The sequence below is a fragment of the Gordonia tangerina genome (assembly GCF_021556435.1).
Taxonomy (GTDB): Bacteria; Actinomycetota; Actinomycetes; order Mycobacteriales; family Mycobacteriaceae; genus Gordonia; species Gordonia tangerina.
Window position 1 is genome coordinate 1 of sequence record NZ_JAKGCU010000028.1, and the last position, 56153, is coordinate 56153.

Sequence of the window (56153 nt, forward strand, 5' to 3'; positions counted from 1 at the left end):
GGGCGGGCAAGGGTGTGCGTCCGGGGTCGACGGCGGCGGGTGGGATGAGCCAGGGGTGGCGGTCGGTGCCGAGGAACACGTCCCAGCCGTTGTGGTGGATGTCGGTGTGGCAGGCGGGGCAGAGTAGGCAGCTGTTGTCGAGGCTGGTGTCGCCGCCGTCGATCCAGTGGGTCAGGTGGTGGGCTTGGGTGCGGTTGGCGGGTGCGCCGCATTTGATGCAGCATTCGTCTCGGACGTGCAACGCTTTTCGGATGTGTGGTGGGACGAATCGTTTCTCGCGGCTGATGTCGAGGGGGACGCGTTCGTCGTCGACGAGCAGGGTGGTGGTGGCCGCGTCGCAGGACAGTCGGCGCAGGGTCGCTTGGGTGACCGACCCCAGGAGGTCGAGTTCGGCCAGGGTGGGGGTGTCGGCGGGGATGGTGAGGAGGAGTTGGGTTTTGGGTGCGGCGCTGGCGATGTCGCTGGGCATGCGGGCGGCGATGTCGAGGATGGTGTCGAGGGCGTCGGCGTGGCGGCGGGCGATGGTGCGGGGGTCGCGGGAGCCGTCGGGTTGGGGACGGGGTGCGCTGAGGGCGTTGAGGGCGGCGCAGAGTTTTTCGCCGACTTCGAGGTCGAGGCTGGCCTCGAGGTGGAGGCGGCCGTCGGTGTCGCGGTGGTGGGTGAGTTCGTTGAGTTGGCGGTCTTCGGCGGCGGGTGGGCCGTTGGTGCCGGCGGCGAGTTGGTTGCCCAGGGTGCGGGCGCGTGTGTCGATGTCGGCGGGGGTGGCGCCGGAAAAGTATTGTCCGAGAAGATCGGTCACATGGGTTAGACGCAGTGCGTCGTCGATTGGTTCCGCCGATCTGCCGGCGATATGGCTGACTCCGCGCACGATGGCGTCGAGGTGTTCGGCGGGGATCGCGGCGTCGGCGGCGTGTGCGTGCAGGGTGGGCAGTGTGTCGAGCGAGGAGGCGATACGCAGCAGGCGTTGGGCCACCGATGGTGCGAATCCCATCACGATGAGCAGTTCACGGGTACTGCGGCCGTGGTCGCGGGCCACACCGAGTCGGTCGAGTTGTGCGGCCAGGCGGGCGGCGTGATGATCGATGAGGTTGCGTAGCGCCAGGATCTGACCCATGGCGTCGAAGGTGGCACGCCCCGACAGGTCATCGCAGCGCAGCTCGCGCAATACCGAGACCAGCGCAGACAACTCGGTAGATGGAGGTAGCTCCGCAGATACAGACACTTCAGCGATGACAGACATGACGACTCCCCAGCAGATACGACAACGGCACCGGTGTAACCGGTGATGCAGGCGGCCGTTCTGGGTTTCCTACCGTGCCGAGCAACGCATTCGCTCCTGTGCGTGCTTATCCGGTCCGGTATATCGTCATCATCTCGGCCTGCTGGCAACCAAGGTATTCGAACTCGCGTTCGAAGTCAAGCGAACGGCTTGACTCACGTAATCTGCCCGCGAAACGCCCTCGGTGCCTCACATAGGTTTGCCCGCGAAATGGTGATCGTCGGGGGATGGGAAGTGGGTTGTCGATGCGGTCTCGGGCCGAGGTGACCAGCAGGTTCGCGCGGGAGTATGTGAAGGCGTCGAAGAAGGACCGGGGCCGGATCCTCGATCAGGTGGTGGAGGTGACCGGTTGGTCGCGCGACAACGCGCGGCGGCGGTTGACTGCTGCCGCGCGGCTGTCGCCGGGCACGGGGCACGCGGTGGCGGTGCGTGAGCGCACCCCGCGCTCGCCGAAGTACTCCTACGACGCGTTGAAGGTGTTGCAGAAGGTGTGGGCGGCCTCGGGTGGGCAGTGCGGCAAGTACCTCGTGGTATCGATGCGCGTGCAGCTCGATGCGCTGGAGCGGCACGGCGAACTTGTTGCCGGAGTGGACCGTTACAGCGCGAGTGTGCGTGCGGAGTTGTTGTCGATGTCGGCGGCGACCATCGACCGCTACCTGCGAACCGCCAAGGCCAAAGACCAGATATCGGGTGTGTCCACGACCAAACCGTCTGTGTTGCTGCGCAATTCGATCACCGTCCGCAAGGCTGGTGATGAGGTGGAGGCCGAGGCCGGGTTCTTCGAGGGCGACACGGTCGCCCATTGCGGCCCGACCCTCAAAGGCGAGTTCGTGCGGACGTTGAACCTGACCGATGTGCACACCGGGTGGGTGTTCACCCGCAGCATCCGCAACAACGCGCACACCCATATCCTCACCGGACTCAAGACTGCTGTTGAGGAAATCCCTTTTGGGGTAACAGGTTTGGACTTCGACAACGGTAGCGAGTTCCTCAACCATCCGGTGATCGAGTGGGCCGGCGGCCAAGGCATCTACTTCACCCGGTCACGGCCGTACAAGAAGAACGATCAGGCCACCATTGAATCCAAGAACAACCACCTCGTGCGCAAGTACGCGTTCTACTGGCGCTATGACACCGACACTGAACGGGCCGCGCTCAACCGGCTGTGGCGGCTGGTCAACGACCGGCTCAACTACCTGACCCCGACCATCAAACCCGTCGGATTCGCCTCCACCGCCAACGGCCGCCGCCGCCGGGTCTATGACGCCCCGGCTACCCCGTTCGACCGCCTCCTGGCTGCTGACGTGCTCAGCGCGGCCCAGCGCGCCGAGCTGTGCGCCTACCGCGACTCGCTCAACCCCGCCCAGATCGGTCGCGACATCGCCGCACTTCAAGACCAACTTCTCCTGCTGGCCAAAGACAAAACCGAGCAGCTCCACCTCGCGCAGTTCCCCTCCGCACTACCCGATGTTCGCAAGGGTGTTCGAGTACCAGCCGGCTGACAGCTTTCGCGGGCATTCCTATCTGAGGCATGAGTCGGATTTCGCGGGCAGTTTGACGTGAGGCACTACGGCGAACGGCTTGACTCACGTAATCTGCCCGCGAAACGCCCTCGGTGCCTCACATAGGTTTGCCCGCGAAATGGTGATCGTCGGGGGATGGGAAGTGGGTTGTCGATGCGGTCTCGGGCCGAGGTGACCAGCAGGTTCGCGCGGGAGTATGTGAAGGCGTCGAAGAAGGACCGGGGCCGGATCCTCGATCAGGTGGTGGAGGTGACCGGTTGGTCGCGCGACAACGCGCGGCGGCGGTTGACTGCTGCCGCGCGGCTGTCGCCGGGCACGGGGCACGCGGTGGCGGTGCGTGAGCGCACCCCGCGCTCGCCGAAGTACTCCTACGACGCGTTGAAGGTGTTGCAGAAGGTGTGGGCGGCCTCGGGTGGGCAGTGCGGCAAGTACCTCGTGGTATCGATGCGCGTGCAGCTCGATGCGCTGGAGCGGCACGGCGAACTTGTTGCCGGAGTGGACCGTTACAGCGCGAGTGTGCGTGCGGAGTTGTTGTCGATGTCGGCGGCGACCATCGACCGCTACCTGCGAACCGCCAAGGCCAAAGACCAGATATCGGGTGTGTCCACGACCAAACCGTCTGTGTTGCTGCGCAATTCGATCACCGTCCGCAAGGCTGGTGATGAGGTGGAGGCCGAGGCCGGGTTCTTCGAGGGCGACACGGTCGCCCATTGCGGCCCGACCCTCAAAGGCGAGTTCGTGCGGACGTTGAACCTGACCGATGTGCACACCGGGTGGGTGTTCACCCGCAGCATCCGCAACAACGCGCACACCCATATCCTCACCGGACTCAAGACTGCTGTTGAGGAAATCCCTTTTGGGGTAACAGGTTTGGACTTCGACAACGGTAGCGAGTTCCTCAACCATCCGGTGATCGAGTGGGCCGGCGGCCAAGGCATCTACTTCACCCGGTCACGGCCGTACAAGAAGAACGATCAGGCCACCATTGAATCCAAGAACAACCACCTCGTGCGCAAGTACGCGTTCTACTGGCGCTATGACACCGACACTGAACGGGCCGCGCTCAACCGGCTGTGGCGGCTGGTCAACGACCGGCTCAACTACCTGACCCCGACCATCAAACCCGTCGGATTCGCCTCCACCGCCAACGGCCGCCGCCGCCGGGTCTATGACGCCCCGGCTACCCCGTTCGACCGCCTCCTGGCTGCTGACGTGCTCAGCGCGGCCCAGCGCGCCGAGCTGTGCGCCTACCGCGACTCGCTCAACCCCGCCCAGATCGGTCGCGACATCGCCGCACTTCAAGACCAACTTCTCCTGCTGGCCAAAGACAAAACCGAGCAGCTCCACCTCGCGCAGTTCCCCTCCGCACTACCCGATGTTCGCAAGGGTGTTCGAGTACCAGCCGGCTGACAGCTTTCGCGGGCATTCCTATCTGAGGCATGAGTCGGATTTCGCGGGCAGTTTGACGTGAGGCACTACGGCGAACTGTCGAAAATTGTTGAGTCTGCCGGCGACGGCCAGGTCAGCGCGATTTCTGTGCCTGTTTGACCAGATTTGCACCGACGATCAAGCGCTGGATCTCGCTGGTGCCCTCGTAGAGCCGCAACAGCCGGACATCCCGGTAGATCCGCTCCACCGGAACCTCGCGCATGTAGCCGCTGCCGCCGTGGATCTGGACCGCGAGGTCGGCGACCTTGCCGACCATCTCGGTGCAGAACAGCTTCGCGGCCGACGGCGCGATTCGGCGGTCCGTGTTGTCCACCCAGGCGCGGGCTGCCTCGCGCACCATGGCGCGGCCCGCCATCACACCCGTCTGCTGATCGGCGAGCATCGCCTGCACGAGCTGGAACTCGCCGATGGGTGTGCCACCCTGGGTCGCCGTCGCAGCCCAGGCGACCGACTCGTCGAGCGCCCGCTGGGCGGTCCCCACCGACAACGCGGCGATATGTACGCGGCCACGCGCCAACGAGGTCATCGCTGCCCGGTAACCGACATCTTCGTTCCCTCCGACCAGGGCGGTAGCCGGCACCCTGACATCGTCGAAATGGACATCGGAGGTCCAAGCGCCTTCCTGGCCCATCTTGCGGTCTTTGGCGCCCACGCTCACGCCCGGCGTGTCGGCGGGAACCAAGAACACCGCGATGCCGGTTCCGTTCTCGTCCTTGGAGCGGGTTCGCGCAAAGACCACGAACAGGTCGGCGATCGGGGCATTGGTGATGAAGCGTTTCTCGCCGCTGATGACCCAATCCGATCCGTCGCGAACCGCTCTGGTGCGTAGTCCGGCGGGATCGGAGCCGGCGCCTGGCTCGGTCAGTGCGAACGATGCGACGACCTCTCCAGAGGCGATCCTCTCCAGCCACATGGATTTCTGTTCGTCGGTACCGAACCCGACCAGGACCTGGCCGGCGATCCCGTTGTTGGTTCCGAACATCGATCGCAGCGCCAGCGAGGTGTATCCGAACTCCATCGCGAGTTCGACATCCTGGGTCAGATCGAGTCCTAGCCCTCCCCATTGCTGGGGAATCGCATAGCCAAACAGTCCCATTTCCTTGGCGGTGGCGCGGATGTCCTCGGGGATCGCATCGAGGTCGAGAATCTCCTGTTCCCGCGGGACGACCTTCGCTCGGATGAATTCGCGTGTCGCCGCGAGTATGTCGGCGAAGTCGTCATCGCTGACCTCGCGCTGGGCGGTGGTGTTCACGACACTGGTCATCCTCCCACTCTGACGGGTTCTGCGGTGCCGGTCCACATCGAACTCCCTCTCGCACCCTTAGCTGCTTTGTATGGATCGACGGGGCCGCCGGTGGCCGGTCGGCGGTAGATTCCGACCCATGGCTTCCTCTACACCTCAGAATCTGCTCGATGGACGAACCGCGGTGATCACCGGCGCCGCTCAGGGCATCGGCTTCGAGATCGCCCGGTGTTTCGTGGACGCGGGGGCGCGCGTCGTCCTCGGGGATCTGAACTTCGACGCCGCGACGGCCGCGGCGGGCGAACTCGGTGGCGCCGAGGTCGCGCGTGCGGTGCGATGCGACGTCACCGACGCGGGAGAGATGGACACCCTGCTCGCCGACGCCGTCGACAGCTTCGGTTCGTTGGACGTGATGGTCAACAACGCCGGAATCACTCGCGACGCGACGATGCGGACGATGAGCGAGGAGGATTTCGATCTCGTCGTCTCGGTTCACCTGAAGGGCACGTGGAACGGCACCCGCAAGGCGGCCGCGATCATGCGCGAGGCCAAACGTGGTGCGATCGTGAACATCTCGTCGCTGTCCGGCAAGGTCGGCATGGTCGGTCAGACCAACTACTCGGCCGCCAAGGCAGGGATCGTCGGCATGTCGAAGGCCGCGGCAAAGGAGATGGCACATCACGGTGTCCGGGTCAATGCCATTCAACCCGGGCTGATTCGCTCGGCGATGACCGAGGCGATGCCGCAGAAGGCCTGGGATCAGAAGATGGCGGAGATCCCGATGCAACGCGCCGGTGAGGTCGACGAGGTGGCCTCCGTGGCACTCTTCCTCGCCTCGGATATGTCGTCCTACATGACCGGAACCGTGCTGGAGGTGACCGGCGGACGGTTCATGTGACAACCATCAGATCCGATTATCGATCACCGAAAGGCGCACCATGAGAGACGTTGTCATCTGTGAACCCGTACGCACACCGATCGGTAGGTACGGCGGGATGTTCAAGAATCTCACCGCCGTCGACCTCGGGGTGACGGCGGTGCGGGGGATGCTCGATCGGTCGGGACTTGCTCCGGAGGCCGTCGAGGATGTGATTCTCGGACACTGCAACGGCAACAGTGAGGCACCGGCGATCGGGAGGGTGGTGGCGCTCGACGCCGGGTTGCCGGTCACGGTGGGCGGTATGCACATCGACCGACGATGCGGGTCGGGTCTGCAGGCCGTCATCCAGGCGGGTTTCCAGGTCGCGGGCGGTGACCACGATGTCGTCGTGGCAGGTGGCACCGAGTCGATGAGCAATGCGTCGTTCTACTCCGTCGATATGCGATGGGGTGGCGCCCGGTCGGGTATCGCCATGCACGACAGCCTGGTTCGCGCCAGGTCCACCGCCGGCGGCAAGAACTATCCGGTGCCAGGCGGCATGATCGAGACGGCCGAGAACCTGCGGGAAGAATACGAGATCAGCCGCACCGAACAGGATGAGTTGGCCGTCGAATCCCATCTCCGTGCGGTCCGCGCCCAGAAGGACGGCATCTTCGCGGAGGAGATCATCCCTGTGACCGTCGCAGGGAAAGGCGGCGAGCGAGTGATCGACACCGACGAGCACCCGCGACCGGATGTTTCTGCCGCCGTGCTGGCAAAGCTGAAACCCATCATGGCCAAGCAGGATCCCGACGCCACGGTGACTGCGGGCAACGCCAGCGGTCAGAACGATGCGGCCGCGATGTGTATCGTGACCACTCCCGAGGTCGCCGAGCGGCACGGGCTACGCCCGCTGGCGCGGCTGGTGTCGTGGGCGGCGGCCGGCGTCGCTCCGCGCACAATGGGTATCGGTCCTGTTCCCGCTACCGCGAAGGCGCTGGACAAGGCCGGCCTGTCGCTCGCCGACATCGACCTCATCGAACTGAACGAGGCCTTCGCCGCGCAAGCGTTGGCGGTCACCAGGGAGTGGGGATTCGGCCGCTTCGGTGCCGGCGGCGACTTCGACCGCACCAATGTGCACGGCTCTGGTATCTCACTGGGACATCCGGTGGGCGCCACCGGTGTTCGCATGCTGGCGACGCTGGCTCGGGAGATGGATCGCCGGCAGGTGCGCTACGGCCTGGAGACGATGTGCATCGGTGGCGGGCAGGGACTAGCGGCAGTCTTCGAGCGGGTGGCATAGCGCACCTTCGCAATCAGCGCCCATTCGACTCGAGGACCGTGCCGATCAGGTCCACGAAGGCCTGGCCGACCGGGGAGACAGTGGTGGGGTCGTAAGCAATCGCGAACGGACGGACGAATCGGGGCTGCACCGTCCGTACGACGGCGCGGTCGGCGGCGGCCTCGGCCATCGACTTCTCCAGCATCGTCCCACCGATGCCGGCGAGCACCATCGGGAGTCGTTCCTCCCGATGCTCGGAGAGGACGGCCAGCGGCGGTCGGGCCCCGGCGACGCGGATCGCCTCCTCGATCTCGTCGGCGACCGACTGGCCCCGCGGCACGAATACCATGGGTACCGACGGCAACTCCTCGAGGGGGATCGGGCCGTCGGGTACCTGGGTCCCGGGTGGATAGATGAGCAGGTACTCCTGTTCACCCACCACGACGACCTCGAGGTCGTCGCCGGCGATCGGCAGGTGGGCGACAGCGAACTCACAGTGACCGTCCTCGATCGCCGACGCGGCCTGGGTCTCGTCTCGGAGTTCGCCGAAACGTACCGTGACACCTGGGTATTCGGATCGGAAGCGGACCAGGAGGTCGACGAGTGGACCCGACGCCACCGACGGTACCGCGAGGATGTCGAGTCGCCCGGTCAACTCGTCGGAGGGGGCCGCCAGCAGATCTCCGACGGCATCGACGTCACGCACGATCTGGCGTGCCGGGCCCACCATGGACCGTCCGGCGGAGCTGAGTACCATGCCGCGTCCGATCCGGTGAAAGAGCTGTACCCCCAACTCCCGTTCCAGCGCTCGCAGCGCCTGCGAGACGGTGGGTTGGGCGACCCCGAGCGCGCCTGCCGCGCCCCCGATGCCCTGGTGCTCGACGACGGCGAGGAAGTACTCGATCTGACGTAGCTCCACAGAATCACCAATCACCGACGTCGGTCAGTTCGGCGGACGGCTGTGCGGGTTGGGTGCCGAAGAGGCCGCGTGCGACCGAGATGAAAGCCATCGCTGCCGGTGACGGCCGGCCCGAGCGCAACACCAGCCCGAATCCGCGGGTGAGCGGTGGTTCGATCCGAAACCGGAGTGCGCCGGGCATCTGTTGCCGCGCAACGATATCGGGGGCAACGGTGGCGCCGGTACCGCGAGTGACCAGGTCCCAGGTCGCGGTGGGGTGGGCGCAGTCGACGACTACATTGCGGCCGTTGTCGGCGATCACGTCGGCGAGCACCTCGGCAGTGCCCGGATCGGCCATGTCAAGCACCAGCGGGATGTCGCGAACATCGGTTCGGGACAGCGGATCCGGCAGGTCGAAGGCACGCTCCGGCGGGACCGCGAGGACGAGTTCCTGTGTGCCGAGCGGGATGGCCGTGAACGAGGCGTGGTCGGCCGAGGCGTCCATCAGACCGATCTCCGCATCCCCTCGGCGGAGCGTCGCGAGAACTCCACTCGGGCCATCGGCGGCCACGATGCGCGCGGCGAGGTGGCCGAAGCGTTCGCGGAAGACGCGAACGATCTCCACCATCGGATCGATGCTGAACGCGCTGTGGGTGACCACGTCGACGCGACCCGAGCGAAGCTCACGGACGGCGGCGACCCGTGCCTTGGCGCGGTCCACGTCGTCGAGGATGCGGCGTGCCGCGACCTCGACTTTGCGACCCGCTTCGGTCAGTTCGAGTCGTCGTCCGGAGCGGTCGAACAGGGTGACTCCGAGTCGGCGCTCCAAGGTTCGGATCGCCTGTGACAACGACGGTTGCGAGATGTAGAGCGACTGGGCTGCCTTCGTGATCCCGCCATGATCGACCACCGCGACGAAGTAGGTGACGAGGTGCAGGTCCACGGACTCATCGTACGGAGGTCTCGGTGACCGGTGTGCGCTCGGTCACCGGCGAGCGTTCACTTCCCGGTCCACCGGGGAGCGCGCTTCTCGGCGAAGGCGAGCGCGCCCTCCTGGGCGTCCTGTGAGGCGAAGACCGGGTCGATGTGGCGGCGCTGCTCGGTGATCAGGTCCGCGTCGGTGTAGCCGATCGCCATCGACAGGACCTGTTTGGTGGCGCGGACGGCCATCGGCCCGTTCGCGGCGACCGTCGCCGCGAGCTGTCGTGCTCCAGCGAGGGCATCGTCCGGCTCGGTCAGCCGGTTCACCAGCCCGAACTCGTGTGCGCGTGCCGCGCTGAGAGGTTCGCCGGTCAATGCGATCTCCATAGCGAGCTGGTACGGCAGGATCTTGGGCAGCCGCAACAAGCCGCCGGCAGCGGCGACCAGACCGCGCTTGACCTCGGGCAGGCCGAACCGCGCGTCGCGAGCGGCCACGATCAGGTCGGCGGACAGCGCAAGTTCGCACCCTCCGGCCAGTGCCCAGCCCTCGACGGCGGCGATGAGTGGTTTGCTCGGTGGGGCCTCCACGAGTCCGCCGAAGCCGCGGCCCGATACAAATGGACGCTCACCGCGGGTGAAGCCCTTGAGGTCCATGCCGGCGCAGAAGGTCCCGCCCGCGCCGGTCAGGATGCCGACCGTCAGGTCGTCGCGGGCGTCGAGTTCCTCGACGGCCGCCGCGATACCCTCGGCGACGTCGAGGTTGACCGCGTTCTTGGCCTCGGGACGGTTGATGGTGATGACGGCGACGCCGTCGGCGAACTCGGTGGTCACCGAACTCATCGGACACTCCTGTCAGCGGTGGGGGCGGCGGCAGATTGAGTCCGATTCCAGCGGACGGGCGAGCCTTCGGTCGGAGTGAGGACGCCGCGTTGTTCCAGGACGACGAGGTGCGCATGGGTCTCGCGCATGGCCATCCGCGCCAGGTCCGTGCCGAGCTGTTCGAACGGCCGCGACCATGTGACCGACCGGGTGATCTCCCACGCGGTGCTCTCCGGATTGTCGACGACCGCCGTGGTGATTTCCCGGAGTCGCTGTTCGTGGTGGTCGAGGAGGTCGGTGACACGGTCGGCGAGTCCGCGGAACCGGTACTCGTGGGAGGGGAGCGCCTCGAGGTCGGGGAGTTTTTCGGTGTGTGCCAGCGAAACGAGGTACTGGTCGAGCGGATTGTGGGCCTGGAACGCATTGGTCGAGACGTTCGGGCTGATCCGTGGCAGCAGGTGGTCGCCGGTGAAGATGACGCCGGCGTCGTCGTCGGCAAAGCACAGATGTCCGGCGGTATGACCGGGTGTCCACAATGCGCGGACGTTCCAGTCGGGCAGGTCGAGTGGATCGTCATGGTCGAGCTCGACGTCGATCGTGCGGCCCTTGGGCAGGCGGGCGATGTGTCGGAAGCCGTTGTCGACGACATCGGGTGCGCCCAGCGCCTCGAGCTCGTGTCGGGCCGTCGCGATCTGGCGCTCGAGTTCGGCCTCGGTGACGTGGTGCAGGTGGCGGGCATCATTGTGATGCATCGCCAGGACGGGATCGACGTGTTCGAGCAGCCGTGGCACCAGACCGAAATGGTCGGGATGCAGATGGGTGATCGAGACGTGTCGGACCTCGGTGATGTCGTGCCCGGTCGCATGGATTCCGTCGACCAACGCCTGCCAGGCGTCGTCGGATGGCCAACCGGTGTCGATCAGGGCGATGCCGTCGGGCAGCACCAGAGCGTAGATCAGGACGTACCGCAGAGGGTTGGGAGCCATCGGTACGGGGATGGACCAGAGTCCCGGGCGGACCTCCTCGACCGGCGGCAGGACCTTCTCTGCCCACGCCTCACGTTGACGATGTCCGGTGACCTCGATCGTGGTCATCTGCACCTCCAGATCGTCGCCCGCAGCTTCAGACAGTTGCGCGCATCAACTTCCATCCGACCACGTGCCCCGGATCGCGTTCAAAGTGGGTCCGGCTCACGCTCGATGAGGAACTGCCTATGCGCAATCACCTGCGTCAGGGAACGTACCGGTTGACGCGGTGGTCGTGGCCGGGCGATTGTTGCCCGGTGATCGACAACTCTGCGGGCCCGCCACTGGCCGGGATCACCGTCATCGCCCTGGAACAGGCGGTGGCCGCACCGCTGGCCACCCGCCACCTCGCCGATCTAGGAGCGCGGGTGATCAAGATCGAGCGGGTCGGCGAGGGCGACTTCGCCCGGGACTACGACGACGCCGTGCACGGTCTGGCGTCGCACTTCGTATGGCTGAACCGCGGCAAGGAGTCGATGGAGCTGGATCTGAAGACCGATGCCGGACGTGATGTGCTCCGACGGTTGATCGCGCGCGCCGACGTGTTCCTGCAGAATCTCGCGCCCGGGGCGGCGGCGCGGCTCGGATTCGGTGCGGAGGACTTACGTCGGAACAATCCCGGTCTGGTGGTGGTCGACATGTCCGGGTACGGCGACGCCGGACCGTACCGCGAGCGCAAGGCCTACGACATGCTCGTACAGGCCGAGACCGGGTTGATCTCGGTGACCGGTTCTGCCGACGAGGCCGCGAAGACCGGGGTCCCGACCTCCGACATCGCGGCCGGTATGTACGCGCTGACCTCGGTGCTCAGCGCCCTGCTCCGGCGTGCGACCACCGGCGCGGGCGCCGCGGTGGCGGTGTCGATGTTCGACGCGACGGTCGAATGGATGGGTCATCCGCTGTACATGCGGCTCTACGGTGACCGTCAGATCCCGCGTTCGGGGGTCGGCCATGCCGCGATCGTGCCGTATGACCGCTACCCGACACGTGACGGGGAGATCCTCATCGGCGTGCAGAACGACCGTGGTTGGCGGGTGCTGATCGACGACGTCTTGGGCCGCCCGGAGTTGGCCGACGATCCGCGTTATGCCACCAACATCGAGCGGGTCCGGCGGCGCGGCGAGGTCGACGACCTCGTCGCCGCCGAAACCAAGAGATTCACCACGGCCGAGCTCGACGAGGCCCTCGCGTCGGCCGGGGTACCGGCCGCCGAGATCCGCGAGCTCGACGGCGTCGTCGCGCATCCGCAGCTCGCCGAACGCGACCGATGGCGCGAGGTCGGTACCGAGGCCGGCCCGATACGTGCGGTACTGCCGCCGATGACCTTCGCCGACGTCGAGCTCCCGATGGGTGATGTGCCCGCGCTGGGCCAACACACCCAAGCCATCCTCGCGGAGCTCGAGGAGAACCACCGGTAACCCGACCGGACATCGCGGCCGGCACGGAGGCCGACGGAACGCAGTTTCGCGGCCTCCGTGGGTCGAGTGGCTTGGGTTACTTGCGAGGGGTGTCGGCGCCGAGGGCGCGGGCGGGGCCGGTGGTGTAGTGCTCGCCGTCGAAGGCGGCGGGCAGGCCGGCGGCGAGGAAGGTGCCGATGCCGGGTTGATCCAGTGCGCTGAACATCGGATTGGTGCTCAGGTCGCCGTCGGCGACCACCTCGTCGAAGGTGCGGTAGCGCTGTGACAGCACCGACGACTTCTCCAGCGCCGCTGCCACGTCCGCTGTCGACCGGGCGGCAAACCAGGGGGCGATCAGCCCGTTGAGCACGGTGCGGTGCGTGAACCGGTCGTCCTCGCGGCCGAAGTCGGCGCCGAGTGCCTTCTCCACGGCGGCCACCGCATCACCGACTCCGGTGAGCTCCAGCAGGTCGCGGAAGTGTCGAGGTGTCAGCGCGACGATCATGAATCGGCCACCGTCTGCGGTGGCGAAATCGGTTCCGTACGTGCCGTACACGTCGTTTCCGGTGCCGGAGCGGCCGTGGCCGTTGACCTGCGGCTCGGTCAGATATCCCAGCGCGCTCGCGATCGACAGCGCGGTGTCCTCGAGCGGCAGCGTGATCTCTGCCCCGACGCCGGACTGTTCGCGACGCCGCACCGCGGACGAGATGGCCAGCGCCGCATACAGTCCGCAGGCCACATCCCAGGCCGGGAGCGCATGGTTGACCGGATCCGCAAGGGAGGTAGGGCCGGTGATGTGCGGGAATCCGAGGCCCGCGTTGACCGTATAGTCGACGCCCGGGGTGCCGTCGGTGCGGCCGAGGATCTCCACGGTGATGACATCGGGCCGCAGCGCCGAGAGGGTCTCGTGACTCATCCAGGATCGTCCGGCCTGATTGGTCAGCAGGATGCCGCCGCCGGGTCCCGAGTCGGTGACCATCCGCCGCACCATTCTCTGTCCGTCGTCGCTGCGCAGATCGGCGGTCACCGATCGTTTGCCCTTGTTGAGGCCGGTCCAGTAGATCGACTCGCCGTCTGCCGTCACCGGCCGCCGATGGACGTCGGCCGCACCGCCGATCGGGTCGACCCGGGTCACCTCGGCACCCAACTGCGACAACGTGAGTCCGGCCAGCGGGGAGGCGACGAAACTCGACACCTCGACGACGTGCAGACCGGCGAGGGGAGGGGCGGGGTTGGTCATGTGTGGGCTCCTCTGATCAGGCCATCAAGGCGCGAAAGCGCCAGTCGAGTACGGGACGTCGGGTTCCGTCGGGTTCCTCGGCCACCACCGTCGAGCGCAGTCCGAGGATGCCGCCGCCGGTGTCGAGTGTGGTGGCGGTCTCGACGTGTAGGTCGCTTGTGAGGGTGTCGCCCTCGTGCACCGGGCCGGTGTGATCGCACCCTTCCCAGTCCAGCACGGTCAGGAGGTTGGGTAGGGCTCGAGTGGCTTGGGCCAGCGCGAGGCCGATCGTGTGGCCGCCGTACACCAGTCGCCCCTGCTGCCCGACGCGGGCGTCATGGTGGGTGGCCGCGATGTTGAGGGTGAGTCGCGCGAGTTCGGGGGCGCTGGACACCACGTCCCCGCTCGAGGTGAAGACGGTGTCGCGCAGGTCTGGGGAGAAGTGCTGTCCGGGCAGAGAGTTTCGGTACTCGGACAGATCCCAGTCGGGCAGCACGGGTTCCGACGACGTGTCGCCGATGTCGGCGAGGTCGTCGGCGGCGGGTGTGCGGTCGGGTTTCGGGCCGGCGCTCAGCGGCAACATCGCGCATCGGTGGAAGTCCAGCACGCGTCGACCTTGTTGATCGGTGGTGACGATGTGCAGTGCGGCCAGCCCGGTCGGTGCCCGCCCCGGCTTGGCCGAGTTCTCCCGCAGTCCGACGACCTCGGTCGTGGTGGCGAGTGTGTCGCCGACGTGCGGGTACCGGAGAAATCGGAGTCCGCGATAGAACAGGTTGGCCTTGACGTGATGGGTGGCGAGAGTGGACTGGCCGATGGCCAGGTCGCAGACCAGCCCGGGGTGGGCGACCGGTGCTGCCACGCCCGTCACACGCCGGGCCAACTCCGTGTCGAGCGACAACCGCATTCGATCGCCCAGGATGGCCTGATGTGCGGCGGCCATTCCGTCGGTGATGGTGACCGAGGGCGCGTCGTCGAACCGTCGGCCGACGGCGAGGTCGTCGAAGTACGGCCCGCCCACGGCGACGACCCGGGTCATGCCGGACCCGCCTTGGCCAGCACACGCCGCGCCGAGACGGCCAGTGCCTCGTCGAGCATCCGGCCGTCGAGTTTCGCGGCTCCGTCGCCACGGTCGGCTGCCTCCTCGAGTGCCGCGAGTACGCGCCGTGCATCCTCGACGGACTCCGGATCGGGAGTGAAAATTTCTGTTGCCGAATCGATTTGGGAGGGATGGATGACCCATGTGCCGTCGAAGCCGAGGTCCCGGACCCAGGTCTTGGCGTTTCGGAATGCGTCGTCGTCGGCGATGGTCAGATGCGGCCCGTCGACCACGGACACGCCTGCCGCCCTGGCCGCGACGAGGACGCTCTCCTGGATCGGATGCCACACCGATGGTGGTGCCGACGGCCAGCGACCCAGTGCCGCACCGAGATCGGCGTAGCCGATGATGATCGCGGCCAGTCGGTCGGTGGCCGCGCACAGGTGCGCGACATCGCGGATGCCGGTGGGGGTCTCGACGAGGATCTGGAGCGCGGCGGGGGAGTCGCCGAGTAGTCGGTCTGCCTCCGTGAGGTGCTCGGGCGACTCGGCTTTCGGTACCACGGCGGCACTCAGGCCCCCGCCCATCGCCGCGCACGCCGCGAGGTCGTCGGTGAACCACTCGGTGTCGAAGGCGTTGACCCGGATGGACACCGGTCGCTGCGCTCCGAATTCGGCGACCAGGGCGGCGGCGGCCGTTCGGGCTGATTCCTTGTTCTCCGGGGTGACGGCGTCCTCGAGGTCCAGTACGACCTCATCGGCGGTTGACGCGAGCGCCTTGCGGGCCTTTCGGTCGTCGGAGGCGGGTGCGACGAGCACTGCTCGTCGTCGAACGGTCTGCATCGGCGAGCCTCGATCCGTTGGTCTCGATCGGCCGGGGTGCCATTGCGATGGCAAAATGTGCGGCCAAATATGGTCCTCTGACATTTACCAGATGCGCACTTCACTTGGAAAGTACTGCTCGAGTCTTGACAGAGTCGTACCCGGCGGTGAATATGGCCGTACAAATCGAATTGTCGAACACGCGGATATGGCGAGGTGGGTTATGGGTGGCTTGAACGCCGAGGAGTCGTTCCTGGTCGATACGGTGCGCGCGTTCATCGACCGCGACGTCAAGCCGACCGTGCAGGACGTGGAGCACGCGAACGAGTATCCGGAGCGCTGGATCGAGCAGATGAAGCAGATCGGCATCTACGGTCTGGCGGTGCCTGAGGAGTACGGCGGTTCGCCGGTGTCGATGCCGTGTTATGCGCAGGTCACTCAGGAATTGGCGCGCGGCTGGATGAGTCTGGCCGGGGCGATGGGCGGGCACACCGTGGTGGCCAAGTTGCTGACGCTGTTCGGTACCGAGGAACAGAAGCAGAACTACCTGCCCCGTCTGGCCACCGGCGAGATGCGGGCGACGATGGCGTTGACCGAACCGGGCGGGGGCTCGGATCTGCAAAACATGTCGACCGTGGCCAAGGCCGAAGGTGACGATCTGGTGATCTCCGGGTCGAAGACGTGGATCTCCAACGCCCGCCGTTCTGGACTGATCGCGTTGCTGTGCAAGACCGATCCGGCCGCCGAGCCCCGCCACCGCGGGATCTCGATCGTGTTGTGCGAGCACGGCCCCGGGCTGACGGTCTCGCGTGACCTACCGAAGCTCGGATACAAGGGCGTGGAGACCTGCGAGCTGTCCTTCGACGGCTACCGTGTGCCCGCCTCGGCAATCCTCGGCACGACGCCGGGCAAGGGCTTCGGGCAGATGATGAAGGGCTTGGAGACCGGACGCATCCAGGTCGCGTGTCGCGCCCTGGGTGTGGCGACCGCGGCGCTCGAGGACTCGTTGACCTATGCGCAGCAGCGGGAGTCGTTCGGTCGGCCGATCTGGAAACACCAGTCCATCGGCAACTATCTGGCCGACATGGCGACCAAACTGACCGCTGCGCGGCAACTGACCTGGCATGCCGCCGAACAGTACGACAAGGGTGAACGCTGCGACATGGAGGCGGGGATGGCCAAGCTCTACGCCTCCGAGATGGCCATGGAGATCGCCCTCAACGCGGTTCGGATTCACGGTGGCTACGGCTATTCCACCGAGTTCGACGTCGAACGGTACTTCCGGGACGCACCGCTGATGATCGTCGGTGAGGGCACCAACGAGATCCAGCGCAACGTGATCGCCGCCCAACTCGTTTCCCGGGGCGGCATCTGAGGGCCGATAGGATCAGCTCGATGAGCTCACGTGGTCTCGCCGAACCGGCCTACCGGGCGCTCGCCGCGACGTTGCGCGCGCAGATCGCCGAGGGACGCTATCGCGGCGGGGTGCGTCTGCCCACCGAGTCCGAACTCTCCGACGAATTCGGGTTGAGCCGGCAGACCGTCCGGCGCGCGTTCCAGGACCTGGTGGCCGAGGGGTCGGTGTATCGGGTGCCCGGCCGGGGCACCTTCGCCACCGAGGGGGCCGGGCGTTATCTTCGCCAACTCGGTTCCATCGAGGATCTGATGAACCTGTCGGCCGACACCACGATGGAAGTGGTGTCGGCGCCGCGTCGTCAGGTGGATCTGGACGCGGCCGGGCGGCTGCGTCTCGACACCGATCTGGTCCACCGGTTGACGTTTCGGCGATTTCACGACGGTGTGCCATTCGTGTCGACCACCGTGTGGTGGCCGGAATCGGTGGGACGGTTGGTGGCCGATCGCGACGAACTCGCCCACGGTGCCACCAGTACTCACACCATGATCGGGCTGTTGGAGCCGCATTTGCCGCATCCGATCACCGAGGCGGCGCAGTCGATCACGGTGGCGTCGGCCGATGCTGCGGTGGCCGAACAGGTGCAGTGCGCCGAGGGGCATGCGATGTTGCGGGTCGATCGGCTCTACACCGACGCGGCCGGCAACGCGGTAGAACTCGCGATCAGCCATTTCCTCCCCGAGCACTACACGTATCGGGTCACCCTCCGCCGCGGGGCCCGGTGACGCGCGACTCGAACCTCCCGTGCCACGGTCGGCCGGTGCCGTGAGCATTCCAGGCGAATCTGCCCGCAGAACCGCCATGCGACCTCATTAGGATGAGGCCTCATGAGCAGGACGCCATCGGACCGGGGCCGTGACACGCTGACGCGCGTCGCCGCCGGTGTCGTGGTGCCGGTGGTCGCGGTGGCCGCCCACGGGCTCGGTGCCGGCGCGCTCCCCTCGACCGGAGGCATGCTGCTCACCGCTGCCATCGGTGTCCTCACCACGCTGGCCATGGGCGATCTGCGACGTCGATCGACGCTGATGGCGACGCTGTCGGCGGTCATCGCGCTCACCGCGGCGCAGTTAGCTGCGCACGTGGCGATGTCGGTCGGGCATCCGGCGATGCACATCGACCAGCACGCCCTGCTCCCGATGACGGTGACGCACGCAATCGCCATCCCGGTCAGTGCGCTGCTCATCGTCGTGGCGGCCGGCCTACTCGCCGCGCTGACCTCGACAATTCGCGCGATCACCGTCATATCGGTCATCGCATCCCACACTGTTGCGGCGATCAGTCGCGAGATGTTCCGGTCGGGTGGCGCGCTGGTCATCGGTGGCTGCGGCGTACGAGCCCCGCCCGGTAGGTCCTGATTCCTCGACATCGATGCCTGGCAGCGTTTCGGCTCGCCGGGCATACCCCTTCGCCGGCATCGGCCGGCGCGAGCACCGGGGCGCTGAGGTGCCCGCACAGACAGGACTTCTCACCATGAACAACCGCATGATCCGATGCCTCGCGGCACCCGCCGCAGCCTTGTCCATCGCCGCCGCCGGCACGCTGGCCGGTGCCGGCGCGGCCGCAGCCCACGTGTCGGCCACCGCGCCCACCCTCACCCAGGGCGGCTACGGCGTGGTGACACTCGTGGTTCCCAACGAATCCGAGACCGCCGCCACCACCACACTCACCGTTACCCTGCCGAACCTGAAGTCCGCCCGACCCGAGGTGATGTCGGGCTGGCGGTCCACGGTGACCAAGGACCCGTCCACCGAGGAGGTCACCTCGATCACCTGGTCCGCGCTGCCGGGCACCCCCGGGGTCCCCGTCGGAGAGTTCGCGCAGTTCCGTATCTCGGGCGGACCGTTCCCGGAGGAGGACAGCATCGCCCTGCCCGCAACCCAGACCTACGGCGACGGCGAGGAGGTCTCGTGGTCGGAGCCGATGGGCGCCGATGGTGCGGAACCCGACCACCCCGCGCCGGTGCTGACGTTGCCGGTCGCCGATGGCGACGGTGGCCACCACGGCACGGGTTCGGCGTCCGACGAGACCACTGCCGAGGCCGCCGACTCGTCCACCGATGACACCGCACGGTGGCTCGGCGGCATCGGACTGATCGTCGGTGCGCTCGGTGCGGTCTTCGGCGTGGCCGCCTTGACCCGCGCCGGCCGCGCTGCCAAGTCGTCCGGCACCGGTGAGAGCGGCTCCGATGATGCGTAGCAGTCGGATGATCACCACTGCCGTCGCAGTCGTGGCGGGGGTGTTGTGCTCCGCCCTGTTCGGCGTCGTCACCGCGCCCGAGGCGCACGCCCATTCGCAGGTGGTCTCATCGGACCCCGACGACGGAGCCCGGGTGGAGTCGAGTCCGGCGCGGGCCACCGTAACCTTCAACGAGCCGCTCCAGGAAGCCTTTGCGGTGCTGACCGTGGTGGGCCCGGACGGCAATTACTGGCAGGACGGCGACGCCGTCGTCGACGGCCCACGGCTCAGTGTCGGCTTGCGTGAACCGGGGCCAACCGGTACCTACACGCTCAACTATCGGGTGACCTCGGCCGACGGACATCCCGTCGACGGACAGCGCAGCTTCGAGCTGACCGTCGCCGGGTCCGGGACGCCTGGACCGGTCGCCGACACCGCGGCCGACTCCGGCGACGACGGTCCACCGCTGTGGCCGTTCATCGTCGTGGCAGTGCTGGTGCTCGTCGGTGGACTCGGCGTGGTCGTCGTACTGTCGCGGCGGTCGGGCCGGTCGGTATGACGGTGCGATGAACACGACGGCGGGACGCCGCGGGCCTGTGCATCAGCGGCAGCGGGCGGCGGCCATCGCCGCGGCGTCGGCCGCGATGTTCGTCGGTCTCGGCGGATGCTGGCTGCTTGCGGCTCCCGCCGGCCCGGCCGCGACGTCATTGCCCAACACGGTCGCGCTGGCGGCCGCGGTGCTCCTCGTGGGTCTCGGTTCGCTCCCGGTTCTCGGGCTCGTGCCGTCGCCGGTGGCGGTGGGTGTGGCCGGTGCGGCCTGGTTCGTCGGGGTCGCGGTGGCGGCCTGGCTGCGAACCGCCGATCAGTCGGGTCGGGCACCGACCGCCGTGGGGCTAGGTCAGTTCGTCGACACGCTGCGGGCCGGGGCCCCCGAGATGGTCACTCTGGTCGCCTCGTGTCTGGTGGTCGGGCTGGTGTGTGTGGAGCTCACCGGCCGCGCGGCACCACCTGCAGCTTCCTATGCGCTGCTGGCCGGCGTCGGAGTGCTCGCGACGTCGATCACCGGCCACCCTGGCCAACACGCGATCGGGCCGATCCTGGTCGGTGCGCATGCGCTTGCCGCCGCCTGGTGGTGCGGCACCCTGGCCGCGATGGTGCTCGTCGTCCGCGGGCGCCGGGGCTGGGCCTCGGCGTTGCCGGAGTTCTCTTCCCGCGCACTGTGGGCGGTCGCGGGGATCGCGACGACGGGGCTGATCAGCGCTGCGCTGCAGATCGGCCTCGGCGACCTGCTCGACACCGGTTATGGTCGCGTCCTGCTGGCCAAGGCGGTAGGCCTGGTGATCCTCATCGGGCTGGGCGTGTACGCGCGGCGCCGTTGGGTTCCCGGCGTCGACCGGCATCAGCTCAGCGAGGCCACCTCGTTGCGTTTGGCGACAGTGGAACTCGCGGTGATGGGTGTGGTGCTCGGGCTGGCCGTGGGCCTCGCGGGCACCGCACCCTGAGCGGGTTGCCGTATCTGTCGATGCGCTCGGTGTTCGACGGTTCAGCGCGGCTGGTCCCACACGGTCAGCAGTTCGGTGATGATCTCCACGGAGAGGCCGAGAGCGCCGAGGTGGCTCTCGCCGTGCATGGTGAACAACTTGGCATCGGGGAGCATGGCCACCATGTGTTCGCCGTGTGCGTGGGGGATGATGTGGTCGCGGTCGCCGTGCCACCAACGCACCGGCACGGTCACCTCGGACACGCGGAAGCCCCAGTCCCGGGAGAACACCACGATGTCGGCAAACGGCGCCTCCATCCGACGGGAGCCGCCGTGCAATAGGTCGTCGAGGAACATCGCGCGGAATTCCGGCCGCGACAACAACTCTCGATCCCCTTCCGGGGACAATCGGCCATAGATCGCGATCGCCGGGTCGGCGATCGGACGGGCGACGCCGAGTACCGAGCTGACCACCTTGCCGATCGGCGCGCCGGCAACACCGAGCACCGGCGCCGCCGCGCGCCCGAGTCGCATGGCGCCGCCGGGCGCGGAATCGGGACCGACGGTGGGGGCGACCCCACCGAGGACACCTGCGGCGACGACCCGGTCGGGGAAGGTGTGCGCGACACCGAGGGCATACGGGCCACCGCCGGACAGACCGATGACCGCGAACTCCTCGATACCGAGTGCGTCGGCGACGATCTCGAGGTCCAACGCGAACTCGGCCACGTTGCGGTACCGGTACGGCGTGGACGAACCGACCCCGGGCCGGTCGAGGCCGACGATGCGCAGTCCGTGCTGCGCGGCGAACGCCCTCGCCTCGGTCGGGATCTGTCGTCGTGCGCCCGGAGTGCCGTGTAGCCAGAACAGTGCGCGTCCGGTGGCCGAACCGAACTCGGCGAACCCGATACGACGCTGTCCGTCGTCTCCGACGGTCACTGACCCCTCGATCTTGGGGCGGTCGATGTCCATCATGTCCTCGAGCATCCCACGTTCGCGTGTGTTGTGGATCACGCGGCCTTCTCTCCGCTGCCGATTCGAGAGCCGCCGAGGTTCCGCCTGAACCGATTGTTCACCCGAAACCGCGCCCGCCGCGGCTCGGATCGCGAAGACTGGAAGCGTCCGGGGGATCCGTTGAGACGACAGGTGGTGTGAGATGTCAGATCAGAAGTTCACAGCGGCGGTGGTCACCGCGTTCGGCGATCCGCTCGAAGTCACCGAACTCGACCTCCCCGAACCGGGCCCCGGCCAGGCGCTGGTGAAACTGGAGACCTCAGGGGTCTGCCACACCGACCTGCACGCCGCACACGGCGACTGGCCGGTCAAGCCGTCACCACCGTTCGTGCCCGGGCACGAGGGTTACGGGACGGTGGTTGCCCTCGGCCCCGGCGTCACCGAATTGATGGTGGGCGACAAGGTCGGCAACGCGTGGCTGTGGTCGGCATGCGGGAGCTGCGAGTATTGCCGGACAGGCTGGGAGACGCTGTGCGAGAAGCAGAGCAACGGTGGTTACTCGGTGAACGGGTCCTTCGGGACGCACATGCTCGTCGACGAGCGATTCGCCGCGCGGATCCCGGATGGGGTCGACCCGGTGGAGGTCGCCCCGATCCTGTGCGCCGGGGTCACCGTCTACAAGGGGCTCAAGGTGTCCGACACCAAACCCGGGCAGTGGGTGGTGATCTCCGGAATCGGCGGACTCGGTCACGTTGCCGTGCAGTACGCGAAGGCGATGGGCATGCGGGTGGCGGCCGTGGACATCGCCGACGACAAGCTGGACCTCGCCCGCCACCTCGGCGCCGAGGTGACCGTGAACGCCGCGAAGACCACTGATGTGGCGGTCGCGGTGCAAGAACAGACCGGTGGCGCCCACGGCGTGCTCGTCACCGCAGTCCATCCGCAGGCATTCGGTCAGGCCATCGGCATGGCCCGGCGCGGCGGAACCATCGTGTTCGTCGGCCTGCCGCCGGGCGATTTCCCCGCGCCGATCTTCGACGTGGTGCTCAAAGGACTCACCATCCGGGGCTCGATCGTGGGTACCCGGCAGGACATGACCGAGGCGCTCGACTTCTACGCACGCGGGCTGATCAAGCCGACCGTCGCGACGATGCGACTCGACGAGATCAACGAGGTCTTCGGGCGGATGGAGAAGGGTGCGATCGAGGGTCGGATGGTCATCGACTATCGGTGAGCGTCCGCTGAGGTGAGCACAGCAGATTCTCAACCGAAAGCGCGTAGCGTCGAGTCCATGAGTTCTCAGTTCGTCCGCGGCGTGGGTCGGGCATTCGGTCATGTGCTGCGGCCGTATCCGGCGCGCGACGTCCCGCCCGGGACGATGGTCGAGCTCCCGGACCGGGGCCCGGTGTTCGTCACCGACTCCGGACCGCGCGATGCACCCGCGGTGTTTCTGCTGCACTCGGTGCTGACCACCGGGCTGCTCTGCTGGTATCCGGTCATCCCGGAGCTGAACAAGCGATACCGGGTGATCACGATGGATCAGCGCTGGCACGGCCGCGGCATCCGATCCGACCGGTTCGATCTGCGCGACTGCGCCGACGACGTCGCGGCCCTCGCCGACGAACTCGGCATCGAGAGGTTCACCGCCGCCGGTTTCTCCATGGGCGGCGGTATCGCCCAACTGGTCTGGCGACGCCATCGCCGGCGGGTCTCGGGACTGGTGTTGTGCTCGACGGGCCCGTACTTCAGCACCAACGACCCGGACCTGCGCGCCCAATCGCATCGCACCGGACGACTGATGACCGGTATGTACCGGGCACTCCCGAAACCACGGCTCAACCGGCTCGACGATCCCGTCGGTCACACCTCGGTGTGGGCGCTGCGGCAGTTCTTCTCCACCCCGCTGTCGCACCTGGGCCACTTCGGGGAGGGCCTGGGCGGCTTCGACTCCCGCGGCTGGCTGGCCGAGATCGATGTCCCGACGTCGGTGGTCGTCTCGGTGCGTGACCGTGTCGTGGAGCCTGCGCGCCAGCAACTGCTGATAGACGGCATCCCGGCGGCTCGCCGTTTCGAGGTCGACGGCGGGCACGCGTGCTGTGTGTTGGGCGCGCAGTTCTTCATCCCGCCGTTCGTCGACGCGGTCGATGCGGTGCAGGACGCCAGTGCGCCGGTACCCCCGACGCCGGAGGATGCCTCGCTCAGTCCACGATGACCACGTGCAGGGCCCGCGGGCCGTGGACGCCTTCCACCCGGTCCAGCTCGATGTCGCTGGTCGCGCTGGGGCCGCTGATCCAGGTCTGCGGGCGGCTCTGCGCACCGATCCCGATGAGGTGAGCGACCGCTTCCGGGACGTCGCTGACCACCTGGCCGGCATCCACGATGCACACGTGCACATCCGGCACAAGCGACAAGGCCCGCCGGCCCTGTCCGGAGCTGTGGTCGAGCACGATGGTGCCGGTGTTGGCGATTCCGACCGCGGCGGTCGTCACCACGGCTCCGGCGCGGTCCAGTTCGCGGGGCGACAGCTGATCGTCGTCGAGCCAGTCGAGCGTGGGGAGGTCGAGGCGGCGGCGCACCGTGTCGTCGGCCAAGATCGGGCCACCCACCCCCGACAGGGCCGCGCTGACGGCGGCTGCCAACTCGTGCTCTGCGACGCGTTCGACGGCAGCGCGATAGTCGGCGACGCGCTCGGCGAAACGGTCGACCACCGGAAGGGCGCCGGTGTCGACGATCTCACCGTAGGACCAGTCCACCCGCGTCTCGGCGGGATCGGGATCGGTGACGTCGGCGAGCGCGGCTCTGACCCGGCTGAGGATTTCCTCGCGGGCGTTCACTGGGCGGCCCCGGGCTCATCGGCCTTCTCGGACCGTTCGCGCTTCCACCACTGTCGGAAGGATTCGGCCGGCGGGACCGGGATGTCGCGGGCCGAACTCCATCCCGCGAGCGGACCGGGCAGCGCGCCGATGCTCGCGCGGCGGCCCAGCAGGCGGTTGCCCACCGTCGCCGCCCGCTGTGCGGCCTCGAGTCGGCGATGACTCCCGAACATCCACGCCATTGCCTTCATCGCACCCGTCTCGGGGGTAGGCATGCCGCCCCGGTGTTCGTCGACGACGCGGGTGCGCAGATGTACCAACAGTTCTGGGATGGGGATGGCGACCGGGCACACATCCGAGCATGCGCCGCAGAGGCTCGACGCGAAGGGCAACGAGGCGTCGACGGCCGAACCGGTGCCGCGCAGTTGCGGGGTGAGGATCGCGCCGATCGGGCCGGGATACACCGAACCGTAGGCGTGCCCACCGGTTCGCTCGTACACCGGGCAGACGTTGAGGCACGCCGAGCAGCGAATGCACCGCAACGCATCGCGACCCACTTCGTCGGCGAGAACGGTGCTGCGATTGTTGTCGAGCAACACGATGTGCACGTTGCGGGGCCCGTCGCCGGGGGTGACCCCTGTCCACACCGACGTGTACGGGTTCTCCCGCTCGCCGGTGCTCGAGCGGGGCAACACCTGTAGAAAGACCTCGAGATCTGCCCAGGTCGGTAGCAGCTTTTCGATACCCACCACGGAGATCACCGTCTCGGGCAAGGTCAGGCACATCCGGCCGTTGCCCTCGGACTCCACCACGACGAGGCTACCGGTGTCGGCTATCGCGAAGTTGGCGCCGCTGATCCCGACCTTCGCCCGAAGGAACTTCTCCCGTAGGTGAAGCCGAGCGGCCTCGGCCAGCCGGCGTGGCTCATCGGTGAGGTCGTCGGGAGCGGGCCGTCCCACCTGACCCATGCGATGCCGGAATATCTCCCGGACCTCACTTCGATTACGGTGGATCGCGGGCACGAGGATGTGACTGGGCCAGTCGTCGCCGAGTTGCACGATCAGCTCCGCGAGATCGGTTTCCCAGGCGTCGATTCCGGCATCGGCGAGTGCTTCGTTGAGCTCGATCTCCTGGGTGGCCATCGATTTCACCTTCACCACCTCGTCGGCTTCGGCCGCGCGCACGAGGTCGATGACGATGCGGTTGGCCTCCTCGGCGTCACGAGCCCAGTGCACCACCGCGCCGGCGGCAGTGGCGTTCTCCTCGAACCGCATCAGATGTTGATCGAGATGTCGCAGGGTCCGGTCCTTGATGGCTGCTGCGGCGGCGCGCAATTGCTCCCAGTTGTCCAGCTCGGCGACGACCTCGGCACGTTTGGTTCGGATGATCCCCGTCGCGTGGGCGAGGTTGCGCCGCTGGGTGGCGTCTGCCAACGCCGAACGCGCCGCGTCCGGGAACGTCGGCATGCCGACGAACTGGGTGGTTACCCCGACATGGGGATGACCACCGGTCGTCGACCGGGCGCTCACACCGGCTCCCGCTCGGTGGCGGCCAGGATCTCGGCCAGATGCATCGTGCGGATGCCCGACCGTTCTCGGTTCAGTAGTCCGCCGATGTGTGCCAGGCAGGAGTTGTCACCGGCGACGACCACCTCGGCGCCGGAGCGTTTCACATTGCTGCACTTGTCCGATCCCATCGAGACCGAGACGTCGGCGTTCTTCATCGCGAACGTGCCCCCGAAGCCGCAGCAGTGCTCGGCCTCGGGCAATTCGACGAGGTCGATGCCGCGAACCTCCCGCAGCAGTCGCAACGGCTTGTCCCCGACGCGCAGCATCCGCAGGGAGTGGCACGTCGGGTGATAGGTGACCCGATGCGGGAAATAGGCTCCGACGTCTACTGTTCCGAGCACGTCGATGAGGAACTCGCTGAGCTCATACACCTTTGGTGCGATGGTGTCGACGGCCGAGCGCAGTGTGTGATCGTCGGCCCGGTCGGCGATCAGGCGGTGCTGGTGGCGCACCGAGCCGACGCAGGAACCCGAGGGGGCCACCACGGCGTCGTACGCGGCGAACACATCGACGAAGCGGCGGACACCGGGGATCGCCTCGTCGGCATAGCCGGTGTTGGTGAACATCTGCCCACAACAGGTTTGCTCGAGAGGGAACTCCACATCGACACCGAGGCGTTCGAGCAGCAGCACCGTGGCCTTCGGGGTGCCCGGCCACATCGTGTCGTTGAAGCAGGTGGCGAACAGGGCGACCCTCATTCTGCGATCATCCCTGACCCGGTGGACGAGCGCAGCCCGATGGCCGAATGTGCGCCGGACCCCACACGTCCGGTCTACGTGCATTTGGCTGTTTGTGGCGAAAAATGTAGGGCAGTCGTTTACCATGCGAGAGCACCGAATTGGTCATCCTCAGCACGGCGTCAGTCGCGAGCAGTCCCCGACGCGCCGGAATACAAGGCGGTTTCACCTTGCGTACCAACGGCTCTCATGTTTCCGTCAGATCGCAGACCAGTCAATCAGGTGAGGGTGGTTCGAGGAAGCGATATCGCTTGGCTGCTCCGCTGATCGCCGCGTTGGCCGTGGTGCTGGCCGGCAGCATCACGGTCCCGGCCTTTGGTGCGCCCGGCGACTCGGTGGGCGGGGCGGTGCGCCCGTCGACCGGCAACGGCGCCGGGTGGGCGGTCACCGCTGCGGTGTCGGGGTCGCCATCGCAGGCCGCGCGGGTGGTGGGTCGCGCGACCACGTCGCCCAACGGATCCTTTGTCGTGCCGGTGTCCGCGAGTCCGGGACCAGGTGCCGTGCTGTATCTGACTGCGAAGGCGCCGGGGCAGGGCAACCGGCCGACTTTCGCCACCGTGCTGCCGGCCGGCCATTCTGGACGGGTGGTGCTCAACGAGCGCACCACGGTGGCGACCGGTGTGGCGATGGCGCAGTTCCTCGGCACGCCGGGCATCACCGGTCGCGCGCCGGGCGTGGTCAATGCCGCGTCGATGGTGCCGAACCTGGTCGATGTCGCGACTGGCCGGCTGGGCCGGGTGATCACCAGTTCACCCAACGGCGGACAGACCTCGACACTTGCCACCTTCACCTCGATGACCAACATGCTCGCCGCCTGCGTCGCGGCGACATCGGGTTGTGATGCCCTGCGCGCGGGAGCGACCACCCCGGGCTGGCCGGTGCCGCCGGACAGCTTGCGGGCGTTCGCCTCGATCACCCGCAACCCGGGCAACAAGCCACTGGAGCTGTTCACCCTGGCCAAAACCCGACCGGTGTTCGGGCCGGGTGTCGCCCTGCCGCCCACGTCCTGGACGTTGGCGCTGCGCTTCGACGGTGGCGGCGGCCTGATCGACGGTCCCGGCAACTTCGCCATCGATCCGGAGGGCAACCTGTGGGTCAACAACAACTACGTCTACAACTCGGACCGGCGGGTTCCCGTGTGTGCCAGCGACATGCTGTTCAAGTTCGGACCTGACGGCGCGATGGTCGACGGATCACCGTACCGGGGCGGTGGTCTTTCGGGGTCAGGTTTCGGTGTCACGCTCGGCCCGTCGGGCAACGTGTGGGCCAGCAACTACGGATTCGCCGCACCCGGGTGCCCCGATCAGCCACCGCACAACTCGGTGTCCGAGTTCACTCCACAGGGGCAGCCGATCTCGCCGTCCACCGGGTACACGCAGGGACGCCTGGACTGGCCGCAGGGCATGACCTTCGACCGGCGCGGCAGTCTCTGGATGGCCAACTGTGGGTCGGGCACGGTCACGGTGTACCCCGATGGTGACCGGTCCCGCGCACGCACCATCGACGCCGGACTGAAGCAGGCATTCGGTGTGGTCGACAACGGCGAGCATGTCTTCGTCAGCGGTATGGAGAGCAACAATGTCGCGGTGTTGGATTACACGGGTAAGCCCGTGCGGCCCCCGTTGACCGGGATGTTCCAGAAGCCGATGGGGGTGGCGGCCGACAAGGCCGGGAACGTGTGGGTGGCCAACTCGGGGGCGGTGACCCTGCCGTGTCCCGAGCGTCCCAGCACACCGTCCACGATCGGCTCGGTCAGCTTGATCAGCCCGGACGGACAGCCGGTGGCCGGACCGTTCTACGGTGGCGGCGCGACTCTGCCGTGGGGAATCGCGACCGATGGTGACGGCAATGTGTGGGTCGCCAACTTCGGTGGCAAACGGCTGTCACATTTCTGCGGCGTCAACACCCGGACCTGCCCGCCCGGAAAGAGGACCGGAGCGCCGATCTCGCCGGAGATCACCGGCTATGCCTTCGACGGACTTGTCCGCAATACCGGTGTGGCGGTGGATCAGTCGGGCAATGTGTGGGTCGCCAACAACTGGGACGAGGTGCCCATCCAGAGCAACCCGGGTGGCCACCACATCGTCGCCTTCGTGGGAATGGCGGCGCCGGTTCAGCACTAGTTTCCGCAGGGCACGGGATGATCGCTGTCACCGGGTGACCACTGGCCGGATCGGGAACGTAGCCGACGTCGGCCGACAACGATGGTGCCCCCACCAGGGCTCGAACCTGGGACCTGCGGATTACTAATCTGCGTTTGTGTGGGTTCGGGAGAGTCTTGAATGATGTTGCCGCCGAGCGTATCTACCGCGTCTTGCGTTCATCGTCGTCTCTGTGAATCTGTGCCGATCTGTGCCTATTTTCGATGAATAAGTGATGGATCAGCGGACGATCTTGTCGATCGCTGCGGCTACCTCGGTGTGGACCGAACCACGCTTCCAGTACACGTCCTGTGTCATGGATGGCCGAGCATGGCCGAGCTGGTCAGCACCGATCCGAGCGGAGAGGCCAGCATCGTCGATGACCGTGGCAAGGGTCTTGCGCCACGAGTGGGATGTCACCTGGTCGAGGTCGAACAATCCGCGTGCTCGCCGCCACTGCTTGTTGAAGTTGTCCGGGTCGCGCAGACCACCCGACGTCGAGGGAAAGACCCAGGTATCCGAAATCCGAGACGTGCGGCGTGCCCGGAGCGCAGCAACCACGAACGCCGGTAGCGGCACGGTGCGGCCGGGTGCGCCGCTCTTGGTGGCCGGCAGCCACACGAGGCCGTCGCCCTTGATCCGAACGACGCGGCCACTGATATTGGCGGTTGCGTGATCAAGGTCGATGTCTGACCAACGCATTCCTAGTACTTCGCTACGACGGACACCAGTCCCGATCAGTGTCAGGACCGGATCGCGGAGGTCTGCTCTGCGGCAGTACGCCGAGGTACGGACCCGCTTGTATGCTCGCAGCACTTCCGTCGGATCGAGTGCCGGGGCACCCTTGGGGCCTTCGCTCTTGCGCCTGGTCCGGCCGAGTTCACGCATGGGGTTGGTGTCGATGGCCTTCGCCATTACGGCGCGGGTCAGGACTGCGTTGAGCACTGCGCGCACGGCGCGTTCGCGGTCGCCGTGTGCCTGGCGGATGCCGGCGAGGAGGTCGTGTAGTAGCGCGGGGTCGAGGTCGCTGACCTTGAGGCCGGCCATCCGCGGTCGAGCAACGAGCACGGCGCGTTCGTAGACGTCGATGGATACCGGTGATAGCTCACCGGCTTCGCGTAGTCGGGCGACGTGGTCTTTCATGAGGTCCACGACGAGGGTTGATGCGGATACGTCGGCGGTGGGCGGTCGGCGGCCGTCGAGTGCGGCGACAAGGGCCGCTTCCGCCTTGTCCCCGTACTTGTCGGTGGAGCCTGTTGGTGTTCTGCGTTCGACGATGCGGGTGACGCCGTCGCGGTCTCGGAAGCGGCAGCGTGCCAGCCAGACCCCGGAGCCGAGGTCGGTTCGGGTGATCTTTCCGTGCTGTCCGATCCGCAGCGGCGGTCTACCTGCCATCGGCTACTTCACCTCGTATCTCGGCGGCTACACGCCTCGCGCGCTCGATCGAGGCTTTTGATGCCGCCCGCGAGGCTTCGCGAATCGGTTCCTGAATCTGCTCAGGGTACAAGTACGGTTCGATGGTGTCGCCGCGTCGTATCGCTCGAACGACCGCATCCACTAGGTTCTTTCGCGCGAGATTGGCGAGCCTGACGGCGGTGTCTACCTCAAGGCCCTCGCTATGCTTGGCAGCAAGGGTGTCGGCGACGCGAAACTCGGCCATGGACCACTCCGCTAGCGCCTCTTCAATCTTCCGTGCTGACCCCACTCGCGTTACGTCTGCAAGTTCGTGCGGGTCGAACCAGACACTACCGTCCGCCTCTTCTACGAGTGCCAGTTCTCCTGAGAACCATTGTGCCGCTACGAATGCGCGCTCGGTGTGGCCCGGCCATGCCTCGGCGAATCCATCGGGAAGATTCGGGTAGATCAGTTCGAGCGGCGGCACCCGCAATGCCCGTGCGAGCACGATGAGTTCTGTAACAGTGGGCTCGCGTTCGCCCTCTTCCATCTTGCCGATGGCGACGCGATGGATTCTGTGTCCGACCTTTTCGGTTAGCGCAGATAGCTTTACAGCGCTTAGGGATTGGGCTTCGCGTGCGGCCCTGATCGCTGCCCCCATCGCCGGGACTAGGGGAGTGGTGTCATCCATGGCGACATCATTTCATAAATCCTGGTGCGTTTCATTGCAGGTTTTTTGGTGTTCATGCTACCGTCGGAGTCAGCGACAGGATATCGATTATCTGTCGCGGTACGTGACACACTACGTCGCGGTTTCCGACAACTGAACTTCTCAGGAAAGGACCAACCTCTATGACAACGGTCGATAACCCGGTGCCCCAACCGGCGAGCATTCCGAACTTGAATGACTGGAAAGAGACTGGTGACAAGATCCGGGCGTCGCGTTCCACAGTCTTCGGTCTGTGGCATTCCGGCGCACTCGGCTCGGTCAAGGTGCGCAAGCGGCGATTTAGCACCGATCAGCAGATTGCCGACTTCATCGATCGTCAGTCGACCGGCGGAGCAGCCTGATGCCGTTCATGCAAGACGACCGGGACCGTATCGAGGATCTCGGACTCGACCCGAACGGCGATCAGACGGAGGACCTTCGGCGTAACGCCGAATTGGTCGAGGCCGCGAAGCGGGTCCTCCGCAGCGACACTCCGCCTACACGTTTCAGTGAGCTGGTCGACCGAATGGCGGCAGCAGCCCAAGAAAGTGGCCCCGGATCTGCGCCAACAGATTCCGAGGCCGATGTTTCCAACCCCACCGTTTAGAAGAAGGAAAGCTGATGCAAAGCGTACACACCCCGCCAACCGTCGCTCAACTGCAGAAGTTCAGGCGTCATGGCCATGGCGCCTACAAGTTGGCGATCTGTGGCGAATGCGGCACAGTGCGGCAGTGCCGGCAGCCGCGAAATCGCGAACACGAACGCAACACCGGACAGCTGAAGTGCTCGCACTGCGAGGCCATCACCACCCACGCGTTGATCACAGGCTTCGACTATGACGAGACGCGCTACGCACTCGCACTCGGGATGCCCGATGATCGGGGCAACAAGTCGGTGGCCGCGATGGACGCGTACCGGGAGAACTTCACGACCAACCCGCTCCTTCGCCACATCTGGTGGACGAAAGACGAGCGGGAAGCCCGTGAGCGAGGCGAGCCGCGCGTCAGGGCTTTCTGCGGCGAACTCACGGCACTCCCCGAGGTTCCGCGTGATAACTCGTTCACCGGGCCGGCCCCGGCCCCGGCTGGCGACACTCTCGATGGCCGATCGTATGACCCCGATGATGTCGGTGAGTGGCGGGCGATGAGTTGCCCGAACTGTCATCGGGTTGACGCTCATCTCGAGGCGGTGTCGCGACGGAAGGCGTTGCGGCAACTGATGATGACCGCCCTGGCGGAGTTGCTTGATGCGCCTCGCGCACACCTCTACGACCCTCACAGCGAAGCTCTGATCGACGCCTTGCGCGCCGTGCACGGGGAGGTCTCCCAGTGACCGACAATCCGATGCCCGATCGGTTCTTGATTGTTGGTGACGACGGCCAACCGTCGGCAGTGGTCGACATGAAACGGCTTCAGGACGATGCCCTGCAGTTCATGTTCGAACTCGCAGCCTCGGCGGGTGACGATCCGAAGACCGACGAGATTTGGGAACGCTGGCTGACATCACGGTCGGTTGACGAGTTCAACTATCTGATTGCGGCGGTCTTGCCGATGATGCTCAGCAATGTCTTGGCTCCGGCGCTGGATGTGGCGAAAGAGACTACCGGGCATGACTTCCGGGCGAAGCTGGGGGAACTGGCGACCGAGGCCGGTGGTCCGCGATGAGCAAGGACATTGACCCGAGGACGGCGTTCGTCAAACGCGAAGCCGACGGCGAATATTACTTGAACGATGCGGCTACCGCACTGCTGATGGGGGTCAACCCGGACGTGCTCACCCAGCACTACCAGCGATCGGGCTCGCGGGATGCCATGTCATTGCCGGTGACGTTGCGGCAAGCCGGAATCCGCCGAAACAAGGAATTCGCGGCGCTGACCAACTCAGCCGAACCGGATATGGGTGACGCCTTGATTCACTACGCCCAACAGGACGGCGTGGAGTTGATATTCGAGGACGCCACAGGCGAACGGATCACGCTCGCGCCCAAACCATTCTGGCGACGTGATGGAGGTGATAGCCACAACTGACCTGATCGTTCTTCCGCTGTGGGGTTAGCAACGACGCCGTGCGTCGTGGAGGTTCCTGGCCAGCGTTTTCCCTTTAAAACCCAAGTGGCCGGTCCCCGAGATCAATTCGGGGACCGGCCCGGAAGGACAAACCCGTGTCTACGACACATTCTATCGATACCCCCGACCCGTATCCCGACAATTACGTCGACCCTGCCGACCGATTGATGCTCGCCGCGTTGCGTGGCGGCGGTTTCATCCTCGCTGTCGCCTGCTCGGTGTGCGGTCGCCCGTTGACCGCCCAGGCGTCCAAAGCTCGTGGCGTCGGCCCAGACTGCCGACGCAAGACCACCACGCGTGGCGCTGACACATCTGAGCATGGCGTTGTTGAGGGGGCCGCATGACCGACCTCGCAACCGCAGCAATCAACTACGCCCGCCGCGGGCTACCAGTCTTCCCGTTGGTTCCCCGGACCAAGCGACCCGCATGCGCCCACGGTAAAGACGACGCCACCACCAACGTCGACCAGGTCAGTGCATGGTGGGAAGCGAATCCCCGCTGCAACATCGGGCTTCGGCCACCACGCGGGTATGTGGTGCTCGACGTCGACCCGCGCAGCGGCGGCACCCTCGACGCACTCGGTGCCCTTCCGCCGACCCGCACCGCAGCCACCGGCGGCGGTGGATGGCACTTGTGGTTTCGTCACGACGGCCGGGTCCGAGGCCGCCTCGCCGGCACGAAGGGAATCGATATCAAGACCGGCAGCGGCTACCTCGTGGTACCACCGAGCATCCACCCATCGGGCGACCGGTATCGGTGGATCGACGAAACGTCGGCGGCACCGCTCCCGGCGCATCTGCTCAACGCGGTGACACCTCCAGTGGCCGCCATTCCGAGTGACCTGGACTGGCGTAACGCTAGTGGTTCCTGTTCGGGACTCGTGCAGACCGTCGCGACCGCAACCGAGGGCAACCGCAACGCCACCCTTTTCTGGGCGGCGTGCAGGGCGGTTGAGGGCGGCGCTGATCCGGCGGTGTTCGTTGACCTCGTCCAGGCCGCAGTGAGCGTTGGCCTGACCGAGGTCGAGGCGCAACGGACTGTGCAGTCGGCGATGCGGAAGGCGGCAGCGGCATGAGAGATTTCTGGGATGCGCGAGCTGTGTTGGCGCATGTGCAGCAGTTTGCTCGATCTCGTCGGGTCGCGCCCGAGGCGACGCTCGCCGCACTGATCCCTAGGGCTTTGGCCAGTGTGGACCCGAACATAGTGTTGCCGCCGGTGATTGGTGGCGCAGCTTCGCTGAACATGATTGTGGCAATGGTCGGGCCTTCCGGACACGGCAAGGGTGCGAGCGAGTCAGCGGCGCGAGCTGCAACGAATCTGCCGTCGATCGTCGAACTGCCGATCGGCTCTGGGGAGGGGCTCGCCCGCACGTTCGCTGCTAATAGCGAGGGAGAGCAGGAGGTTCGGGCGGCGATCTTCTCGGCCAGTGAGGTCGATTCGATCGCAGCGATCAGCAGTCGCACAGGGGCGACGCTCCCCGCGGTTCTGCGGCAGTTGTACTCGGGTGAAGCTCTCGGTTCCGCGAATGCGCAGAAGCACACCCGCGTCATCGTGCCGGCCCACTCCTATCGGGCGATGGTCGTTGTCGGTGTCCAGCCTGAAGCAGCGGCACCTCTGCTCGGGGATACCAAAGGAACCGCGCAGCGGGTGTTCTGGGCTCCTGTCGATGATCCTGACGCTCCCGACGTACGCCCAGAGGAACCCGCCAGGTGGAATGTGCCGCGAACACTGGTGGCTGGTGACCGGCAGACCCATCTTGAGTTGCCGGCCGACGCGTGGCACGCAATGGAATCTCATCACCTGGCGAAGCTGCGTGGAGAGAATGTCGATCCGCTCGATGGTCACAAGCTGCTGACACGAGCAAAAGTGGCAGCCGCGTTGATGGTGCTCGATGGGCGTATGTACGCCATCAGTCTGGAGGACTGGGAGTTGGCGGGCGTGCTGATGCGTCGGTCTGATTCGGTCCGTGCGCGAGTCGAAGCGACGATGAACGACCAGGCGCGGCGGGCCAATAGGGCGAAGGCTCGGGCGGCGGCTGATCGCGAAGAGATCATGGCTGAGCGCAAACTTCAGCGAGCTAAGGAGGCTGTCCTGCGGCGGCTGGGTCGGGACGGAGAGCTAGCGACGCGCGAGCTTCGGCACAAGATCAAGGCCGACATTCGGGAGCACCTTGAATCAGCGTTGGCCGAACTCGTCGACGCGGAGCAGATCGAAGAGATTTCAGTCGCTCGCGGCAAGCGTTACCGCGTGCTGGCGGGGGGTACACCGGTACACCGTGGTACACCGTCTCAGAAAGTGCCGCTGAGCAGCGGAGATGTCGGTGTACCTGATTCTGACGGTGTACCCGCAACTTCGGGAAAGCCGCAGGTCACAGACGGTGTACCAGATTTAGACGGTGTACCACCGCCGCTTGCGTTCAGCGGACGGCGACCTGCGGAAACACCAGAGGCGCACAACACGTGCAAGGTCTGCGGAGACCCCTGCAAGCCCACCGTCTCCGCGCACGTCACCTGCCTCACCGACGGAGGTGCCGCATGAAAGGGCAGAAGCGCCGGGAACCGGGCATCGTTTCGCTGCTCGCCGAGGTACTGCAGGCCGTGCCCGCGCTGCCTGCCGCCGCGTGTGTGGGGTCGGCGGATCTGTTCGACCCACGGGCGAACGGTGAGGCGGTCGAGGACGCCACGTACCGGCACAACCGGGCAGCAGCCCTGTGTGGGCAATGCCCGGTTCTCGACGCCTGTCGGTCGTGGGCAGACTCCCAACCGGATCTCGACCGTGCGGTGATCGGCGGTCGCCTCCCGGATCAACCTGGTCGACCACGGAAGGGGGTGAGAGCAGCATGAGCAAGCCACGGGATCAGCAACGTGAGCAACGCCCGCATGTGTGCCGGCGATGCTACGGGCCGTGTCGATCGCACAAGGGCAGCAAGCACGGTTGGACGTGCGAGCAGTGCTTGGTCGATTACCTCGATGCGCAACGTCGGCCGAAGGATGCGGCGTGAGTGCCCGCGCGCTGGGCACGGTGGTCCAGGTCGAGGATGAGGCGAGTTTGCGGTACCTGAAGTTCGCCGCGTTGGCCGCGTTGACCGAGTTCAAACGCCGCGACAAACAGCCACCTCCGGTGTTGACCGAGTTGTATCACGCTGCCGCTGAGGCGTACTCGAGTGTGGCCGAGTCGGGACATGAGGACGGACCTGAACCGCTTGTGGTGCAACCGTTGTCACCAGAGGAACTCATCGGGTCCGCTGAAGCCGCCACCATCCTCGGTGTCACGCAACGACAGATCCGCCGCCTGAGTTCCACCCTCGACGGAGAACAGTTGGCCAACGGGGCCTGGGTTTTCCGCCGAGACACGGTGGAGGATTACAGACAGGAGCGCCGGGATGCACGACGACCTAGGAGGCAACCAGCGGCGTAAGGTTTCGTGGCCATCAGGTGAGCTGTATGAGGTGGCAGCCTGATGGCCACGGAGCTAGCGACCGCGTATATCAGCATTCTCCCGGAGACCAGCAAGATCCCGCCCGCGGTGAATCGGGCTCTGGGGCAGGTGGATCGGCAAGCCGAACGGGCTGGTCGGTCGATGGGCACCAAGATGTCGGGTGCTCTCGGTACCGCGCTGAAGGGTGGGGCTGTTGCGGCTGCCGCTGCCGGTGGTGCGGCGATCGGAACAGCCCTTTACAAGGGGTTTGATCGGCTGTCGGCGATTGACCAGGCCAAGGGCAAGTTGGCGGGCCTCGGGAACAGCGCCCAAACCACCGCTACTGTCATGGACTCTGCCCTCGCTTCGGTGAAGGGCACCGCCTACGGTCTCGGTGACGCCGCTACCATCGCGGCCTCAGCGATCGCCGCCGGCATCAAACCCGGCCAAGACCTCACCAAATACCTGTCCTCGACTGCCGATGCCGCCTCGATCGCGGGGTCGTCGCTTTCGGAGATGGGTTCGATCTTCAACCAGGTCCAGACCGGGCAGCAGGCATACACCGATGATCTGAATCAGTTGGCTGACCGGGGTATCCCCATCTATCAATGGCTGGCCAAGGAGATGGGGGTTGCCGCCAAGGAGGTCAAAGGGCTTGCTGCGGACGGCAAAGTCTCGTCGGAGATCTTTTTCAAAGCGATCGACGCCAACATTGCCGGTGCTGCGTTGGAGTCGGGTAAGACGGTCAAGGGTTCGTTTGAGAACATGATCGCGTCGATGGGCCGCTTGGGTGCTGCGGTGGAGGGGCCGACGTTCGAACGTCTACCCGGTTTCTTCACCTCCATCACCGGCGGTATCGATGCGCTGACCCCGAAAGCCGAAGCCCTGGCGACCGCGTTCGATGCGAAGGTGTTCGACGAGTGGGCACCGAAACTGCAGTCCGCGCTGGACACATTCCAAGCATCGGGGTCGTTGGATGACGCCCGCGAGGTGCTGGCGGGTCTCGGTGACGCGGTCGGTGACCTGGCACCCAGCGTCGGGCAGATCGCCACCGAACTCGGTCGCGCGTCGGCAGCGTTGGGGGTGTCGGGGTGGCAACTGCTGCTCGTCGCCCTGCAGGCCGGCACCACCACCCTGGAAATCCTCAACCCGCTACTGTCGACGACCGCCAGTTTGATGGAAGACAACACCGGCCTGGTGACCGCGTTCATGGCCGGGTGGTTGGCGTTTCGTACCGTCCCGCGACTCGTCGGCGGGATCACCAGCACACTCGGCCCGCTGGCATCCGGTTTGCGTACCGCGGGCACCAATGTGGGTGCGTTCGGGGAGGCCTATCGCACCTCGCTCGGCTATGTACGCCAAGCCAACCCGACACTCTCCACGGCCAACGCGCACCTGCAGGTGTTGCGGCGCAACGGCATGAACGCCACCGGTGCCATGTCGGCGTTGCGAGGTGGTGCCGGCCTCATGGCCGGTGCGCTCGGCGGGCCGCTCGGGTTGGCGTTGGCAGCCGGCGGGCTTGCGCTCGGCGCGTACACGACCCACCAGCAAAAGGCCGCCGACCAAGCCCGCCGCCACAAAGAGATGGTTGACGCCCTGTCGGAGTCGATCAACTTCAACACCGGCGCACTCGACGAGAACGGCAAGAAACAGGTCTACCAGGGCCTCACCGAGGCGGGTGCGTTCGCCAACGCTCGCAAGGGCGGGGTCGCGGTCACCAGCGAACAAATCCAGGCGGCCGGTGAAGGCCAGCAAACCGCACTCAACGAGGTCAACGCCCAGATCGACGAGGTGGTCCGTAACCGCGTCACCGCAGTCATCTCCGACCGGCAGCTCGATCAACTCAAGCAAGCTGGTATCTCGATCGACGAATACACGGCGGCGCTGCGCGGAAACGCTGACGCTCAGAAGAAGTTCGCCGACGCAGGGATCGGACGAGACTGGAATGTAGCTGCGAATGATCTTGGCGAGACAGCCAAGGCCGCAGTCGAACTCGGTTACGCGCTCGGTGACTCGAATCAGAAGATCACCGAATCACGCGATGCCGCACGCCAGCAGGCCGAGGCGTTGGGCACCGTGCAGAAAAACTTCACCGCCCTCGCCGGCCAGTTCAAAGACCAGGGCCGAGGATTCTCGATCGAGGTCGACAACTCCCAGTTGGCGGGCACCGAGAACGCGCTCAAGCAGATGGGGTTCACCCTGCAGTCGCTGCCGAACGGTCAGGTGAAAGTCACCGCCGACACCGACCAGGCCACCGCACGCCTACAGACCGTCGTCGGCAACGTCGAACTGCTCAACGCGATCAAAGCCAACCCGCAGGTCGATCTGAACAAGGCGTCGTTCGACGCGAAGACCGGCGCAGCGCACGCCGCGCTGCTGCAGATCGACCGCACCTCGGTATCCGGTGAAGCGGGCCTCACGATCGACAAGTTGTTGCAAGGCTCCAACGTCTCGCTCAACGAGCTGATCAAACTCGATCAGACCACCGCGAACCCCAAGGTGGACATGCTGATCGACAAGATCATGGAAAAGGTCGGCATCGTCAACAAAGGCCTCGATGACGCTGCGCGTGAACGCACCGTCAGTTTCCGAGTGCAGATGCCCGACGGTTCGTGGGGATCACCCGCCTACGCCGGGGACACCTACAGCGGCCCCGGCCGCGCCGAGGGCGGCTGGACCGGACCAGGCTCGAAATGGCAGCCCGCCGGCGTCGTCCACGCCGACGAGTTCGTGGTGAAGAAAGCATCACGCCGCGCCCTGGAATCAGCGATGCCCGGAGCCCTCGACTACATGAACCGCACCGGCGAATTCCCCTCCGCACTCGGCTACGCCGACGGCGGACGCGTCACCGCTGACGCGCTGAACCGGTTCCCCCGCGACGAAGGCTTGGAAGGTTCGCCCTATGTGTGGGCGGGGGTGCACTGGGGAGATTGCAGCGCAACCCAATCCGGCATTGCCCGCTACGCCGTCGGACTCGACCCCTGGGCGGGCCGCTCGTCCACAGCGGGGTTCGCCGCCTACCTACCGCAACTCGGCTTCCAGTTGGGTCGCGGCAACTCGGGGGACTACCGCATCGGCTGGAAGAACGGCGGCCCCGGCGGCGGCCACACCGCCGGCACACTGCCGGATGGCACCAACGTCGAAATGGGAGGTGCCCGCGGCAACGGCCAGGTCGGCGGGCAGGCTGCCGGTGCCGACGATCCGCAGTTCACCCAGCACGCATTCCTGCCCCTCGGCCCATCGTGGACCGACCCCGGCTCTGACGCCGGCGGCTACGTGCAACGCCCTGACGGAACGTGGGTGCAGGTTGCACCCGGTGCCGGGGACTACAGCACCAGCGGCACCACCTCCGGCCTCAGCACCAGCGGCACCACGGCCTCGAACTCGCTGTCCGGTGGGCTCGGTGACGCCGCCAAAGCCGCGGTCGAAGGTCAACTCAAGTCGCTGTTCGAAGTGTTCTCCATCAACGACACCCCCGGTATCGCAGCAGCGGCAGCGGAATACGATCAGCAACGCCAGCAATCGTTGGGCACCAACCCCATCGGACAAAGCGGCACGAGCATTCCGCCGGTCACCGACCCCGGTACCCAAACACCGGCACCCGGTGAAGACCTCGGCGGTGCCGCCGCAGGACTGCCGACGACCGGCAGCCCGATCAAAGACGCCTTCCGGTCGGGCCTGCGGGAGGTGTGGCGGCAAGGGCAGCCGTGGACCGACACCGACTACATCATCGGCAAAGAGTCCTCGTGGAATCCGACCGCCCGCAACCCGCAGTCCGGGGCGTTCGGGCTGGCGCAGTTCCTCGGCACCACCAAAGACCAGTACCTGCCCGACGAGAACCCCGACCCACGCGTACAGGGCACCGCCTACGACCGCTACGTCAGCGACCGCTACACCGACCCGGCCGGAGCCCGCGCCCACTGGGATCAACAGGGCTGGTACGACGTCGGCGGCGTCATCCACCCTGGCACCACCCTCGTCCGTAACGGGCTGGGCCACAAAGAGACTGCTCTGCCGTTCGACCCGAACGACCTGAAACGGTCCCTCGACGCGGGCAGCACCGCAGACCTCGGCGCGAAACTTGACCGCGTCATCGGGCTGCTCGAACTCGGACTCAAAGACCGCGGCCGCGTCACCTACAACGTCGCCGACGACCGCGCCCTGCAACGCGTCCAGAAACAACGCGACACCGCCCTCCGCGCCGGCCTCGCCAGCCTCTAACAGAACGGAACACCACCACCATGCCCAAGTACTACATCACCCCAGCACACGGCGAAGAAGTGCAGTGCCACTTCACCATCCCCCGCAAAGGCAAAACCAAACCCATCACGTTCACCGTGACCCGCATGGACTACATCAACGGCCTCGACACCGCCCTGCTCGACTGGTCCACCGAACGCATGACACCCACCCCCGTCCTCGGCGACAACGGCGAACCCGTCCTCGACGAACACGGCCAGCCCGTCACCAACACCCCACCCGAGATCACCGACCGCGAAGCGATCCTCAACCACCTACGCCTCGCCGGCATCCCCGCCGCCACGCTCAAAGCGCTCGACACCCTCACCAACGGCGAACTCATCCAGATCCACCGCGACTGGTCCCACGAGTCCACCAAACCCGTACCCGTCCGCTACTACGACCCCGACACCAACACGCTCTACGACGCCGACAAGAAGGAGATCACCAATGCCTAGCCACTACGACTCGATCAAGGGCGACATCACCGCCATCCGCAACGGACTCGACAACACCATCCGCAACATCCGATCCAACCCCAACTACAGCGACACCGGACGACGCCGCGAAATGGCCAAAGCCACCGTCGCCGCCCGCCGCGAAGCCGACCAACTCAAAGCACAATTCACCACCCAACGCGCCGCCGAACGTACCCGCCTCGAACGCCAACTGTTCGGCGTCAACAGCAACGACCCATCCGCGGTCATCCTCATGCGCGACAGCCAAGACCGCGCCGCCAAACTCGACAGCAGCGACGACGCCACCGCCATGCTCGACCGCGCCCAGCAAACCGGCGACACCTACCTCGCCCGCGCCGTCGCACAACGCGCCTCCACCCAAGGCTGGACCGACATCGTCAACACCTACGCCGACACCACCGGAACCCGCGACCTGTTCGACGCCCTCGCCGACAACCCCGACGGACGCAACACCCGTGTCGCCGACGCCATGGTCTTCCAAATCCCCGCACCCACCGAACTACGAGGCATGGCCGACCACGACCTGCAACACATCGCCGACACCTACACCGAACAGGAACAGCACGACAGCAAACACCGCGCCCACATGAACAGCGGCGGCCTCGGCACCACCTTCTACCCCAGCTGACCCATGCACACGCACCGCAACACCACCATCCGCGACCGCCACCGCAAAACCATCGCGCGTGACGCCCCACCCTGCGGCATCTGCGGCGGTGAGATCGACTACGACCTCACCCACCCACACCCACGCAGCTACGTTGTCGACCACATCATCCCCATAGCGAAAGGAGGACTCGACGAGCTGGCCAACAAACAGGCCGCTCACCGACAACCGAGACTGCAACCGCACCAAAAGCGACCGACTACCCCCACTCCCCGCACCACCACCCGCACGCACCTTCGTCACCTGGCGCACCTGGTGAACACCCAGGGGGAGGAGCCCCCAACCCCACCACCCGCCACTCAGGTCATTGGCGGGATCTCTCTCCCCGTCGTTTTTTCCACACCACCGTCACGTGTTCGGAGCAGTCTGTGGTGTGGGTGAACGGTGGTGCCAGCCGCACATCCAGTCCGCAATGGCGCAAGATCCGCCGCCGGCTGATCGCCGAAGACAACCGGTGCGCGCTGTGCGGTGCCGACGGCCGCGAAGTACTGCTCGAAGCCGACCACATCGTGCCCGTCGCCCAGGGCGGCGACGACAGCCTCGGCAACGCCCGACTGTTGTGCCAGCCGTGTCACCGCCCCAAAACTGCACGTGAAGCGGCCTACGGTCGTCACGGACGGCGGACACGAGCACCACGCCAGCACCCCGGCCTGATCTGAACTGAACCGCCGAAACGGTTCCAGTTTCGTACAGACAGTCAGGCCCTAAGCCATCCGTGGGCGTTGCGCCCTGGTTGGGGGTTCCCTCCCCAGGGGGCGGGGGGGGGGGTATCAGGAGGGGGTGCCGCCAATGCCATGAGGAGCGGTCACGGTCTGGAGGGGTTCCCTCCCCATCTCATACCTACGGGGCCGGTCGTGATGCCGCACACTTGGTCTTTGTGGCTACGGAGATGGAACGGTTGTCTGTTGCGATCGCGGACCTTACGGCGGCTGTCGACAGTCTGGCTCGGTCTTCTGCGCTGGTCGGGGCTGCCGGTTCCTCGGAGACGAACCAGATCGCTTACTCGTTGCAGGAGGCTGCGACCAAGCTTGGCATGTCCGTGGATACGGTTCGCCGCGCGTACAGAGATGGTGAGTTGGTGTTCCGTTGGCGGGGCGGAAAATACTATGTGGAGCACTCGGAGTTGGTGCGGTGGGTGCGGTCGTGGGATGCGCCGCCGCCATACTGAGCGCAGGGCGTGACAGTGCATGCACAAACCGGAACGGGAGTGGAATGCGCTCACCATAAACGGTGAATAAACGATGGATCGGCCCAGGCGCAATACTAGGCCGATCCGCGTTTTCGCAGCTAGGCGAGTGCCCCCACCAGGGCTCGAACCTGGGACCTGCGGATTAAAAGTCCGTAGCTCTACCAACTGAGCTATAGGGGCGTGCCCTGCGGGCAGGGCGACGACGAGTTTACAGGCATCATCGACGGCACCGTCGTCGGGTCGGTACGTCGTCGGTGCCGCTCATCGCCGCCGACCGTCGACGATGCCGGCTTCCGGGAGGACTGTGCGCATCGCCGCACTCAACTCGGTGGCGGTGGACACCACAACCAGCGTGTCGATCGGGCTATATGTGGCGTCGAGCCAGGTCACGTCGCAGCTGATCGCCAGTGCTTGCTCGGGGTCGATCGCGATGCCCCCGATCTCGGTCAGGGCGGCGAAGATCGTCTGCTCGGCTGCGTGGCCGGATTCGTGCACCACGATCGCCTCCGGGCCGATGTCCACCCGTATCCCCGACCTGTCGACGTAAGTGGTCCCGGCGACTCGGCGACCTCCGTCCACCGGAGGCGCATCGTCGGCGTCGAGGTCGGCCGTGGCGATCGGGAGCAGGTGTCGTGCGACGAAACTTCGGATCGATGCGTCGTCGAACGGTGCCGTCCGACCGTTCGTCGACGGGTCGACCGGGCGCACGAAGAGTTGTTCCCCCATCTCTCTTGCCTATCATGAATGCCGGATCGTTTTCAGCGAAGGGTGGCCACTCGGGGGACGCGAAGACGTGGCTTCCACACGACCGGTGTGATGGCGTGGAAACAGCGTCCGACCTCCCGATTTGTGAATTGTCGAGAGAGTGTCCTAAGCTGAGTCGGCTCCCAACGGAGACCTCCTCACGGAGAACCGGCCCCCTTCGTCTAGCGGCCTAGGACGCCGCCCTTTCAAGGCGGTAGCGCGGGTTCGAATCCCGTAGGGGGTACGCTTGCTCGGACCCTTCGCGGGGGTCGGAGAGAGTGCAACACAACAGAACATGGCCCTGTGGCGCAGTTGGTTAGCGCGCCGCCCTGTCACGGCGGAGGTCGCGGGTTCGAGTCCCGTCAGGGTCGCAAGTCTCTTGCGATAGGCATTCGGTTCGGGTGCCGTCCGGCCAGGTAGCTCAGTTGGTACGAGCGTCCGCCTGAAAAGCGGAAGGTCGCCGGTTCGATCCCGGCCCTGGCCACGTCACAACCCCCGGAAATCACTCCGGGGGTTTTGTGTTGTCAGGGGTTCGCGTTCGCGGCAACCGCTCCGGAGGGCTCACCCAACAACTCGGCTCGCCGCGCGTCCGCGATCGCGCGGATGGCGTCGACCACCACGGCGACTTCCGGGCGCCGGGCCGATTCGGTCCGCGTCACCAGCCAGTAGGTCAGTTCGGCTCCGACAGTGGGCAGCACGCGGACCAGATCGTCGTGCCGGTCGGCCATGAAGCACGGCAGCAGTCCGATGCCGGCGTGCGCGCGGGTGGCTTCGACGTGCACGAACACGTTCGTCGACGTCACAGATTCGGGCATCTGGGGGACCAGGGTCCGGGCCAGATCCAGATCGTCCACCTGCAGCATTGCGTCGACGAAGTAGATCAGCGGGTGAGCAGTGAGATCCCCGGGGCTGGTGGGCGTCTGGTGTTCGGTGAGATAGCCGCGCGAGGCGTAGAGACCGAGGCGGTAGTCGGCGAGACGTATCGCCTCGGCGCGGTGCACATGCGGCTCGCCGACGACGACTTCGATGTCGAGGCCGGTGCGGTGCTGCGACGCGAGTCGGGTGGCGGTGACGATCTCCACGCTCACTGCCGGATGGTGCCGCCGCACCGACACCGCGGCGGGTGCGGCGAGGTAGGCGGAGAACCCGTCGGTGGCCGACATCCGGACCACGCCACTCAGGCTCGGCGATCCATCGATGTCGGCCTCGAGTGCCCGCAGGGCAGTTTCGATGCGCTCAGCGGCGGCGAACGCCTGCCGACCGAGATCGGTCAATTCCCAGCCTCCCGCGCCGCGGGCGAGTGCTCGGCCGCCCATCGTGCGTTCGAGGGATTCGATCCGACGCGCGACGGTGGTGTGGTTCAGGCCGAGCGTGTCCGCGGCCGAGGTGTAGCGCCCGCTGCGACCCACGGCGAGAAGAACCAGCAGGTCGTCCGGACTCGGCAAGTCAGCAGGCATATCTGCATTTTTGCAGATGCCCATCGCCGATCTGGGCATTGCATGCGCATCCATGTTCATTCAATACTCGAGCGACACGTGACCCGAATCACATGAAATTCCCGCGAAGGAGTGAGCATGTCCAGTGCAGAACCTGCGATGTCGTCGCGCGACGAACGGTCGGGCCTGCGTCGTATCGTCGCCGCGTCCATGGCCGGCACGATCGTCGAGTGGTACGAGTTCTTTCTCTACGGCACCGCAGCCACCCTCGTCTTCAGCAAGGTCTTCTTTCCCGACACCGGCAACGAGCTTGACGGCATCATCGCCGCATTCGTCACCTACGCCGTCGGTTTCGTGGCCCGGCCGCTCGGCGGCGTCGTGTTCGGTCACTTCGGCGACAAGTACGGGCGCAAGCAGTTGCTGCAGTTGAGTCTCGTGCTGGTGGGAGCGGCCACCTTCCTGATGGGATGTCTGCCGACATTCGGCCAGATCGGCTACTGGGCGCCCGCGCTGCTCGTCGCCCTGCGGTTCATCCAGGGTTTCGCCGTCGGGGGTGAGTGGGGTGGGGCCGTGTTGTTGGTGGCCGAGCACAGCCCCAACCGATCCCGCGCGTTCTGGGCATCGTGGCCTCAGGCAGGCGTGCCCGTCGGCAACCTTGTCGCGACAGTGGTGCTGCTGGTGCTCACCACCACCTTGCCCGACAGCGCATTCCTGAGCTGGGGATGGCGTATCGCCTTCTGGCTCTCGGCGGTCATCGTGCTGGTCGGCTACTACGTGCGCACCAAGGTGACCGACGCGCCGATCTTCGTCGCCGCACAACGCGAGGCCGAGGAGATCAAGACATCGTCGTTCAGTGCGATCGAGGTGCTCAAGCGATACCCCCGTGGCGTGTTCACCGCGATGGGCCTGCGCTTCGCGGAGAACATCATGTACTACCTCGTCGTGACCTTCTCGATCACCTACCTGAAGGTCGTCGTCGACGCCGACACCGCCGACATCCTGTGGTGGATGCTCGCGGCCCACGTCGTTCACCTCGCCGTGATCCCGATGGTCGGACGACTGGCCGATCGTCTCGGCCGCCGGCCGGTCTACCTGTTCGGGGCGGTGACGACCGCCGCCTGGGGATTCTTCGCTTTCCCGCTCATGCACACGGGCCATTACGGCGTCATCATGCTGGCGATCATCAGCGGCCTGGTCTTCCATGCCTTCATGTACGCGCCGCAGCCCGCGATGATGGCCGAGATGTTCCCCACTCGAATGCGGTACTCCGGCGTTTCGCTTGGCTATCAGGTCACCTCGATCGTCGCCGGATCGCTCGCGCCGATCATCGCCGCGTCGCTGCTGAGTCGGTTCGACTCGTCGGTGCCGATCGCGATCTACCTGGCCGCGGCCTGTGTCGTCACCATCATCGCGGTGATCGCGGCGCGCGAGACCAGAGGACTGTCCCTGCAGTCGATCGACGACGCCGATGCGGCGCAGTTCCTCCACGTCGCGCCACGCCGGGAAGGGGTGTCGGTATGAGCACGGCGGAGCTTGCCGGGCGACGGGCGTTGATCACCGGTGCGGCGAGCGGCATCGGGCAGGCCTGTGCCCGCGCCCTCGCCGAGCGTGGCGCACACGTCGTCGTCGCCGACATCGACGAGGTCGGTGCCAAGCAGGTCGCGGCCGATCTCGACGGTGAGGCGTGGCACGTCGACCTCTGCGACACCGAACAGTTCGATGGTCTCCGGTTGGATGTCGACATCCTCATCAACAACGCGGGTATCCAATCGGTCGCGCCGATCGAGGAGATGGCGCCGGACACCTTTCGCCGGATGCAGCGGGTGATGGTCGAGGCCCCGTTCCTGCTGATCCGTGCCGCGCTGCCGCGGATGTATGGGCGCGGATTCGGCCGGATCGTCAACGTCTCGTCGATCCACGGACTGCGGGCGTCGGCCTACAAGTCGTCCTATGTCACCGCCAAGCACGCGCTGGAAGGGTTGTCGAAAACCGTTGCACTGGAGGGCGCTTCACGTGGGGTCACCAGCAACTGCGTGAATCCCGGCTATGTGGAGACCGCGCTGGTGGCCCGGCAGATCAGCGACCAGGCGCGTGTGCACGGGATGGACGCAGGTGAGGTTGTCGAGAAGGTGATGCTCACCGAGAGCGCCGTCAAGCGTCTCGTGCGGCCCAGTGAGGTCGCCGAGTTGGTTGCGTGGCTGGCATCCGACACTGCCGCCATGGTGACTGGCTCGTCGTATCCGATGGACGGCGGGTGGAGTGCCCGCTGAACGGGCGGGGGCCTGGAATGTCGAGTTGCGTTCCGTTACCGTTTCGAGACTTGTCATCTCAGTGCGGTATCACTGATGTCCCGTGCGTGCGTGCGTGTCCGATCCCGCCGGTAGTTTTTGGTTACCGGCGGATCTGGCGTAGAGCACGTCCGTGACGGCGGATCAGTGCCCCTGCGACGATCGGTGACGCCATGACCATTGCTCCTTTTCCGACCGATGACCAGAGCGACACGATCCCCGCGATCGACGTCTTCGATGTCATCGGCTCGGCGGAAACACCCCGGCAGCACACGGTTCCGCTCTACGAGTTCACCGTCGAACGACGCTCTGCGGGCACCGTCTGGCTGCGGGTGACCGGTGAGATCGACCTCGCGGCATGCGGAGATCTGCAGCGCGCGATGACCCGCGCCGGCGCCGGGTACGCCCGGGTGATGGTCGACCTCGCCGACGTCTCCTTCATGAGCCCGCGCGCGGTCGGCACGATTGCCGAGCATCCACTGGTCGCCGCCGGTCGTGTCGACGTCGTCGCCCCGGCTCGCGCCACGCGCCTGCTCTTCGACCTCTTCGGCGCCGGAGGCCTGGTGGTCGACACGCGGTAGTCGCGTTAGCGTGTTTCGTCTGGGCCGTGCGCACGGCCTGATCGCGTGAACGCCCGCCCGGCCCGACCGGTGCACGCGATACTGCGTCCATGACCTCGCGACCCACGACATCGCGACCGACGCGCAATAGGGCCAACGCGGTGATGATCCGCAGTATCTACGGCACCACGTCGGTGGAATGGTTCTTGATCTTCGCCATCGGCACGATTTTGGTGACTCGGCTCTACCTGCAGCTCACCGGCTATCCGCAGGTCGGTGGCGGCACGCTGCACATCGCGCACGCCCTGTGGGGTGGTGCGCTGATGATGCTGGCGCTGATCATCGGCTGGCTCTTCTTGGGTCCGGCCACCCGGGTCACCGCGATCGTGATGGGCGGCATCGGCTTCGGGCTGTTCCTGGATGAAATCGGGAAGTTCATCACCAAGAACAACGACTACTTCTATGGACCGTCGGCCGAGATCATGTACATCCTGGTCGTCGCGGTGCTGGTGATCAGTCGTGTCGTCCGCGACGTCAAGAAGCCGACAGTCGCCGAAGCGATGGCCAACGCCGCCACGATTGCCGCCGACGGTATCTCCCATGGTCTGCCCGCCCGCAGGCGCCGGCAGGCGGTCGGCTTCCTCGAGGTAGCCAAAGACCAGGGCGCCGACCCGACGGCGATCGGTCACATACGTGGACTGCTGGATGCGAGCGCGGACACGCCGGATCGCCTGATGCGGCTGCGTGATCGGGCGACCGGGCTGATTCCCGACTTCTTCCGCAGCCCGCGCTGGGTGCCGGTGGTGGGGTGGTTGCTGGTGGCCAGTTCGGCATTCACATTTGTCCTCGGAGTCCTCGCCTGGACGTTCAACACGAGGGAGATGGGGGACATCGACCTCTATTTCGAGATCAGCCGCAACCCAACGGCGAACTGGATTCTGTTCGTCAGCGGTATCGCCACCCTCGGGTTGTCGTTGCCGGCGATGATCGCACGTCGTCGCACCGACAGCGTGTGGCCGCTGCGGTCGCTCCGCATGGCCGCCTTGGTGTTCACCGTGACCAACGCCCTGGTCGATTTCGCCCTCGAGGGGTTTGGTGCGTTGATCAATCTCGGTGTCGGGCTGTTCGGCCTGGCGGTCATCAGCTACCACCTCGGACGGCAGACCTCCGCCCACGACAACGCGCGGATCTGACTCTCACACCCGGAAGCAACCACCGTGGATGTCAGTTCCCATGTGGACGCACTCATCCTGGTCGAGCGCCGGGCGTGGTCAACTGGGAAGGTGAGCACTCTCGATCGCGCCGCCGTAGCCGCGCGGATCTCCGGATTCCGACGACACACGGCCGACCTGCCGGACGCGCGCTCGGCGGCGGTTGCCATCACCATCGCCGAACAGGACGGACAGCAGGGGATCTGGCTGACCAAGCGACCCGCAACGATGCGCCGTCACGCGGCGCAGTACGCACTACCGGGCGGGCGACTGGACCCGGGGGAGGACCAGCCGACGGCCGCCTTGCGGGAGTTACACGAGGAGATCGGCGTCGAGCTCCCCGCAGACAGCGTGCTCGGCATGCTTGACGATTACCCGACCCGATCGGGGTTCGTGATCACGCCAGTCGTCTGCTGGTCCGACCAGACGCACGTTCCGGACCCCAACCCGGACGAGGTTGCCCAACTCTTCTTCGTCACCTTCGACGAATTGATGGTCGAGCCGCGGTTCCTCACCATCCCGCAATCGGACCGTCCCGTCATCCAGCTGCCCATCGTGGGTGCGTTGGTCCACGCACCGACTGCGGCGGTGATCTATCAGTTCGCCGAAGTCGTCCTGCGCGAACGGCATACCCGCGTCGACGGGTTCGAGCAGCCCGTCTTCGCCTGGCGCTAGGACACCAGATTCGCCACCTCGGTCCTAGGTGTGGCGCCGGGGGTGGTACCAACGACAGCATGACCACGTATGTGATCCACGACATGACCGGAGCCGGCCGATGACGACGGTGGCCGTCGAGCATCGCGGGGAGATCGCCATCGTCACGATGGACCGCCGTGACGCGATGAACACGCTGAACGCCGCGTTGGTGCGCGATCTCACGGCTGTACTCGACGAGCTGGACCGGGACCAGCACTGTCGCGTGGTGATCCTCACCGGCGCCGGTCGGGCGTTCTGCGCCGGATTGGATCTGCGGGGGTATGGCGACGACGACTCGGTCGACGACGGCGTCATGATCGCGAGTTTTGAACGCCAGCAGGACATCGCCGGTCTGGCGCGCCGTCTGCACGGTCTACGCCAACCGGTCATCGCGGCCGTCAACGGTGCGGCGGCCGGCGGCGGATTGGCATTGGTGTGCGCCAGCGACATCCGGATCGGGTCCACCGACAGCGTCTTCGCGGTCGGCTTCATCCGCGCGGGCTTCTCCGCCTGCGACATCGGGGTGTCCTGGTTGCTGCCGCGACTGGTCGGCACCGGCCGCGCACACGAATTGATGCTGACCGGCCGCAAGTTCGACGCCGACGACGCGTTGCGGTACGGCCTGCTCGTCGACGTCGTCGAGCAGGCCGACCTGCTGGCCGCGGCGATCGCCACGGCCGAATCGATCCTCGCCAACCCGCCGCTGTCGGTCGAGATGACCAAGGTGGGAATGTGGGCGGCGGTCGAGTCGAACTCGTTCTCCGCGACGGTGGAGTTCGAGAACCGACAACAGATGATCACCGCGATGACCGACGACCGGAACGAGGCAACCGCCGCGTTCCTCGAGAAACGACGACCGGAGTACCGACGACGATGACCACTGACCTCTTCGACATCAGCGGCAAGACCGCGCTCGTGACCGGCGGCACCAGCGGGATCGGCGCGATGATCTCGCACGGTCTGGCCGATCGCGGGGCGCGCGTCATCATCGCCGGGCGCAAGGAACCCGCGCTGGCCGAGGCCCGCGCCGCCGGCCTCGGTGCGATCCAGGCCAACCTGTCCACCCCGAGGGGTGCCGGGAGTTGGCCGCGCAGGTCGGCGCTGAGGTGGATCGGCTCGACATCCTGGTGAACAACGCCGGCGCCACCTGGGGTGCGCCGATCGAGGACTTCCCGGACTCGGCGTGGGACCGGGTCCTTGATCTCAACGTGCAGTCGCCCTTCACCCTCACCCAGGCGTTGCTCCCGCAGTTGCTGGCGTCGGCAACCGTCGACGACCCAGCGCGCGTGATCATGATCGGCAGCATCGACGGCATCCGGGCCCCGCAGACCGAGTCGTACTCCTATTCCGCCAGCAAGGCCGCCGTCCACCAACTGACCCGACACCTCGCCGGACATCTCGGGTCGCGCAACATCACCGTCAACGCCATCGCGCCCGGCCCGTTCGAATCACGCATGATGGCTCACTTCCTCGCCGAACGTGGCGATGAGATCGCGGCCTCCTCTCCGCTGGGTCGTATCGGCCGGGCCGATGACGTGATCGGTACCACGGTGTACCTGACGAGCAGGGCCGGTAGCTACCTCACCGGCGCAGTGATCCCGGTCGATGGAGGGATCTCCACCACGCGCTGACATTGCCCCGGAAGTTTTTTTGCCGGCCCGGGAATGTAATCGGACTGCGGTCCGTTTAAGGTGGTGTTGGGTCGAAAGGGCCCACCAGACCCAAGACCACACCCATTGGAGGTATCACCATGACCGCAGCCGTAGCCGCCCCCATCGCAACCGGCACCTGGACCATCGACCCGGCTCACTCGGCCGTCGCGTTCTCCGTCAAGCACCTGATGGTCAGTAAGGTGCGCGGCAACTTCGAGACCTTCTCGGGCACCATCACCATCGCCGAGGACGGCACCCCCTCGGTGCAGGCCGAGATCGACGTCACCTCGATCACCACCGGCAACGATCAGCGCGACGGACACATCAAGTCCGCCGACTTCTTCGACGCCGAGAAATTCCCGAAGGCCACCTTCGTCTCGACCGGCGTGGCTCCCAAGGGCGACGACTACGTGCTCACCGGTGACTTCACCCTGAAGGGCGTCACCAAGTCGGTCGAACTGGACCTCGAGTTCAACGGCACCAACCCCGGCATGGGCCACGGCGCGGTCGCCGGCTTCGAGGCGAGCACCGTCCTCAACCGTAAGGACTTCGGCATCGACATCGACATGCCGCTCGAAGGTGGCGGCGTCGTGGTGGGCGACAAGGTCACCATCACGCTCGAGATCGAGGCCAACCAGCCTGCCTGATCCGATCACGTACGTCCGGCCCGATCGGCCGGAGCGTCGGCCGGCTCCACACCTGAACCCCTCATCCCCCGAGGCCGTGGAGCCGGCCGTTCTGCATGCCGGGGGCATCCGGGACCTCGAGGCCCTGCCCGCCGCCGTCGGTCATGGGTACCCTGCAGGTACCTACCGGCGCAGGAGGTGGCCGTCATGGCGCGACCACTCGGCCACGCCGCCCTGCAACGGGCGTGGCCGTACATCCACGGCGAGGCACTGCCGCGATACCTGTGGGGCCGCCACGGCGGCACCAACGTTCGGGACCTCGCAGAACTGCCCCGCACACAACGCGCCCGCATGTCGCGGCGGGCGACCGCAGCCGCCGCGATCGCGCTGATCGGTACGAACTGTGCGATCGGGATCGAGACCTTTTTGCTGGTGCAGCTGGCGTACAACGGCAGTCAGCTCACCTTGGAGGGCACGGTCGGCGCCCCCAACTTCCCGGCAGTGCTCACCGGCATCATCGTCGGCACGCTGACCAACATGCTGTTCGGCGTCCTACTGATCAAACCGCAGGTCGATTGGTTCGTGAGCGGAATACCCGCCGATCGCGCTCGCCGCGCAGCCATCCGTCACATACCGCGCAATCAGGTGATCGCCACGCTGGCCGCCTGGACCACCGCCGTCGGCTCCTACGCCGTCGTCGCCGACGACCCGTCGTCGTCGCGCACGGCCGGGGTCGCCGCGGCCTTTCTACTCGCGGCGATGTCGAGTTCGTGTATCACCTATCTGTTCGCCGAACGGGCGGCCCGACCGCTGGCGGTGGTCGCCTTCCGTGACTTCCCGGCGCGACACGTCTTTCACGGTGTCCGCAGCCGGATGATCGCGGTGTGGCTGGTGAGCTCCGCCGTACCGATGTTCGGGTTGTTGCTGCTCAATCTCGGGCGATGGTTGGATATGCTCCCGCCGGTCAGCGGTCCGGTCGACTGGACGATCATCATCCTCGGGGTGGTGGCGCTGGTCGCCGGTATCCGGGTGATCACCCTCGTAGGTCGTTCCATCGCCGACCCGCTCAGCGATCTGCACCATGCGGTCACGCGCGTGGACGCGGCCGACTACACCGTCCGGGTGCCTGTCTACGACTCCTCCGAACTCGGCGTGCTGCAGCACGGCTTCAACACGATGGTGATCGGACTCGAGGAGCGCGAGCGGATGCGGCAGCTCTTCGCCCGCCATGTCGGCGACACCGTCGCGGCGCAGGCACTCGAACACGGCGAGGGTATGCGGGGAGTCAACGCGACGGTCGGTGTGCTGTTCGTGGACATCATCGACTCCACCGGTATGGCCGCGCGGCAGGATCCGGGGGCCACCGCTGAGCTGCTCAACGACTTCTTCACCATCGTTGCCGACGTGGTCGACGGCCATCACGGCTTCGTCAACAAGTTCGAAGGCGACTCGGCGCTGGCGATCTTCGGCGCGCCGGTGGAACTCGACGACCCTGCCACGTCGGTACTGTCCGCGGCGCGTGACCTCGCCGATCGGTTGGGGGACGAACTCGACATCGGGTGGGGAATGGGTATCTCCTACGGAACGGTGTTCGCCGGCAACATCGGCGCCGAGACCCGTTACGAGTACACGGTGATCGGTGACGCGGTGAACGAAAGCGCGCGGTTGTCGGATCTGGCCAAACAGTCCGGCAGCTCGGTGATGGCGTCGGGTGCGGCGCTGGCCTGCGCCACCGACGACGAGGCAGGTGAGTGGATTCCGGTGGGGACGCGGTCACTGCGCGGTCGCAGTGAGCCGACTCAGGTGTTCGCGCCGCGCTCGATTGCCACGCGCCCGCCGGGAATCTCGATCGGCACGGTGGTGGCCGGTCTGCTCCGGCCGGCGCGCCGGGTCACCGGGCAGTTGTGATCGCTCGTTGACGACGTTGGTCGGAGACCATAGCGTCGCTGGCAGTCAGCGCACAGCATCGATGGGGAGGCATGATGAGCAAGTGGACGACCGCGGACATCCCGGATCAGACCGGGCGCCGGTTCGTGGTGACCGGAGCCAACAGCGGTCTGGGGGCCGAGACGGCGAAAGCGTTGGCAAAGGCCGGTGCCACCGTGACCCTGGCGTGCCGCAATGTCAACAAGGCGCAGCCGGTGGCAGCCGAAATCGGTCCGAATGCGACTGTGGCACAGTTGGATCTGGCTGATCTGGCATCGGTGCGGACGTTCGCCGACAGCTGCGATGGTGCCGACGTGCTGATCAACAATGCCGGGGTCATGGCGATTCCGATGCGCCGCACCGCCGATGGATTCGAGATGCAGATGGGCACCAATCATCTCGGACACTTCGCGTTGACCGCGCTGCTACTGCCCAAGATCGCCGACCGAGTGGTCACGCTCTCGTCATCCATGCATCAGATCGGACGCATAGACCTCGATGATCTGAACTGGGAGGCGCGCAGATACCGCCGGTGGCGTGCGTACGGGGACTCAAAGATGGCGAATCTGATGTTCGGCAAGGAGTTGGCCGAGCGGCTCGCCGCGGCCGGGTCGTCGACGAGCTCGATGATCGCGCATCCCGGTTACGCGGCCACGGAGCTACAGGGGCGATCGGAGACGGTCGAGGACGTGTTCATGAAGTTCGGCAACAAGATCTTCGCGCAGAGTGCCGCCGAGGGTGCGCTGCCCACGCTGTACGCCGCGACATCGCCGGATGCCACGAACGGCACCTTTTACGGTCCGACCGAGATGTTCGGCAGCCGCGGGGCCCCGGGTGTCTCCGGATACCACAAGCGTGCTGACGACGCCGGTGTCCGAGACAAGCTGTGGACGATGTCCGAACAGCTCACGAAGACCGACTTCGTGGCCTGAGGAACGAGGCGCCAGCCGAGTGTCACGAAGGGCAGCCGCGCCTACTGGACGTCGAAGGTGATCGCGTTCGAGGCGCCGGAGATGGTGTCGGTGACGCTGATCGAGTACGACCCCGGAGCGCGCAGCGTGTAGGGCTTGACCGACGTGCAATCCTGCGTGCTGAAGAGCTGCGCCTTCTTCGGCACCTTCGGCCCGCTCAACCGGATCTGCATCGCGCATTCGTCGCCGTCGACGACGGGCCCGGCATCGATCGTCGAGTTGTAGCGGACGCCGAGTCGTGAGTTCCGGGGATACACACCCGGGCTGATCGGTTGCGTGTTCGGCGCGTACACCCAGACGTTGATCGACCTCACCCCGTTGGGGGCGTTGTCGCGTCCCAGCTTGCCGTAGTGCTCGGTCTTGTCGCCCGAGGAGCCGAGCGCTGAACTACCGGCATCGAGCAGATCCGAACTGCCCGCACTCCCGGAACCGGAACTGCCTGCGCTGCCGAAGACGGAGTCCAGTGGAGCGGCGAGGGCGGGTGCGGCGGAGACTGCGATGGCCACCGCCGCCGATCCGACGGCGAGCGCGGACAAGCCCGACTTGAGACTCACTGACAACCCCCCGACGCGTGGACCTTCTCGTCGATTCAACCATCACCGACCGTGACCATGTTGGCGGGGCGACAAGAACGGGTGAATTTCGGTTGCGCCGATCACCACACGCCGCGGGGGCGGAACTGGACGCTGATGCGTGGGCCGACCCCGGAGGCCTTCGGTACCGCGTGCTCCCAGGTGCGCTGGCAGCTGCCGCCCATCACCAGCAGGTCACCGGGGCCCACCACGAAGCGCACCGACGGGCCGCCGGCGCGTGGACGCAGCAGCAACGGC

The 56153-nt window shown here is 66.3% G+C and carries 57 protein-coding genes, 4 tRNA genes and 1 pseudogene (1 of these 62 running past the window's edge); 42 read left to right on the forward strand and 20 right to left on the reverse strand.

Annotated elements, in window-relative coordinates; translation table 11 throughout:
* Positions 1-1240, reverse strand: a 1240-nt coding sequence (locus L1892_RS21145; protein ID WP_235725738.1) for an HNH endonuclease, incomplete at its 3' end; no start/stop codon positions are given.
* A 266-nt stretch (positions 1241-1506) separates the two neighbouring features.
* Between L1892_RS21145 and L1892_RS21150 the strand changes: the two genes are divergently transcribed.
* The gene (locus tag L1892_RS21150) at positions 1507-2781 is read left to right on the forward strand and encodes a DDE-type integrase/transposase/recombinase (RefSeq protein ID WP_014928888.1); all 1275 of its coding nucleotides are present in this window, start codon (positions 1507-1509) and stop codon (positions 2779-2781) included.
* A gap of 156 nt (positions 2782-2937) precedes the next feature.
* Positions 2938-4212: a DDE-type integrase/transposase/recombinase gene (locus L1892_RS21155; RefSeq protein WP_014928888.1), complete on the forward strand. Its 1275-nt coding sequence runs from the start codon at positions 2938-2940 to the stop codon at positions 4210-4212.
* A 112-nt stretch (positions 4213-4324) separates the two neighbouring features.
* Here L1892_RS21155 and L1892_RS21160 read toward each other — a convergent pair whose 3' ends face one another.
* Positions 4325-5515, reverse strand: coding sequence for an acyl-CoA dehydrogenase family protein (locus tag L1892_RS21160; RefSeq protein ID WP_235725742.1), 1191 nt, complete (start codon positions 5513-5515; stop codon positions 4325-4327).
* A 118-nt stretch (positions 5516-5633) separates the two neighbouring features.
* On the opposite strand from L1892_RS21160, the gene fabG reads away from it, so the two are divergent.
* Positions 5634-6392 (forward strand): 3-oxoacyl-ACP reductase FabG, encoded by a 759-nt coding sequence (gene fabG / locus L1892_RS21165; RefSeq protein WP_235725743.1) that lies wholly within the window; start codon positions 5634-5636, stop codon positions 6390-6392.
* 40 nt (positions 6393-6432) lie between these two features.
* Positions 6433-7656, forward strand: a complete 1224-nt coding sequence (locus L1892_RS21170; protein ID WP_235725744.1) for an acetyl-CoA C-acetyltransferase — start codon at positions 6433-6435, stop codon at positions 7654-7656.
* A 13-nt stretch (positions 7657-7669) separates the two neighbouring features.
* On the opposite strand, the gene L1892_RS21175 is transcribed toward L1892_RS21170, so the two are convergent.
* The 4 genes from L1892_RS21175 to L1892_RS21190 are packed head-to-tail and all read right to left on the reverse strand — an operon-like array spanning position 7670 to position 11367.
* A complete protein-coding gene (locus L1892_RS21175; protein ID WP_235725745.1) occupies positions 7670-8554 on the reverse strand; it encodes a LysR family transcriptional regulator in 885 nt (294 codons plus the stop codon).
* A 4-nt stretch (positions 8555-8558) separates the two neighbouring features.
* Positions 8559-9476, reverse strand: coding sequence for a LysR family transcriptional regulator (locus L1892_RS21180; protein ID WP_235725746.1), 918 nt, complete (start codon positions 9474-9476; stop codon positions 8559-8561).
* A 56-nt stretch (positions 9477-9532) separates the two neighbouring features.
* Positions 9533-10294: a crotonase/enoyl-CoA hydratase family protein gene (locus L1892_RS21185; protein WP_235725748.1), complete on the reverse strand. Its 762-nt coding sequence runs from the start codon at positions 10292-10294 to the stop codon at positions 9533-9535.
* Positions 10291-11367, reverse strand: coding sequence for an MBL fold metallo-hydrolase (locus L1892_RS21190; protein WP_235725751.1), 1077 nt, complete (start codon positions 11365-11367; stop codon positions 10291-10293). Before L1892_RS21190 ends, L1892_RS21185 begins: the two co-directional genes overlap by 4 nt.
* A gap of 191 nt (positions 11368-11558) precedes the next feature.
* On the opposite strand from L1892_RS21190, the gene L1892_RS21195 reads away from it, so the two are divergent.
* Positions 11559-12716 (forward strand): CaiB/BaiF CoA transferase family protein, encoded by a 1158-nt coding sequence (locus L1892_RS21195; protein ID WP_235725801.1) that lies wholly within the window; start codon positions 11559-11561, stop codon positions 12714-12716.
* 76 nt (positions 12717-12792) lie between these two features.
* On the opposite strand, the gene L1892_RS21200 is transcribed toward L1892_RS21195, so the two are convergent.
* From L1892_RS21200 to L1892_RS21210, 3 genes are read right to left on the reverse strand one after another with little or no spacing between them, the layout of a single operon-like run.
* Positions 12793-13935, reverse strand: a complete 1143-nt coding sequence (locus L1892_RS21200) for a CoA transferase (protein WP_235725752.1) — start codon at positions 13933-13935, stop codon at positions 12793-12795.
* Positions 13936-13951: 16 nt separating this feature from the next.
* Entirely contained in the window at positions 13952-14950 is a 999-nt protein-coding gene (locus L1892_RS21205) for a MaoC family dehydratase (RefSeq protein WP_235725753.1), read from the reverse strand.
* Positions 14947-15792: an HpcH/HpaI aldolase/citrate lyase family protein gene (locus L1892_RS21210; RefSeq protein WP_235725754.1), complete on the reverse strand. Its 846-nt coding sequence runs from the start codon at positions 15790-15792 to the stop codon at positions 14947-14949. The genes L1892_RS21205 and L1892_RS21210 overlap by 4 nt, the downstream gene beginning before the upstream one ends.
* 202 nt (positions 15793-15994) lie before the next feature.
* On the opposite strand from L1892_RS21210, the gene L1892_RS21215 reads away from it, so the two are divergent.
* From L1892_RS21215 to L1892_RS21240, 6 genes are all read left to right on the forward strand, one after another.
* Complete coding sequence (locus tag L1892_RS21215) at positions 15995-17146, forward strand: acyl-CoA dehydrogenase family protein (protein ID WP_235725757.1); 1152 nt, start codon at positions 15995-15997, stop codon at positions 17144-17146.
* A gap of 20 nt (positions 17147-17166) precedes the next feature.
* Entirely contained in the window at positions 17167-17910 is a 744-nt protein-coding gene (locus tag L1892_RS21220; protein WP_235725758.1) for a GntR family transcriptional regulator, read from the forward strand.
* Positions 17911-18012: 102 nt separating this feature from the next.
* The gene (locus L1892_RS21225; protein ID WP_235725759.1) at positions 18013-18540 is read left to right on the forward strand and encodes a YtxH domain-containing protein; all 528 of its coding nucleotides are present in this window, start codon (positions 18013-18015) and stop codon (positions 18538-18540) included.
* A gap of 115 nt (positions 18541-18655) precedes the next feature.
* On the forward strand, positions 18656-19381 hold the full coding sequence (locus L1892_RS21230) for a DUF1775 domain-containing protein (RefSeq protein WP_235725760.1): 726 nt from the start codon (positions 18656-18658) through the stop codon (positions 19379-19381).
* A gap of 7 nt (positions 19382-19388) precedes the next feature.
* Entirely contained in the window at positions 19389-19919 is a 531-nt protein-coding gene (locus L1892_RS21235; RefSeq protein ID WP_235725762.1) for a copper resistance CopC family protein, read from the forward strand.
* A 7-nt stretch (positions 19920-19926) separates the two neighbouring features.
* A complete protein-coding gene (locus L1892_RS21240) occupies positions 19927-20862 on the forward strand; it encodes a CopD family protein (RefSeq protein ID WP_235725763.1) in 936 nt (311 codons plus the stop codon).
* A gap of 41 nt (positions 20863-20903) precedes the next feature.
* Here the strand turns inward: L1892_RS21240 and L1892_RS21245 are convergent, their stop codons facing one another.
* Positions 20904-21815 (reverse strand): alpha/beta fold hydrolase, encoded by a 912-nt coding sequence (locus L1892_RS21245; protein WP_235725802.1) that lies wholly within the window; start codon positions 21813-21815, stop codon positions 20904-20906.
* 181 nt (positions 21816-21996) lie between these two features.
* On the opposite strand from L1892_RS21245, the gene adhP reads away from it, so the two are divergent.
* Positions 21997-23028: an alcohol dehydrogenase AdhP gene (gene adhP / locus L1892_RS21250; protein ID WP_235725766.1), complete on the forward strand. Its 1032-nt coding sequence runs from the start codon at positions 21997-21999 to the stop codon at positions 23026-23028.
* 57 nt (positions 23029-23085) lie between these two features.
* The gene (locus tag L1892_RS21255) at positions 23086-24006 is read left to right on the forward strand and encodes an alpha/beta fold hydrolase (RefSeq protein ID WP_235725768.1); all 921 of its coding nucleotides are present in this window, start codon (positions 23086-23088) and stop codon (positions 24004-24006) included.
* Here L1892_RS21255 and L1892_RS21260 read toward each other — a convergent pair.
* From L1892_RS21260 to L1892_RS21270, 3 genes are read right to left on the reverse strand one after another with little or no spacing between them, the layout of a single operon-like run.
* A complete protein-coding gene (locus L1892_RS21260; protein WP_235725769.1) occupies positions 23993-24628 on the reverse strand; it encodes a LutC/YkgG family protein in 636 nt (211 codons plus the stop codon). The genes L1892_RS21255 and L1892_RS21260 overlap by 14 nt on opposite strands.
* Positions 24625-26073, reverse strand: a complete 1449-nt coding sequence (locus tag L1892_RS21265; protein ID WP_235725803.1) for a LutB/LldF family L-lactate oxidation iron-sulfur protein — start codon at positions 26071-26073, stop codon at positions 24625-24627. Before L1892_RS21265 ends, L1892_RS21260 begins: the two co-directional genes overlap by 4 nt.
* A 59-nt stretch (positions 26074-26132) precedes the next feature.
* Complete coding sequence (locus tag L1892_RS21270) at positions 26133-26873, reverse strand: (Fe-S)-binding protein (protein ID WP_235725770.1); 741 nt, start codon at positions 26871-26873, stop codon at positions 26133-26135.
* A 290-nt stretch (positions 26874-27163) separates the two neighbouring features.
* Here L1892_RS21270 and L1892_RS21275 point away from each other — a divergent pair, with 290 nt between their 5' ends.
* A complete protein-coding gene (locus L1892_RS21275; RefSeq protein ID WP_235725771.1) occupies positions 27164-29035 on the forward strand; it encodes an NHL repeat-containing protein in 1872 nt (623 codons plus the stop codon).
* Between the two features lie 258 nt (positions 29036-29293).
* Here the strand turns inward: L1892_RS21275 and L1892_RS21280 are convergent, their stop codons facing one another.
* Both L1892_RS21280 and L1892_RS21285 read right to left on the reverse strand, forming a co-directional pair.
* A complete protein-coding gene (locus tag L1892_RS21280; protein ID WP_235725772.1) occupies positions 29294-30448 on the reverse strand; it encodes a tyrosine-type recombinase/integrase in 1155 nt (384 codons plus the stop codon).
* Positions 30438-31139: a helix-turn-helix domain-containing protein gene (locus L1892_RS21285; RefSeq protein WP_235725773.1), complete on the reverse strand. Its 702-nt coding sequence runs from the start codon at positions 31137-31139 to the stop codon at positions 30438-30440. The genes L1892_RS21280 and L1892_RS21285 overlap by 11 nt, the downstream gene beginning before the upstream one ends.
* Positions 31140-31300: 161 nt before the next feature.
* Between L1892_RS21285 and L1892_RS21290 the strand changes: the two genes are divergently transcribed.
* The 15 genes from L1892_RS21290 to L1892_RS25075 all read left to right on the forward strand — a co-directional run bounded on the left by L1892_RS21290 (position 31301) and on the right by L1892_RS25075 (position 43192).
* The gene (locus L1892_RS21290) at positions 31301-31519 is read left to right on the forward strand and encodes a hypothetical protein (protein ID WP_235725807.1); all 219 of its coding nucleotides are present in this window, start codon (positions 31301-31303) and stop codon (positions 31517-31519) included.
* Positions 31519-31764 (forward strand): hypothetical protein, encoded by a 246-nt coding sequence (locus L1892_RS21295; protein WP_235725774.1) that lies wholly within the window; start codon positions 31519-31521, stop codon positions 31762-31764. Before L1892_RS21290 ends, L1892_RS21295 begins: the two co-directional genes overlap by 1 nt.
* A 14-nt stretch (positions 31765-31778) precedes the next feature.
* Positions 31779-32489: a hypothetical protein gene (locus L1892_RS21300; RefSeq protein ID WP_235725775.1), complete on the forward strand. Its 711-nt coding sequence runs from the start codon at positions 31779-31781 to the stop codon at positions 32487-32489.
* A complete protein-coding gene (locus L1892_RS21305; protein WP_235725776.1) occupies positions 32486-32821 on the forward strand; it encodes a hypothetical protein in 336 nt (111 codons plus the stop codon). Before L1892_RS21300 ends, L1892_RS21305 begins: the two co-directional genes overlap by 4 nt.
* The gene (locus tag L1892_RS21310; RefSeq protein WP_235725777.1) at positions 32818-33183 is read left to right on the forward strand and encodes a hypothetical protein; all 366 of its coding nucleotides are present in this window, start codon (positions 32818-32820) and stop codon (positions 33181-33183) included. The genes L1892_RS21305 and L1892_RS21310 overlap by 4 nt, the downstream gene beginning before the upstream one ends.
* Positions 33184-33317: 134 nt before the next feature.
* The gene (locus L1892_RS21315; RefSeq protein WP_235725778.1) at positions 33318-33566 is read left to right on the forward strand and encodes a DUF6011 domain-containing protein; all 249 of its coding nucleotides are present in this window, start codon (positions 33318-33320) and stop codon (positions 33564-33566) included.
* Positions 33563-34297: a bifunctional DNA primase/polymerase gene (locus L1892_RS21320; protein WP_235725779.1), complete on the forward strand. Its 735-nt coding sequence runs from the start codon at positions 33563-33565 to the stop codon at positions 34295-34297. Before L1892_RS21315 ends, L1892_RS21320 begins: the two co-directional genes overlap by 4 nt.
* Positions 34294-35760 (forward strand): hypothetical protein, encoded by a 1467-nt coding sequence (locus tag L1892_RS21325; RefSeq protein WP_235725780.1) that lies wholly within the window; start codon positions 34294-34296, stop codon positions 35758-35760. The genes L1892_RS21320 and L1892_RS21325 overlap by 4 nt, the downstream gene beginning before the upstream one ends.
* On the forward strand, positions 35757-36065 hold the full coding sequence (locus tag L1892_RS21330) for a WhiB family transcriptional regulator (protein ID WP_235725781.1): 309 nt from the start codon (positions 35757-35759) through the stop codon (positions 36063-36065). The genes L1892_RS21325 and L1892_RS21330 overlap by 4 nt, the downstream gene beginning before the upstream one ends.
* 154 nt (positions 36066-36219) lie before the next feature.
* Positions 36220-36639 carry a hypothetical protein gene (locus L1892_RS21335; RefSeq protein ID WP_235725782.1) on the forward strand — a complete coding sequence of 140 codons (420 nt, stop codon included), beginning with the start codon at positions 36220-36222 and terminating at the stop codon, positions 36637-36639.
* Positions 36640-36681: 42 nt separating this feature from the next.
* Complete coding sequence (locus L1892_RS21340; RefSeq protein ID WP_235725783.1) at positions 36682-40860, forward strand: aggregation-promoting factor C-terminal-like domain-containing protein; 4179 nt, start codon at positions 36682-36684, stop codon at positions 40858-40860.
* A 20-nt stretch (positions 40861-40880) separates the two neighbouring features.
* Positions 40881-41336 carry a hypothetical protein gene (locus L1892_RS21345; protein ID WP_235725784.1) on the forward strand — a complete coding sequence of 152 codons (456 nt, stop codon included), beginning with the start codon at positions 40881-40883 and terminating at the stop codon, positions 41334-41336.
* Entirely contained in the window at positions 41329-41985 is a 657-nt protein-coding gene (locus tag L1892_RS21350) for a hypothetical protein (protein ID WP_235725785.1), read from the forward strand. Before L1892_RS21345 ends, L1892_RS21350 begins: the two co-directional genes overlap by 8 nt.
* 407 nt (positions 41986-42392) lie before the next feature.
* Positions 42393-42683: an HNH endonuclease gene (locus L1892_RS21360; RefSeq protein ID WP_235725786.1), complete on the forward strand. Its 291-nt coding sequence runs from the start codon at positions 42393-42395 to the stop codon at positions 42681-42683.
* A 230-nt stretch (positions 42684-42913) separates the two neighbouring features.
* The gene (locus L1892_RS25075) at positions 42914-43192 is read left to right on the forward strand and encodes a helix-turn-helix domain-containing protein (RefSeq protein WP_372475372.1); all 279 of its coding nucleotides are present in this window, start codon (positions 42914-42916) and stop codon (positions 43190-43192) included.
* A gap of 128 nt (positions 43193-43320) precedes the next feature.
* Here the strand turns inward: L1892_RS25075 and L1892_RS21365 are convergent.
* Positions 43321-43393, reverse strand: a tRNA-Lys gene (locus L1892_RS21365).
* Positions 43394-43474: 81 nt separating this feature from the next.
* Entirely contained in the window at positions 43475-43939 is a 465-nt protein-coding gene (locus L1892_RS21370) for a hypothetical protein (RefSeq protein ID WP_235725787.1), read from the reverse strand.
* A 189-nt stretch (positions 43940-44128) separates the two neighbouring features.
* Between L1892_RS21370 and L1892_RS21375 the strand changes: the two genes are divergently transcribed.
* From L1892_RS21375 to L1892_RS21385, 3 genes are all read left to right on the forward strand, one after another.
* Positions 44129-44201 (forward strand) — tRNA-Glu (locus L1892_RS21375).
* Between the two features lie 53 nt (positions 44202-44254).
* Positions 44255-44328, forward strand: a tRNA-Asp gene (locus L1892_RS21380).
* Positions 44329-44367: 39 nt separating this feature from the next.
* Positions 44368-44441: transfer RNA gene (locus L1892_RS21385), tRNA-Phe, on the forward strand.
* Between the two features lie 40 nt (positions 44442-44481).
* Here the strand turns inward: L1892_RS21385 and L1892_RS21390 are convergent.
* Positions 44482-45414 (reverse strand): LysR family transcriptional regulator, encoded by a 933-nt coding sequence (locus tag L1892_RS21390; RefSeq protein ID WP_235725788.1) that lies wholly within the window; start codon positions 45412-45414, stop codon positions 44482-44484.
* 117 nt (positions 45415-45531) lie between these two features.
* Between L1892_RS21390 and L1892_RS21395 the strand changes: the two genes are divergently transcribed.
* The 10 genes and pseudogenes from L1892_RS21395 to L1892_RS21440 all read left to right on the forward strand — a co-directional run bounded on the left by L1892_RS21395 (position 45532) and on the right by L1892_RS21440 (position 55284).
* A complete protein-coding gene (locus L1892_RS21395) occupies positions 45532-46914 on the forward strand; it encodes an MFS transporter (protein ID WP_235725789.1) in 1383 nt (460 codons plus the stop codon).
* Positions 46911-47663, forward strand: a complete 753-nt coding sequence (locus L1892_RS21400; protein ID WP_235725790.1) for a 3-hydroxybutyrate dehydrogenase — start codon at positions 46911-46913, stop codon at positions 47661-47663. Before L1892_RS21395 ends, L1892_RS21400 begins: the two co-directional genes overlap by 4 nt.
* Positions 47664-47854: 191 nt before the next feature.
* On the forward strand, positions 47855-48262 hold the full coding sequence (locus tag L1892_RS21405) for an STAS domain-containing protein (protein ID WP_235725791.1): 408 nt from the start codon (positions 47855-47857) through the stop codon (positions 48260-48262).
* A gap of 140 nt (positions 48263-48402) precedes the next feature.
* Positions 48403-49434 (forward strand): hypothetical protein, encoded by a 1032-nt coding sequence (locus L1892_RS21410; RefSeq protein ID WP_235725804.1) that lies wholly within the window; start codon positions 48403-48405, stop codon positions 49432-49434.
* A 90-nt stretch (positions 49435-49524) separates the two neighbouring features.
* Entirely contained in the window at positions 49525-50127 is a 603-nt protein-coding gene (locus L1892_RS21415) for an NUDIX hydrolase (protein ID WP_372475368.1), read from the forward strand.
* A gap of 100 nt (positions 50128-50227) precedes the next feature.
* Complete coding sequence (locus L1892_RS21420; RefSeq protein WP_235725792.1) at positions 50228-51025, forward strand: enoyl-CoA hydratase/isomerase family protein; 798 nt, start codon at positions 50228-50230, stop codon at positions 51023-51025.
* Positions 51022-51779: pseudogene (locus tag L1892_RS21425) on the forward strand (SDR family oxidoreductase). The gene L1892_RS21420 and the pseudogene L1892_RS21425 overlap by 4 nt, the downstream one beginning before the upstream one ends.
* Before the next feature lie 119 nt (positions 51780-51898).
* Entirely contained in the window at positions 51899-52447 is a 549-nt protein-coding gene (locus L1892_RS21430; RefSeq protein WP_235725793.1) for a YceI family protein, read from the forward strand.
* Positions 52448-52633: 186 nt separating this feature from the next.
* Complete coding sequence (locus L1892_RS21435; RefSeq protein WP_372475369.1) at positions 52634-54334, forward strand: adenylate/guanylate cyclase domain-containing protein; 1701 nt, start codon at positions 52634-52636, stop codon at positions 54332-54334.
* Between the two features lie 74 nt (positions 54335-54408).
* On the forward strand, positions 54409-55284 hold the full coding sequence (locus L1892_RS21440) for an oxidoreductase (RefSeq protein WP_235725794.1): 876 nt from the start codon (positions 54409-54411) through the stop codon (positions 55282-55284).
* A 41-nt stretch (positions 55285-55325) separates the two neighbouring features.
* Here the strand turns inward: L1892_RS21440 and L1892_RS21445 are convergent, their stop codons facing one another.
* Both L1892_RS21445 and L1892_RS21450 read right to left on the reverse strand, forming a co-directional pair.
* Positions 55326-55877, reverse strand: a complete 552-nt coding sequence (locus L1892_RS21445) for a hypothetical protein (protein WP_235725795.1) — start codon at positions 55875-55877, stop codon at positions 55326-55328.
* A gap of 101 nt (positions 55878-55978) precedes the next feature.
* Positions 55979-56153 carry the final stretch of an alpha-ketoglutarate-dependent dioxygenase AlkB gene (locus tag L1892_RS21450; RefSeq protein WP_235725796.1) on the reverse strand. Its footprint extends 449 nt past the window's final position, so the window shows 175 of its 624 coding nt (coding positions 450-624); its start codon lies beyond the right edge, outside the window; the stop codon is at positions 55979-55981.

Excerpts from the sequence above, each read along its gene's own strand:
- L1892_RS21255 (WP_235725768.1), top strand. The coding sequence starts at position 23,086 with ATGAGTTCTCAGTTCGTCCGCGGCGTGGGTCGGGCATTCGGTCATGTG.
- L1892_RS21390 (WP_235725788.1), bottom strand. The coding sequence starts at position 45,414 with ATGCCTGCTGACTTGCCGAGTCCGGACGACCTGCTGGTTCTTCTCGCC.
- L1892_RS21430 (WP_235725793.1), top strand. The coding sequence starts at position 51,899 with ATGACCGCAGCCGTAGCCGCCCCCATCGCAACCGGCACCTGGACCATC.
- L1892_RS21225 (WP_235725759.1), top strand. The coding sequence starts at position 18,013 with ATGAGCAGGACGCCATCGGACCGGGGCCGTGACACGCTGACGCGCGTC.
- L1892_RS21350 (WP_235725785.1), top strand. The coding sequence starts at position 41,329 with ATGCCTAGCCACTACGACTCGATCAAGGGCGACATCACCGCCATCCGC.
- L1892_RS21185 (WP_235725748.1), bottom strand. The coding sequence starts at position 10,294 with ATGAGTTCGGTGACCACCGAGTTCGCCGACGGCGTCGCCGTCATCACC.
- L1892_RS21330 (WP_235725781.1), top strand. The coding sequence starts at position 35,757 with ATGAAAGGGCAGAAGCGCCGGGAACCGGGCATCGTTTCGCTGCTCGCC.
- L1892_RS21270 (WP_235725770.1), bottom strand. The coding sequence starts at position 26,873 with ATGAGGGTCGCCCTGTTCGCCACCTGCTTCAACGACACGATGTGGCCG.
- L1892_RS21435 (WP_372475369.1), top strand. The coding sequence starts at position 52,634 with ATGGCGCGACCACTCGGCCACGCCGCCCTGCAACGGGCGTGGCCGTAC.
- fabG (WP_235725743.1), top strand. The coding sequence starts at position 5,634 with ATGGCTTCCTCTACACCTCAGAATCTGCTCGATGGACGAACCGCGGTG.
- L1892_RS21320 (WP_235725779.1), top strand. The coding sequence starts at position 33,563 with ATGACCGACCTCGCAACCGCAGCAATCAACTACGCCCGCCGCGGGCTA.
- L1892_RS21340 (WP_235725783.1), top strand. The coding sequence starts at position 36,682 with ATGGCCACGGAGCTAGCGACCGCGTATATCAGCATTCTCCCGGAGACC.
- L1892_RS21240 (WP_235725763.1), top strand. The coding sequence starts at position 19,927 with ATGAACACGACGGCGGGACGCCGCGGGCCTGTGCATCAGCGGCAGCGG.
- L1892_RS21170 (WP_235725744.1), top strand. The coding sequence starts at position 6,433 with ATGAGAGACGTTGTCATCTGTGAACCCGTACGCACACCGATCGGTAGG.
- L1892_RS21220 (WP_235725758.1), top strand. The coding sequence starts at position 17,167 with ATGAGCTCACGTGGTCTCGCCGAACCGGCCTACCGGGCGCTCGCCGCG.
- L1892_RS21150 (WP_014928888.1), top strand. The coding sequence starts at position 1,507 with ATGGGAAGTGGGTTGTCGATGCGGTCTCGGGCCGAGGTGACCAGCAGG.
- L1892_RS21210 (WP_235725754.1), bottom strand. The coding sequence starts at position 15,792 with ATGCAGACCGTTCGACGACGAGCAGTGCTCGTCGCACCCGCCTCCGAC.
- L1892_RS21300 (WP_235725775.1), top strand. The coding sequence starts at position 31,779 with ATGCAAAGCGTACACACCCCGCCAACCGTCGCTCAACTGCAGAAGTTC.
- L1892_RS21290 (WP_235725807.1), top strand. The coding sequence starts at position 31,301 with ATGACAACGGTCGATAACCCGGTGCCCCAACCGGCGAGCATTCCGAAC.
- adhP (WP_235725766.1), top strand. The coding sequence starts at position 21,997 with ATGTCAGATCAGAAGTTCACAGCGGCGGTGGTCACCGCGTTCGGCGAT.
- L1892_RS21265 (WP_235725803.1), bottom strand. The coding sequence starts at position 26,073 with ATGCCGACGTTCCCGGACGCGGCGCGTTCGGCGTTGGCAGACGCCACC.
- L1892_RS21310 (WP_235725777.1), top strand. The coding sequence starts at position 32,818 with ATGAGCAAGGACATTGACCCGAGGACGGCGTTCGTCAAACGCGAAGCC.
- L1892_RS21215 (WP_235725757.1), top strand. The coding sequence starts at position 15,995 with ATGGGTGGCTTGAACGCCGAGGAGTCGTTCCTGGTCGATACGGTGCGC.
- L1892_RS25075 (WP_372475372.1), top strand. The coding sequence starts at position 42,914 with ATGGAACGGTTGTCTGTTGCGATCGCGGACCTTACGGCGGCTGTCGAC.
- L1892_RS21400 (WP_235725790.1), top strand. The coding sequence starts at position 46,911 with ATGAGCACGGCGGAGCTTGCCGGGCGACGGGCGTTGATCACCGGTGCG.
- L1892_RS21295 (WP_235725774.1), top strand. The coding sequence starts at position 31,519 with ATGCCGTTCATGCAAGACGACCGGGACCGTATCGAGGATCTCGGACTC.
- L1892_RS21245 (WP_235725802.1), bottom strand. The coding sequence starts at position 21,815 with ATGATGGACATCGACCGCCCCAAGATCGAGGGGTCAGTGACCGTCGGA.
- L1892_RS21325 (WP_235725780.1), top strand. The coding sequence starts at position 34,294 with ATGAGAGATTTCTGGGATGCGCGAGCTGTGTTGGCGCATGTGCAGCAG.
- L1892_RS21205 (WP_235725753.1), bottom strand. The coding sequence starts at position 14,950 with ATGACCCGGGTCGTCGCCGTGGGCGGGCCGTACTTCGACGACCTCGCC.
- L1892_RS21405 (WP_235725791.1), top strand. The coding sequence starts at position 47,855 with ATGACCATTGCTCCTTTTCCGACCGATGACCAGAGCGACACGATCCCC.
- L1892_RS21420 (WP_235725792.1), top strand. The coding sequence starts at position 50,228 with ATGACGACGGTGGCCGTCGAGCATCGCGGGGAGATCGCCATCGTCACG.
- L1892_RS21155 (WP_014928888.1), top strand. The coding sequence starts at position 2,938 with ATGGGAAGTGGGTTGTCGATGCGGTCTCGGGCCGAGGTGACCAGCAGG.
- L1892_RS21230 (WP_235725760.1), top strand. The coding sequence starts at position 18,656 with ATGAACAACCGCATGATCCGATGCCTCGCGGCACCCGCCGCAGCCTTG.
- L1892_RS21285 (WP_235725773.1), bottom strand. The coding sequence starts at position 31,139 with ATGGATGACACCACTCCCCTAGTCCCGGCGATGGGGGCAGCGATCAGG.
- L1892_RS21160 (WP_235725742.1), bottom strand. The coding sequence starts at position 5,515 with ATGACCAGTGTCGTGAACACCACCGCCCAGCGCGAGGTCAGCGATGAC.
- L1892_RS21370 (WP_235725787.1), bottom strand. The coding sequence starts at position 43,939 with ATGGGGGAACAACTCTTCGTGCGCCCGGTCGACCCGTCGACGAACGGT.
- L1892_RS21235 (WP_235725762.1), top strand. The coding sequence starts at position 19,389 with ATGATCACCACTGCCGTCGCAGTCGTGGCGGGGGTGTTGTGCTCCGCC.
- L1892_RS21345 (WP_235725784.1), top strand. The coding sequence starts at position 40,881 with ATGCCCAAGTACTACATCACCCCAGCACACGGCGAAGAAGTGCAGTGC.
- L1892_RS21200 (WP_235725752.1), bottom strand. The coding sequence starts at position 13,935 with ATGACCAACCCCGCCCCTCCCCTCGCCGGTCTGCACGTCGTCGAGGTG.
- L1892_RS21190 (WP_235725751.1), bottom strand. The coding sequence starts at position 11,367 with ATGACCACGATCGAGGTCACCGGACATCGTCAACGTGAGGCGTGGGCA.
- L1892_RS21395 (WP_235725789.1), top strand. The coding sequence starts at position 45,532 with ATGTCCAGTGCAGAACCTGCGATGTCGTCGCGCGACGAACGGTCGGGC.
- L1892_RS21280 (WP_235725772.1), bottom strand. The coding sequence starts at position 30,448 with ATGGCAGGTAGACCGCCGCTGCGGATCGGACAGCACGGAAAGATCACC.
- L1892_RS21440 (WP_235725794.1), top strand. The coding sequence starts at position 54,409 with ATGAGCAAGTGGACGACCGCGGACATCCCGGATCAGACCGGGCGCCGG.